This window comes from Mycoplana rhizolycopersici, from assembly GCF_013378445.1.
In the GTDB taxonomy this organism is placed as follows: Bacteria; Pseudomonadota; Alphaproteobacteria; order Rhizobiales; family Rhizobiaceae; genus Mycoplana; species Mycoplana rhizolycopersici.
This window is the reverse complement of record NZ_JABXYK010000023.1, coordinates 1-56,670: the sequence shown is the minus strand read 5'-3', so window position 1 is coordinate 56,670 and position 56,670 is coordinate 1. Positions and strand designations below refer to the sequence as shown.

Below are 56,670 nucleotides of genomic sequence, written 5' to 3'. Positions count from 1 at the left end.
ATACCTCGCCGACCGCCTGTATACCGATTATCTGTTCGGCGATCATCCGGGCGTCGCGGACTTCTACCTGTTCGTGATGATGAGATGGGCCACGATGTTCGGCGTCGAAGTTCCGGCGCCGCTACTGGCAATCCAAGAGCGCCTCCTGGCGCGGCCCTCTGTCCATGCCGCGTTGAGGAGCGAAGGACTGGACGCCGCCTGAGAACCCGCCACTTTCCATGTCGAGAAAGGCTTTCAGGGAGGCGATGGCGGGTTTGCGAGGTGGCGTCGCCTTCCTGATTTCTGGTCGTCCTGAGAGCCTAGGCGCGCTCACGCGCTGAATTTATGAATCCTCGCCCTATCCTTCGGAACAGGTGTCATCACAGCCAACTCCCATATAGGCTGCCAAGTGGAAGGGCTGTGGTGTATTCCATCTCTGGAGCACCACGGCGATCTCGAATGCAATGGGATCGGGGTGAGGAATGTCGAGTTCCGCCGGAACGTCAAAGTCAGATCATGATGGGCTGACAAAACCGCCCGATATCGATGTCGTCCAGTCTGCGAAGATCGTTGAGCGGCTCACGGGCAATGCATGGGCGACGGATGCCGTTGGCAAGTTCATATATGTGACGCCGGAGGCGCTTGCATTCTTTGGCATTCCCCTCGACGAACTGAATTCGCCAACCGACGCGGGCATTGATGGATGGCGGCAAGTCATCCATCCGGAAGATTACGATGCTGCTGCGGCCGCCTGGCAGCGTTGCCTGCAGACCGGCGAGCATTACAGCGTCGAGCACCGAATGTTGCGGGCGACCGGCAGCTATGGCTGGGTACGCAGTACGGGGCAGCCGATACGCGATGCAACGGAAACAGTCGTCGGCTGGTATGGCACGGTGATCGATGAAGACAGTCGGTCGCGGCCCGGCGAGAGGCCGGCAGAGAATTCAAGCGACCCGTCGCTCCAGAACGTCACAGGCGCAGCACCTCATTCCTTTGCGGCAATACACCCGGACGATCGCCCGGACGTGGGACACGCCATAGAATCGCCACGGGAGAGCGAGCGACATCTTCAGCAGCTTGTCGAGACGCTGCCCGCGCTCATCTATTGCGCTTTGCCGGACGGCAAGCCGATATATCGAAGCAAGCGGCTTCGCCAATACCTCGGCTTCAACCTCGAAGACACCGACGATCTGGGAAAATCCCGGCTGGACGGTACGCTCGATGCCGTGATCCACCCCGATGATCTGGCGACCGTGAAGGAGCACTACAGCCGTTCGCTCTCCACTGGTCAGCCCTATGCGCTGAGACATCGCTTGCGGCGCTTCGATGGCGTGTACCGCTGGGTCGAGACCAGAGCCTCGGCCATGTGCAATGCCGAAGGCATTGTCGTGCAGTGGAACGGCATCTGCCTGGACATCCAGGATCAGGTCCACGCACAGGAAGAGTTGAGCCGCGTCCAGGAAAATCTCTCCCGGGCGAACCAGGCGGCAAGCCTTGCCGAACTGTCAGCCTCCATTGCGCATGAGGTGAACCAGCCGCTTTCAGCGGTGATGAATTATTCGAGTGCCTGTCAGCGTTGGTTGACCGCGGTGCCGCCGAACATCGAACGAGCTCAAAAGACATTGGAGCGGATCGTTCAAAGCGCGACCTCCGCCGCCGATGTCATTAGCCGCATCCGTGCGTTGTTCAAACAATCCACGGACAAACGGGACAGTACCGAGCTTGGCGCCGTCGTCAGGGAAGCACGCGATCTGCTCGCAGAACAGGCATCGCGCCAGCGCATTCGGATGGATATAGAGGGCGAGAGCGGGCTGAGGCTCGTGCCCTTCGACCGTGTGCAGATACAGCAGGTGTTGGTAAACCTCATGCGCAACGGCTTGGATGCCATGGCGTCCGCCTCGAACGACAAGACTCTGCGAATTCGTGCCTATCGCGTGGATGGCATGGTCAGGATCGAGGTCGCTGACTGGGGCCGGGGCATTCAGTTTCCTGACAAGATATTCGAACCCTTCTTCACCACCAAGGATCAGGGGATGGGCATGGGATTGGCGATCTCGCGCTCGATCGTCGAGTCGCATGGAGGGCAATTGTGGGCGGAAAAAAATGAACCCCGCGGTGCCAAGTTCGTCTTCACATTGCCGCTTGAAATGATGGAAGCCGCATGATCCATGCGTGACAGGAGGAATGACGAGGAGCATGGCATGGGCACGCCCGTTGTGGCAATCGTCGACGATGATCCGAGGGTGCTTGCTTCTCTGGATGAGCTGCTCGAATCGGCAGGGTATGCAACCATCAGCTTCGCCTCGGCAGAAGCATTGCTTGCTCACGGGCTCGAGGGCGTCGACATCTTGATCACAGATATCGGCATGCAGGGAGCAGACGGATTTGAGCTTCGTGACAGGGTCTGGCGGAAGTATCCGGAACTACCGGTGTTTCTGATCACTGGCCGGCACGAGATTACAGATCAGAGCCATTCCTGTGGCAAGGGCGGCTTTCTGCGCAAACCTTTTGATGGTCATGCCCTGCTTGCGGCCCTCCGCGGGGCTTTGGACGACAAGCAAGCTTAGTGCCTTCGGTTTTACCCGCTTACTCCACTTCAGAGCGGTCTTCGGGTTGAACCCGTAGCGCCGATTTAGTTCCGCGACCGAAGCCTGCGATCGCTGTATTGCAGATCGGACTGTGTGCGTGGTCGTGGCACTGCCGTGTAAAACCTGTCCCATAGTGCTCCCTTCCATTCGCGGGAAAAGATCGCACCATCAAACTCTGGGATCAAACGCCAGCGTACTCATCGCCAAATCCCCATCGTCTTAAACCTGGGGCACAATCCACCCTGTCCTCAGGTGTAGCTCTCCCTCCTCCTAGGCCTGATCGACCGTCAAAACGCTTCAACCTACACTCCGCCGCATGGTCCGTGCACCGCACGTTCCAAGCCCGCGAGGCAGGACGCATCCTGACGCAGGCAGACAGAAATCTCCACACAAACGGTATGCAGGAGGCCGACATGAGCTTGGACAATACCTTGAACGCCAACGGGTCGACGCGCGAAGAACTCGTCCCATCGCGCTACGCGGTTCGGATCGGCGAGATTGAAGTGCTGGTGATCAGCGACGGGGTTCTGCCCCTTCCGACCAAAATGTTGGGGCACAATGTCGAAGAAACAGAAAGGGCGGCCTGGCTGGATCACATGTTCCTGCCGTCGGACGCGTTCGACTGGGCGCTGAACGCTGTCGTGGTACGCAGCGGCGCGCAGACCATCCTCATTGACGCCGGGCTTGGACTAGACCCGGAATTGAACCTGCCGCGGGCAGGGCAGTTGGTAAAGCGGCTCGAGAGCGCCGGTATCGATCTCGGATCCGTGACCGACGTCGTACTGACCCACATGCACATGGACCATGTCGGCGGCTTGCTCGTCGATGGCGTCAAGGAGCGCCTGCGCCCGGACCTGCAGATTCACGTTGCCGCTGCGGAAGTCAAGTTCTGGGAAGCGCCCGATTTCACCCGTGTCAACATGCCTCCGGGCTTCCCGGACGCGCTCCGGGCGGCGGCCAAGCGGTTCGCCAACGAATACCATAACCAACTGCGGCTCTTCGATGAGGAGCAGGAGGTTGCCCCGGGCGTCATCGTCTCCCGCACCGGCGGTCATACCCCAGGGCACAGCGTGGTCCGCGTGGCATCCGGCAAGGACCGGCTGATGTTCGCCGGCGACGCCGTCTTTGCAGTCGGCTTCGAACATCCCGGCTGGTTCAACGGCTTCGAACACGACCCCGAGGAAGCGGCCCGCGTCCGAGTCAGGCTTCTCAAGGAACTTGCCGCGACCGGCGAGTTACTGGTGGCCACCCATATGCCGTTCCCTTCGGTCGGCCATGTTGCCGTCGATGGTGACGCCTTCCGCTGGGTGCCGGTTTTCTGGGACTACTGACTATGAATAGCTGAGGTCCCAGCCAGGTGCACTGCGATCCCGGTCAGCCGGGGTCGCCAAATCTATCCAATGATCAAAGGGTCACGACATGACTGCGACAGAGACACGCATGCTTGCCGGCATTTCAGTTCCAAAAACACCGCTGGTTGACAAGGCGATCGATTATGCCCGAAAAGCGTGCGAGCCCTATCTTTTCAATCACGTCATGCGCTCCTGGCTGTTCGCCGCGCGAATCGCCGAACTGCAGAACATCCTGCACGATGCCGAAGTCGTCGCGGTCGGCACTCTGCTGCATGACATCACCCTTAATGACCGATTTTCGGGACCTCGCCGCTTCGAGGTGGAGGCTGCCGAACTCGCACGGAATTTCGCAACGGAAGCCGGGCTCGACAGCCATCGGGCCCAATTGATCTGGGATAGCGTGGCGCTTAATTCCACGCCGTCGATCGGCCTCTACAAGGAGGCCGAAGTCGCGCTTTGCACCATCGGCATCTGCTTCGATGTCGTCGGCCTGAAATACAGCGTCATCCCTTCGTCCGAGGTGCGGACGATTGTTGCCAAATTTCCGCGACTTGGCATGAAGCGCAAGATGACCATGTGCTTCTGCCACATCGCCAAGACGCAGCCGGAAACCACCTACGACAATTTCGTTCGGGATTTCGGCGAGCGCCTGGTGCCCGGTTACAGGGCTACGTCGTCTGTTGATCTTGTGGAGGCCGCTCCTTTTGACGAGTAAAGGACGAACTGGCCAGCAGGCTTAAAGTTCAGCGAGAGCCTTTGCCTCGCCGGCCATGAAGTCGCAAAACAGCCTCACTCGTGCCGGAACGGTCCGTCCGAAGGCATGCAGGGCACTCAGAGGTAGCTTCGGGAGTGCAATTTCCGGGGCAAGTTCGACAAGCCTGCCGGCTCGCAGCTCTTCCTTGACAAGGCATCGCAATAGGTAGGCGGCACCGAGCCCGTTAAGCGCGGCATGGATCAGGGCCATTCCCGTGTCGCAATCGATCCTCCCGTTAGGCATGAAGGTTGCCCCTCCGACAAGGCGGACGGGTTGTACAGCACCGCCCATCGCGTAACGTGCGAAAGGCAGTTTCGCCAACGCTTCCGCGGACTCCGGGTCACCCCATGCAGCAACGAAATCTGGCGACGCCACCATCACCATCGGCAGATCTGCCAGCCGGCGGACAATGAGATCTTCCGGCAGAGGGGAACCGGCACGCAAAGCGACATCGTAATCCTCACGAACCAGATTAACGAAGCGGTCGGTCAATCCGATATCGAACTGCAGGTCCGGATAGGCTTTCGCAAAGATGCCGAACAGTCGCGGCAGGAGCAGCGGGGCAAGTTCGCCCGGCATGCTGATCCTCAATCTGCCGTGTGGCGCGGCCTGTTGCCGGATGGCGTCGTCGCTCGCGTCGAGTTCACGCAAGAGTGGGGCAAGCCGTTCGAAGAATACCTTTCCATCCTGCGTCAGTGTGAGCGCACGGGTGGAGCGAAGGAAAAGCCGAGTTCCGATCTTCTTCTCCAGCCTCGCAACGCTTTTCGAAACTGCCGACGGCGTCGTACCGAGATCGCGCGCCGCTGCCGTAAAAGATCCGGCTTCCACGGTCCGGACGAAAGCCATCAGTCCCGACGTTTCAGCAAGCATGTTGGGCATTGGCCTCTCCGTGGCACAGATCATATGCCTGACATCGATCTAATCGCGCGTACCGCGAGGGTCTATCTCCACCGTTGAAAGAAACGGAGAAAAACAAATGCAGCATCTCAAGGGCAAGATCGCCGTGATAACCGGCGGTAATAGCGGCATCGGCAAGGCGACCGCATGCCTCTTCGCTAAAGAGGGCGCTCAGGTGATCATCACCGGCCGGCGTCAGGACATTGTCGATCAGGCGGCCACCGAGATCGGCCATGGCGCGATCGGCGTCGTCGGCGACGTGGCGGAACTCAACCATCATAAAGAACTGGCGGACATGGTAAAAACCAAGTTTGGCTGCCTCGACATCTACATGGCCAATGCCGGCGTCATCAACCTCACCGCTTCCGGCAATGTAACGTCGGAGGACTACGACCGCCATTTCGCCACAAATACCCGCGGCGTTTTCTTCGGTGTGCAGGCCCTCGCTCCGTTGATCCGCGATGGTGGCAATATCATCGTCACCAGTTCGCTCGCCGCCACCAAGGTTCTCCCGGACCACACCGTTTATGCCGGGTCCAAAGCGGCGGTTGCCGCATTCGCCAGGAACTGGGCGATCGAGTTCAAGCCGCGGAAGATACGGGTAAACATTCTGAGCCCCGGACCGGTCGAGACAGCCATCCTCGGAAAGCTCGGCGTTTCGGAGGCAGATCGCCCGGAATTCGAAAACTATATGGCATCCCTCATCCCGGCAGGACGGATGGGGCAGCCGGACGAATTGGCCCGCGCCGCCCTGTTTCTCGCATCTGACGCAGGGAGTTTCGTGAACGGTATCGAATTGCATGTCGACGGCGGCATGACATTGGCCTGAAGGAGCAGGAACATGACTGAGCAACACAATCCCGAGATTGTCGCCTTTATCGATCGTCTGGCGGAAACCGGCAGCAACTACCGGATGGCGGAAATGGAGGAGCTTTACACGGAAGACCTTGGCTTCCTCGTGCTGACCGGGGACGGCAAGATTGCCAGGTTCTCCAAAGCGGAAATGTTTGCGGAGTTCCGCGCCCGGCGCGATGCCGGTGAGAGGCCGCTTTCGACCGAAAAGCGAATATTGCATATCGAGGAACAGGGTGATGAAGCGACCGCAGTTCTCCATCGCCGCATGAGCGATCGCGCATCGCCGGCCTTCTACGAATTGCGGCTGCGGCGGGTAAATGGCAATTGGCGGGTTTCGGGCGAAACTGTTTTGCCGTGGCCGGATCTCGCCACCATCAAAGGCTTCCTGCCGCCGCGAGAGCATTGAAGGCCAAGGCGTTACGCGCCACAAAAAATCAGCAAAAGATGCAGCCGGCTCTTCAAGGGCCGGCTGCTGGAACTTTTTCCTACGATCCGGATCGCGCCTCATCTTCCTCAGAGAGCCGTTCGGCGCCACTCGCCGGGTGTCGATCCGGTATGACGCTTGAAGGCGACGCAAAAAGCGGTGAGGGTCGCATAGCCTAATATCCCGGCAATATCGGTTACCGGTAGACCCGGATCGCGCAGCATCGCCATCGCTTGATCCATCCGTCTCTGGCGTAGCCATTCATGCGGGGTAAGGCCGGTGCTTTTCTTGAACGAGCGGCAGAAGTGGAAGCGCGACAGGTTGGCGGCATCCGCGAGCGCAGCCAGCGAAAAGTCCTCCTGGTTTTCTGAGGAGAGCCGCTCCAGTGTCACGCGGAGAATGGTAGGCGAGAGACCGCCAGAGGCCTTCTCGATCGTTTCAGCCACGCCGCTATGGGTCTTCACGATATGGATAGCGATCAGGCTCGCCAATTGCTGGCGATATAGGCCTTCAAGATGTGCCGGTTCGCCGAAGGTCTGAAGCGTCAACTCAAGCAGGCCTGCCAAAATATTGTCGGGCTGCGCTGTGCTTTCGACTAATGGCCTTGCCGGGCCAGGGGATTCCCGGCCTACGCGGTCTAGTAATTCCGGTGAGAGATAGAGTTGCAGGATATCCATCGGTCCATAAATATCCCAACGTGAACTGGATTTTGCAGGTATGAACGTAATACTGCCGCGCCGACCCATTCCCGTCGAATATTCCTGTCCAGACCGGCGCTCCAGGCGCTGCATCGCTCCGAGATAGGTCATGATCACATGATCCGACATAGGCTGCACGGTCTCGTGGAACGGCTGATGCTTCCAACGGGCGAGTCGGGTGTCGAAAGGGTCGTCGAAGCAGAAGGATTCAACGGGAACAGTGCGCAGCACCCGCTGCATTTCGCTGTCCGGTCGAATGCCACCCGCCCTGGATGGAATGCTTGATTTGATCTCAAAGGGAGCCATACCCGGTTCCTTCCAGCGGCTCGTGAACGTGGAAGGAGGATAATAGCTAGGGCTCGGCCGGCGATATCGTCCGCTGGACCATCCTGACCTATCCCAGGGACCCGGATATCAGCACCAAAGGAAGTACGGCACGGGCTGATTGACGGCGTGCCCTATGCATGCGGATAGTACGTCCTGTCAAAAGGTGGGAGGTTGTTCCTCAAGGGATTGGGAAGCGGCGCCGGCGGCGGATGACGCCGCTTCCCGACCGACTAGCGCTCAATGAATGCGAGCAGGTCGCCGTTTATGATGTCGGCATGCGTCGTGCACATGCCGTGCGGCAGGCCGGGATAAATCTTGAGTGTGGAATTCTTCAGAAGCTTCGCCGAAAGTGGTGCGGAATCGGCAATTGGCACGATCTGATCGTCTTCGCCATGCAGAACAAGCGTCGGTACCGAAATAATCTTCAGATCTTCAGTGAAATTGGTCTCGGAAAATGCCTTGATACCGAGATATTGCGCATTGGCAGCGCCCATTATCGACTGGCGCCACCAGTTCTGGACGATCGTTTCCATCGCCTTTGTGCCCTCTCGATTGAACCCATAAAAGGGACCGCTTGCGAGATCGTGGTAAAACTGTCCGCGGTTTGCAGCGAGTTGCGAGCGCAGGTTGTCGAAAGCTTCAATCGGCAGACCGCCGGGATTTTCCTTGGTTTTGACCATGATCGGCGGCACGGCGCCAATCAGCACCAGCTTTGCGACGCGTCCGTCTGGTTGGCCATGCCTGGCAACGTAGTGCACGGCCTCGCCGCCGCCGGTAGAGTGCCCGATATGGACGGCGTTGCGGAGATTGAGGTGCTTGGCGACCGCAGCGAAATCGGCGGCATAATGATCCATGTCGTGGCCATCGCTGACCTGGCTCGAACGTCCATGGCCGCGGCGATCATGCGCGATGACGCGATATCCCTTGCCGAGGAAAAAGAGCATCTGGGCATCCCAATCGTCGGCGGAAAGTGGCCAACCATGATGAAAGACAAGCGGCTTGGCTGACTTCGGACCCCAGTCCTTGTAGAAAATATCGACGCCGTCGGCGGTCGTTACGTGGTTCATGTCGTGGTTTTCCTTGTTGGACTGACTGCTTTTGGCGGGGGTGGTTTTTGCTGCGGCACCTTCAGGCCCTGCGGCAAAAATCGTGGCCGAAAGACCGGCAATCAGGACATCGCGCCGGTATGGCACCGGCGGTGCAAAAAGATGTTCTTTGGCATTCGGGGTGTCTGGGAAGGAATTTGTGGTCATGGCTTTCTCCGTGTTTGAAGCATCCACGTGGAGGTCTTATCGGAGAGCGAAATGCGATGACCTTTCGCAATTGCGCGGCCTGTCGTGGGATTGCTGTTGATTGACGGCCAAATGTTCTCGGATATTGATAGGCAATGACCGCAATGACGAAGTGCATTAGCATCAGAGCCCGAAGAAGAGACCTGGATGTCCGGGCCCGGCCTGCCTGCTTGCCTCGAGGGACTTCGATCGTGGTCGCCGCGCTCGCCCTCACGCTCGCCACGTGCGCTTCACGGCCGGGGCCTCGGATCTTGGAACCGACTAAAGCGATGAGGGGCGGCAGAAACGTCACGATCTTTGTTGCAACAACGCGGATGCCAGACACTGGCTCGACACCGTCATTCAACAGCGGTCAATCGCAGACACTCCGTTTCGCGCGCTACGTGATCTCCGTTCCACCTGGGCACCAAGCCGACGCGATCGAGTGGCCAGGGGACCCTCCTGACGCTGCCACCGATTTTGTCACGGTTGAATCGGCGCGCATTTCGGAGGCGGAATTCAGATCGGGCGTCGTCGACGTGAAGGGTAACGGACGGTCCGTTCGGCTCTTCGTTCACGGATACAACAACAACTACCAGGAGTCCGTTTATCGCCTTGCCCAGATCGCCGAGGATGCGAGTGACAACCGCGTCGCGGTACTTTTTGCCTGGCCGTCAAAGGCCAGCGCGCTGAGCTATGGTGCGGACAAGTCGGCGGCATTGGCATCGACGGACGGCCTTGCAAAGACCATCAGAATTCTGACTGAGCCACCAGACGCGCAGATCGCGGTGCTCGCACATAGTATGGGGGGGTGGCTTACGATCGAGACGCTAGCGAAAATGAACCGCGACCGTCGTCGTGCTGTTCTCGAACGATTTTCGAATGTCGCACTTGCTGCTCCGGATATCGATGTCGTGGAAATGGTCCGGCAACTCGATATTATCGGGCGGCTTCCCCGTCCCCTCACGCTTCTGGTGTCGCGCGATGATAGGGCTCTGGCGCTCTCGGGCATCATCAGCGGTGGGCGGCGTGTCGGCGCCGACGACGTGCACGATCCATGGGTTCAAGCCGCGGCCAAGCGATACGGTGTCCGCGTTATCGACATCTCAGGGCTGAGAACGGCTGATAGCTTCCGGCATGGGCGCTTCACTGCGATGGTAGCGCTCTATTCAAAATTTCAGAGACAGATCGAAAATCCATTGGCGAAGCGCTACGCGGGACCGGGAGTCTTCGTGTTCAACACCGCGACTTCGACGCTAGACCGTATCGACCGGTGAGCGGACAGACTGTTTAGTACTTCCGTGGGGCGGAGCCATAGTTCGTACAATTGGAAGAGTGGATCCATCTAAGAACGAGGGGTCCGTCTGCCCAAGGCTTGGGAACATCTGTTATATCGATTTTAGGAGGCCGTAGGCCCCTTGTGTTGGGCAGGAGCAGCCGATGATGTCCGTATGGTCCAGCCGTCCTCGGTTACAGTACCTCGGGCTGTTTTTCGCAGCGTATGTCCTGGGCTGCGGCTTCGCGGATGCGCTGGCAATCGTTCCTGGGATAACGGTTTCGATCTGGCCGCCGGCGGGGGTATTCGTCGCGACGTTGATCCTCACCGCGCCATATACTTGGCCATGGTGGATGCTGTCCGGCTGTTTGGCCGAAATGTTTGCGCAATTCGTATGGTTCCATAGCCCGCTGCCGGTGGGGCTTCTCATTTATGCTGGCAACGCTCTCTGTGCCGCGACCGGCGCGACGCTCGTGAACCTGGCTTGCGGCCGCCCGCTTCGGATGGAGACCCTGCGGGAGGTTCTCGCATTCGTTTGGCTGGGCGCCGGCGTGGCCCCACTCGCTAGCGCGACGGTCGGAAGCGCCGCGCTTGCCTGGTTCGGCGTCGAAGACCAGTCGTTCGCGGAAGTATGGCCGCTGTTCTGGATTGGAGACGCCACCGGCATCCTACTCGTCGGGCCATTGTCGCTGATGGTGATCCAGCACTGGCACGGCAGGACCAGGCTATCGGCAGCAAGGTGGACGGAGGCCAGCCTTCTTGGTCTCGTCTTTCTCGCGGCTGCCGCGCTGTCCTTGAGCACGGACTACTTGGCTTCCGCCTATATCATCATGCCGCCGCTTCTCTGGGCGGCTGTGCGTTTCGAGTTCAAAGGCGTGGCCGTCGCCCTGACCCTTCTTGCTCTGATCACGATGGCGCTCACGATCTCCGGCGGCAGCCACTTTGTGGGCGATCCCGAGACGCAGCGCGAAAAGCAGGTCATGCTGCAGCTCTTCCTGGCGATCTCGGCCTTCTCCTCCCTCATCGTGGCCGCCATATCCCGACAGAACCAAAAGGCGCTCCTCTCTCTGGGCGAGCGCGAGCGGGAGCTCTCGCAGCTCGTGGATATGGTCCCGGTCCATATCAGGCGCATGACGGCGGAGGGTGAGCCGATTTTCTTCAACAAGCGGCTGTTGGACTTCTTCGGGCTGGATAGCGTGACCCGCTTGGACAAGCAGGGGATGAGCCGGCTTGCCGCTGCCATTCATGCGCTTGTTCACCCCGACGATGCCGCCGAGCTGCTCGCGACGGCCCGCCATTCCTTTGCCACCGGTGAACCCTTTGCCCAGAAGTACCGCATGCGCCGCGCCGACGGTGTATATCGATGGGTCGACGGCCGGGGGGAGCCGCTGCGGGATCAAGGCGGGGCGATCGTGCAATGGTACGTCATATCCATCGACATCGACGACGAGATGCGTGCGCAGGAAGCACTCAGGCGCAGCGAGCGCCAGCTTCAACAGATGATCGACGCAGTGCCGGCGCTCATCTGGTGCATGACACCGGAAGGCATACCCTGCTATCTCAACAAGCGCGCTGTCGACGTCACGGGCCTCACGGTCAAGGATATGGTTTCCCCGGAGGGATCCCGAACCCTGGCTGTCATCCACCCGGACGAGCGGGAAGCCGTGGAAGGGGTGTTCGCGCACGCCGTCTCGACGGGCACGCCGATTATCGCCCGGTATCGCCAGCACCGGGCCAAGGGGCCTCATCGTTGGGTGGAAAGCCGATCTGAGCCTTTGCGCGACGAGACCGGCGCTATCATCCAGTGGTACGGCGTGAGCGTCGACATCGACGATCTGGTGAAGGCGCAGGACGATCTGCGCAACCGGGAGCGGGAACTCTCGCAGCTCGTCGACATGGTGCCGAGCCTGCTCTGGCGCCTGTCTCCGAAGGGCGAGCCGACCTTCTTCAGCAAGCGTCTGGTCGAGTTCTGCGGCCTGGATGTCAGTGACTTCGACGGCCCTCGAAATGACCGGCTGGCGGAAGCGATAGCGACGTTGTTTCATCCCGACGACATCGTCAGGCTGGAGGAGACGCTCAAACGCTCGCTTGCGACGGGCGAGAGCTTCAATCTCAGTTACCGCATGCGCAGGGCCGACGGAACCTACCGCTGGATGTCCGGCCGCGCCGAGCCGCTCAGGGATGACGACGGACGCATCGTCCAGTGGTTCGGTCTCTCGCATGACATCGACGATCAGGTCCGGATCGAGGAAGAGCTGCATATGGCGCGGGAGAGCCTCGCAAGGGCGAGCCAGATTGCGAGCCTCGCCGAGCTGTCCGCCGCGATCGCTCACGAAGTGAACCAGCCGCTGGCCGCGATCGTCGCCAATTCCAGCGCGTGCCAGGGCTGGCTCGCAGCGACGCCCCCCAATCTCGAACGCGCTCAGAAGACGGTGGAGCGTATCATCGACAGTGCGCATTCCGCGAGTGACGTCGTGACCCACATCCGTGCCTTGTTCAGGCCGTCGGTGGAGACGAGGACGAAGACGACGATCGAGAGCGTCGTCTTCGGCGCGCGCGACCTGATGGCTGAGGAAGCTGCACGGCGGCGCATTCGCATGACGATGGACGTTGAAGGCAACCTTCCACCGGTCTTGCTCGATCGGATCCAGGTTCAGCAGATTCTCGTCAATCTCATCCGCAACGGCATGGACGCAATGAATGCCGTCACCGAGGACAGAGTCTTGAAAGTGCGCGCGCACCGGCCAGGAGAGGTCATCGAGATCGATGTTATTGATCGTGGCGGAGGCGTCTCATCCCCGGAGAAGATCTTCGAGCCGTTCTTTACGACAAAGGAGCGTGGGATGGGCATGGGACTGGCAATATGTCGCTCGATCGTCGAGAGCCATGGCGGACAGTTGTGGGTTGAGAACAATGAGTTGGAGGGAGCGACGTTCAGGTTCACGCTGCCTATCGAAGCGGAGCTGACATGAGGGCCGCTATCTCGCTCGTGCGCAGCGCCGGGCCGAATGCGGCGACGGCTCGTTCGTGCCGTCGCGCGCTTTGACATCATCGGCTTGATCGAGCCAGGGGTCAGTAATCCCAGAACACCGGCACCCAACGAAAGGCCTCGCCCTCGACTGCCACTCGGCCGACGGACGGGAACGGCAGATGGGTGGCAATCAAGAGGTCGCCGCTTGCCGCCAGCTCCCGCAGAAGACGGATCCGAACGCGGGCGGCCTCCTCGGGGTCGTGTTCGAAGCCGTTGTGCCAGTCGGGCTGGTCGAAGCCGACCGCAAAGACGGCGTCGCCGGCGAACGTCAGCCCCTCTCCCCCGGACGACACGTGGATCACGCTGTGGCCCGGCGTGTGGCCGCCGGTGCGTCGGACGACGACCCCGGGCGCCACTTCGTGTTCGTCTGCGAACAATCGCAGATGGGTACGGTATTCCTTCGTGAAGCGCTTGGCGGCGGATCGAAGTGCATCGGGGAAACCCGGCGGCATGGCCGTGTGAGAGAAATCGGGCGCCTCCCAGAACTTGACCTCTGCGGCCGCCACGTGGATCCGCATGTCGGGACGCACGCGGTCCTTCACCCCGTCGACGAGAAGCCCGCCGATATGGTCCATATGCAAGTGGGTGAGCACCACGTCTGTGACGGACCCGAGATCGACGCCGGCAGCTTCCAGTCGCCTGACCAGTTGCCCGGCACGCGGCAAGTTCAAGTCCGGGTCCAGCCCCAAGCCGGCGTCCAGAAGTATCGTCTGATCGCCGCTCCAAACCACCACCGCATTGAGCGGCCAGTCGAAAGCGTCCGGCGGCAGGAACATATTGTCCAGCCATGCCGCGCGTATGGCCGGCTCTGCATTGTGCGCCAGCATTTCCGTCGGAAGCGGCAGCACCCCATCGCTGATGACAAGCACGTCAATCTCACCCATCCGCAGCGCGTAGCGCGAGGGAACCAGCTCATCGCGCCCTAGCTTGCTTGAGGGCCGGGTGGCCTGCACGCCAATGTATGCCTCCTGCTGACTGGTCGGCTGCGCCTTCCTCATTTCTGCCTGTGACATGTTGCTCTCCTGTTTTGGGGTAGTGGAGACGTGTGGTCACGAGCCACGCCAGGACTGTATGGGCAAGCGCATCTGCGTTGTAGCTAAACGGTCGTTGGGCTTGATTCCCTCACTTGCGCCAAACTGCGCGATTGCCCTGGCGCAGCTTGCGAGCCTCGCGCATTTCGCGGACACGACCATGCGGGACGCGTCGGCCCGCCTTTCTCTAAACCTTCGTTTGGGGAGCCACCGCCCATCCACGGTGATAATTTCCGGAAGATCGTTTGAAGGAGGTCGACATGCAGGCTTCGAAACACATCGTCTACGGAATGGTCGGGTTCAACATCCTGCTGGCCGCCTGGCTTTCGCTCCACATGCTCTATGATCCGGAAGGCTGGTACTATTTCGTGCCGGGCGTCACGGACACCGGAATGTTCAACCAGCATTTCGTTCGAGACATCGGTATCATGCAGGGGTTCATCGCGCTCGCTTTCGCAGTCGGGCTTTGGAAGCCGCATCGACGATTGGAACTGTGGGCCGGCGCGACCCTCTGGCTTATTGCGCATGCCGCATTCCACCTGTGGGAAGTGGCGGTCGGTATCTGCTCGTCGTCTGTGATCATTCGCGACTTCCCAGCCGTGAGCCTTCCGGCGATCTTCGGGGTAGCCGCGACACTCTGGGCGTACAGGCAGGTGACGACTGTGCCTGCGCGCGGTGAAACGAGTAGTCTTCGAGCCTAGATGCCGAAGACAGCGGGCGGCGACGGATCGCGGCGGGCTGGTGAGTGCGCCCGACGTCGCTGCGAAGAGTAAAGCTTCCGTATCGTCTCCGGCTCCCCGAAAAATTCATACGCTCTCAAGTCCTCCGTCGGTTGTCCGATGTCTTATCCATTCGGCGAGGCTGCGCATTTGTGCACGAAAGGCGCGATATGACCTGCAGCGACACCAGATTGCTCGAAGAGGCCAGTTCGGAGCCCGTCTGGGACATTGCCGAATACTGCCGACAGGCGGGGATCTGTCAGGCCGAGGAAAAGCGCCTGATCAGGATACTCGGGCGGTACGCATCAAGACACGAACTTCAGATGAACATCGTTCGTGGGCCGTCGCGTGCTCGTTAGGGTGAAACGCGGATATGCGCCGGCTTCTCGGACAGCCCCATTCTAACCTTCGTATAGCTGTCCTGCGGTCCAGGAAAAATCCAAACCAAAGGCGCGTTCTCTGCCAAAGACGATTTCTTCGAGCAGAAGCGACCTCGCTGATGTCCGTCGGAATCGGTCAGTCGCAAGGCGAGATGTGAATTGTCTGTGGTCGCGACGTAGAGCGCGCTTAAGCGTCACGGGCGCTCGCGCGCGATGACCGTTGGAGATCGTGATGGTTGAAATACCACGTAAGGAAGCATTCGAGCCGGCAGACGGCAGTGATGTTGCCGCAGCAGTAGATGAAAAAACGAACGTTCCCGCAGCCATCGCCGTACCTCGGGGCAGGGCCTCTTTCAAGAAGGGCGTACTGGGTTTGGCCCTGATTGCGGGTGCGGGGTATGGTGCTCACTTCGGTCACCACTACTGGACAGTCGGCCGATTCATCGAATCCACCGACAATGCCTACGTCAAGGCGGACTACACGACGGTCGCGCCCAAGGTCGCGGGCTACATCCGGGAAGTGCTGGTTGGTGACAATGAGACCGTGAAAGCGGGTCAGGTCCTTGCGCGGATCGATGACCGCGACTTCCAGGTCGTCGTGAGCCAGGCGAGGGCCGAGTTGAAGGCCTCGGAAGCCGCGATCACCAACATTGACGCCCAGATCGAGTTGCAGAACTCTGTCATCAGGCAGGCGCGGGCTTCGGTGGATGCATCGAACGCTTCGCTCGTCTTTGCAAGATCCGAGGCCAAACGAGACACGCGACTGAGCACGAGCGGCGCAGGTACTCAGTCACGTGCCGAACAGAGCCGGTCGCTCATGGATCAGGCGACCGCTGCGGTCCAGCGCGACCAGGCCGCCCTGATCGCCGCCCGCGACAAGGTTGTTGTTCTCAGGAGCCAGCGTGATCACGCGACTGCTCAACGGGACAAGGCCGTCGCCGCCGTTCAACAAGCAGAACTGGACCTTTCCTACACGAACATCGTCGCGGCCGTCGACGGCACGCTTGGCGCACGTACCATCCGCGTGGGGCAGTATGTCACTGCCGGCACTCAGTTGATGGCAGTCGTGCCTCTCCAGTCCGTCTATGTCGTCGCCAATTTCAAGGAAACGCAACTGACCTATGTTCGGCCGGGCCAGCCCGTGGTCATCGAGGTTGACGGCTTTCCCGGACTGGAAGTGAAGGGGCACGTGGATAGCGTATCGCCCGCGAGCGGTCTCGAGTTCTCGCTGCTTCCGCCTGATAACGCGACGGGCAACTTTACGAAGATCGTCCAGCGCATCCCCGTCAAGATCATCATCGATGACGAGGCCCGCGCAGCGCCGTTGCGCTCGGGAATGTCCGTCGTGCCCAAGATCAACACCAGGATTGCCCGGTTGTCGAAGCAACCGTGACAGCGGCTGGCGGACCTTGGGCCTCGTCCCATTTACCTAGATAGCTCAACAAAAGGTTCCGCACCCGCGGAAGAAACGTGATGATCGATCGCAAGCTCGTCGCCACCAAGGGCCAGCATTTGCCAAGTGCCGATGCAGCCGTGTCGGGAAATGGCATGGGTACTGCGCGCATGTGGTGCGCCGTCGTCGGGTCCACCTTGGGGGCTTTCATGGCGGTGCTCAACATCCAGATCGTCAACGCGTCGCTCGCCGACATTCAAGGTGCGATCGGCGCCGGCAAGGACGACGGCGGTTGGATTTCGACCTCCTATCTCATCGCGGAAATCGTGGTCATTCCGTTGAGCGGCTGGCTGGCCCAGGTGTTCTCGCTCCGAAAGTACCTCTTGACGAACGCCATCCTCTTCCTGGTGTTTTCGGTCGCCTGTGCATTCGCGACAAACCTGGAACAGATGATCGTGCTTCGTGCGATTCAGGGTTTCGCCGGTGGGGTTCTTATCCCGATGGCCTTCACGATCATCATAACCCTGCTGCCAAAATCGAAACAACCGGTAGGACTGGCGCTCTTCGCGCTCTCGGCGACATTCGCCCCCGCCATTGGACCGACCATCGGTGGGTATCTGACAGAGAACTACGGCTGGGAGTTCATTTTCTATGTGAACCTCGTCCCCGGCCTGTTGATGGTCGGCCTGCTTTGGATTTCGCTCGATGAAGCTCCGATGAACCTGGGCTTGCTGGCTAAAGGCGACTGGGCCGGGATTGTCACCCTTGCGATCGGTCTTGCCTGTCTTCAGACGGTGCTGGAGGAGGGGAACAAGGAGGACTGGTTCGGATCCGAACATATTCTGCACCTCTCTATCGTTGCCGCGGTGTCCCTGACGCTCTTCCTGGTCATCGAATTCAAGATCGAGAACCCGCTGTTGAATCTGAGGCTACTTGCCCGACGCAACTTCGCCTTCGGTATTCTGGCGAATACATTGCTGGGGATCGCGCTTTATGGATCGGCGTTCGTACTGCCGATCTATCTGGCGCGCATTCAAGGCTACAATTCCGAGCAGATCGGCATGGTGCTTGCCTGGACCGGCATTCCGCAGCTCGTACTCATCCCACTCGTTCCCAAGCTCATGAAACTCGTTGATGTCCGGATCATGATCGCCATGGGCTTCCTCCTGTTTGCCGGCTCGAATTTCATGAACGTGAACATCACCGGCGACTATGCGGCCGACCAGCTGTTCTGGCCCAACGTCATACGCGCTATCGGGCAAGCCCTTGTGTTTGCCCCGCTTTCGGTTGTCGCGACGGCCGGAATCGAACAGGAGAACGCAGGCTCGGCATCCGCTCTCTTCAACATGATGCGCAACCTCGGCGGCGCGGTCGGAATTGCCCTGCTACAGACGCTTCTGACGAAACGGGAGCAATTTCATTCGAACATCCTGACAAATTCGATCAGCCTCTTCGAGGAGGCAACGCGAAACCGGATCGCCAAGCTGACATCCTACTTCATGGAACAGGGCGTCAGCGATCCAGCCGTAGCCGCTCAGAAGGCCGTTGTGGCCATCGCGTCCAGCGTACGAAAGCAGGCAGACATCATGGCATTCAGCGATGCGTTCTTTCTGCTTGGAGCCGGTCTCGTCGTCGCATTGTTCGCAACACTTCTCCTGAAGAAGCCTGACGGCCAGATGGCGGGTGGTGGAGCACATTGAAAGGTCCGCTCGGTTTCGTCGAACCGATCGAACTGTTCACGCTGGTGGAGTGATCAGGGCTCTTGAAATGGCGGCGCCGCAGACCCGCCAGAGACAAGGATTGCGGCGCCTATGAGAATTGACAATGGGTGGGTATCAGTCCGAGGTCTGTCGTGTACGGAGGCGTTCGGCGAAGTTTGCATCCAGGCGGCCCGTACCGACTGGAAGAAGCTTCTCCAGACCTTCCCGAAGCGCGCTCGCGTCAAGAGAGCCTGTGCCGTCAGGATCGAGCTTGGCCCAGTGCGCGTCGCTGCGCGCGCTGTCGAACTCCTGATCATTCATTTCGGCTAGCCGCTTCTGGCCGTCCATGTATTCGGCTTTCGTGACTTTGCCGTCCTTGTTTGCATCCGACCAATCAAGCTGCTGCTTGCTCATCCTGGCGTAGAAGTCGTCGATCCGTTGAGCGTCCGAGCGAACCGCGGGCGTCTTCGCGGGCGGCGATAACGTGACGCCAAGTCCTTCTTCGGCGGTCGATGGAGCTTTTCGTGTCCGCGGGGTGATCAGGCTAAAAATGGAACTCTCGACCTTCATAAATTCTCCTCTGTTTTGATTGGATGGGTCAACTCTTCCGCAACACTTAATTTTGTCGCTCCAGAGATTCGCTCCTTTGCCGACAAGCGATGCGTGGCCTTCGCCACTGATCGCGTCAACGCATACCAACGTTGGCCTAGAAGTGTGCGCCTGTTCGGTTGCTTAGTGGGCTTTGGCCTTGTCATGCGAAGACAAGAAAAAATCGCGTTGCGCGACAGAGCACAGCGGGTTCTCGACTTGCGTGTGGCGGAGAGCCGGATTGCCGACGGCGATACGCTCTTCCGCTTTTGCCGCAGCGGGGTCCTGCACAGGAGACGAAAATGAACAAGGCAATACCGATCGTTCTCGCGTTGGCCGCCATGGGCGCTGCCGGTTGGAAATACGACGTGCTCGCGAGCCTGGGCATTGCGCGTGACGTCGACGAGGAAATGGTCCTCTACGGCAACATCGACATACGTCAGGTCTCACTCGCATTCCGCGTCGACGGTCGGATCATGGAGGCCATGGTCGACGAGGGCGACGTGATCAAGCGCGGGGATCTTCTGGCCCGGCTCGACAAGGATACGTACGACCACGCGGTGATTTCGGGGGAGGCGAATGTCGCAGCGCTCAGGGCGATCTACGAGAAGCTGGTAGCCGGTCCACGGCAGACCGAGATCGCGCAGGCGAGAGCCACGCATGACGCTAGCGTTGCCGACCTTCAAAAGGCCCGCCTTGCCTATGATCGGGCACAACTGCTTCGGTCTCGAGGAACGATCTCGGATGCCGGCGTGGATGAGGCGACCGCAGCAAGGGCGGTGGCTCTGGCGCGTTCGAATATGACGAAGGAAGCACTCGCCTTCCTGGAGGAGGGTAGTCGCTCGGAAGACATCGCGACGGCCGCAGCGCAGGTGAAGGCAGCCGAGGCGGCGCTACTTACCGCACGCACCTCCCTGTCCGACACGGAACTGCGTGCGCCGAACGACGGCGTCGTCCTGTCACGGATCAAGGAACCCGGCGCAATCGTATCGTCCTCCGACCCTGTCTATGTCCTGTCGCTCACGGCCCCTGTGTGGGTGCGCAGCTACATCGGGGAGGTCGATCTCGGGCGGATCTACCCGGGTATGAAGGTCAAGGTCGCATCCGATACGCACCCCGGCAAAAGTTACGAGGGAACGATCGGCTTCATTTCACCCGTTGCGGAATTCACGCCGAAATCCGTCGAGACGCCGGAACTTCGTACCGATCTCGTCTATCGAATTCGTGTCGTCATCGGCACTCCTGGCCGGGATCTTCGCCAGGGAATGCCGGTGACGTTGCGCTTCCCGGAAATGGAGGCGGCAGTGAAATGAATATCGCAGCCGGACATGCGGCGACGGGCGCCTTCGTCCAGTTGGACGACGTGACCAAGCGCTTCGGGTCGGGAAAGCCGGCGCTGGATCAGGTCTCCGGTATCATCCATGGTGGCGAGATCACCGGACTTGTGGGGCCCGATGGTGCCGGCAAGACGACCTTGATCCGTCTGATGACCGGACTGATGTCCCCGGACAGCGGCAAAGTCGATGTCCTCGGCTTCGATACGCGCGAGCGGTCGGCCGATATCCAGGCGGCCATTGGTTACATGCCGCAGCGCTTCGGCCTCTACGAGGACCTCTCCGTACAGGAAAATCTGGAGCTCTATGCGGACCTGCGGGGTCTGCCGAAGCCGGATCGGGCCGGAATCTTCGACGAATTGCTCACCTTCACCGATCTGAAGCGCTTCTCTGCCCGCCTTTCCGGAAAGCTGTCCGGGGGGATGAAACAGAAGCTTGGTCTCGCCTGCGCGCTCCTGAAGAAGCCGCGTCTGCTGCTTCTCGACGAACCCGGCGTCGGCGTCGATCCCATCTCCCGGCGCGATCTCTGGAAGATGGTCGAAGTCCTGATCAAGGAGGGCGTCGGCGTCGTCTGGTCGACCGCCTATCTCGACGAGGCAGAAGCCTGTGATCGTGTTCTCCTCTTGAACGAAGGAAGGCTTCTGTTTTCGGGCAGGCCGCAGGAATTGACGGATCGGGTGAAGGAAAGGGTGTACCGGGTGACCGGCGTTTCCGGGCGACGGCGTTCCTCACTCGCCAAGCTCCTCGACGAGGACGGCGTCGTCGATGGCGGAATTCAGGGCGAGGCCATCAGACTGGTGACAACGCCGGGGCATCCAGCTCGGTTTGCTGCCAGCGGGGATGCTGATGTCAGCGCCACGGAGCCGCACTTCGAAGACGCCTTCGTGGATATGCTGGGTGGAGGGCCGGGCGGACGCTCCAGGCTCGCGGAGGCGCAGGACCCGCTAGTTGCCCGACAGAATGGCCCGGTCATCGAGGCAAGAGGGCTGGTCAAGCGCTTCGGTGATTTCACGGCTGCCGACAACATCACCTTCGACATCCCGGGCGGCGAGATATTCGGGCTGCTCGGACCGAACGGCGCCGGCAAATCGACGACCTTCAAGATGCTCTGCGGCCTATTGAAGCCGACGGAGGGCGAGGGGCGCGTAGCGGGCTTCGATCTCCGCCTCGATGCAGCCGAGGCGCGCAACCGACTGGGTTACATGGCGCAGAAATTCTCGCTCTACGGCGACCTCAGCGTCCAGCAGAACCTTCAGTTCTTCGCCGGGGTCTACGGCCTCACGGGCAGCAGAAAGCGCGAGCGCATCGAACTGATGACGTCGATCTTCGACTTCGGTCCGCGCTTGTCGATGTCGGCAAAGGATCTCCCGCTCGGCCTGAAGCAGCGGCTGGCGCTGGCCTGTGCGGTGATGCACGAGCCGCAGGCCCTTTTCCTGGACGAGCCCACCTCGGGTGTCGATCCGATCACGCGGCGCGAGTTCTGGACGCATATCAACGGTCTGGTGGAGAAGGGCGTGACCGTGCTCGTCACAACGCATTTCATGGAGGAGGCCGAATATTGCGATCGCATTTCGCTGATCTATCGCGGACGCTCGATCGCACTCGGTTCTCCCGATGAACTCAAGGCGAGCGTCGTCACGGATGAAAACCCGGATCCCACGATGGAGGACGCCTTCATCGCGCTCGTGCAGGGCTCGGACGTGGAGGTTGCCCGATGACAGATTCGGCGAACAGCTCGCATGATGGTAGCCGCGGCGTTCGATTTCTGGCGCTTGTCCGCAAGGAGAGCCTTCAGGTCGCCCGCGATCCAAGCAGCATCCTGATCGCCTTCGTGCTGCCGCTGATCCTGCTCTTCCTGTTCGGATACGGCATTTCCCTGGACACGAAGGAGACGCGCGTCGGTGTCGTCATCGAGGACGTAACGCCGGTGACGAGCGACCTTGCGGCGAGCTTCCAGGCTTCGCGCTATTTTTCGGTGAAAACAGGCCGTGACCGCCGCGAATTCGAGGAAGATCTGGTGCTGGCGCGTATTCGCGGCATCATCGTCATCCCGGCGGATTTCATGGACAGATACACGGCCGGAAACCACCCCCAGGTGCAGGTTATCGTCGACGGGTCCGATCCCAACACTGCGAACTTCGTCCAGAACTATGTTCAGGGTGCCGTCGCGACGTGGCAGCAGCTCCGGCAGTCGGAGACGGCTGCGACAGGAGCGCCGGTACGCGTCGAGCAGCGCTTCTGGTTCAACCCGGAACTGACGAGCCGTTCCTTTCTCGTTCCCGGCTCGATCGCGATCATCATGACGCTCGTCGGGACCCTGCTGACGTCACTGGTCGTCGCCCGGGAGTGGGAACGCGGCACGATGGAAGCGATCATGGCGACGCCGGTTACGGCGATCGAGCTCCTCGCCGGCAAGGTCCTTCCCTATTTTGCCCTCGCGCTTGCATCCATGACGCTCTGCGTGCTCCTCGCCGTCTTCGTATTCGGCGTTCCGTTCCGCGGTTCGGTGGGAGCGCTCTATCTTGTGTCGGCGGTTTTCCTCATTCCGGCTCTGGGGCAGGGGCTGCTGATTTCGGCGGCCACCAAGAACCAGTTCCTGGCATCGCAGATGGCGCTGATAACCGCCTTCCTGCCGTCCTTTCTGCTGTCCGGATTTCTGTTCGAGATCAACTCGATGCCGGAGATCATCCAGTGGGTCACCTTCGTGGTGCCTACACGGTATCTGATCCCCTGCCTTCAGAGCGTCTTCCTCGCCGGAGACATATGGCCGATGTACTTCCGCTCCATCGGAGCCATGTTCCTGATCGGTCTCGTCTTCTTCACGCTTGCGGCCCGCAGCACGCGCAAGAGGATTGCCTGAGATGTGGTGGTCGAGGTTGCTGGCGCTTGTGCTGAAGGAACTGCTCACGGTACTTCGTGATCCCAAGGGCCGGACCATCCTGATCGGTCCGCCAATCGTGCAGCTTGTGGTGTTTTCGTATGCGGCAACGCTCGAAGTCCGCAACGTCGACGTCATGCTGCTCAATCGGGATGCGGGCCATTGGGGCGAGGAGCTCGTCGCGCGCATCGATGGTTCGCCTCGATTCCGGCATATCACGGTCACCGACAATTTGCAGGAGGCCCGCGCTGCAATCGACCGCCAGCGCGTGACCGCGGCGATAACGATCGGCCCGGATTTCTCCCGCAACATCGAGGCAGGAAAGCCGGCGGACGTTCAGATCCTTCTGGATGGACGCCGATCCAACGCTGCGCAGATCGTAACCGGCTACGTCACCCAGATTGTACGTACGCTGGCCTCGGAGACACCGGCAGGCGCGCGGAAGGCCGCGACGGCGATAGAAACCGTGCCGCGCTACTGGTTCAACCCCAACCTGATCTACCAGTGGTTCATGGTGCCGAACCTGATTGCGAACATCGCCCTTCTGATCGGGCTCATCGTCACCGCTCTGTCCATCGCCCGCGAGCGCGAGCTCGGAACATTCGATCAGTTGATGGTGTCACCGCTCCGCACGCATGAAATCGTGATCGGCAAGCTCACCCCACCGATGCTGATCGGTCTTTTCCACATGACCGTCTACGTGATCGCGGCGGTCTTCGTCTTTGCGGTTCCCCTGCGTGGATCGCTCGTGCTGCTTTACGCGAGTTCGCTCTTCTATCTCGCCTCGATCGCGGGGGTAGGGCTTTTCATCTCGGCGCTGTCCATGACGCAGCAGCAGGCAATCCTTGGTGCGTTTCTCTTTCTTGTCCCGGCGACGCTTCTGTCCGGGTTTGCGACACCGATAGAGAACATGCCGTCCTGGCTGCAGCCGATAACCGCCATCAATCCGCTGCGGTACTTTCTCGTCGTCGTGAAAGGCATTTTCCTCAAGGACATTCCCGCGTCCGAAGTCCTGAGACAAACCATTCCGCTGCTGGTCATTGCAGTTGTCACCCTCTCGGCGGCCTCATGGCTATTCCGACGTCGCCTCGAATGACGCCAGCCGTGATCGCAACACCGGCCCCGACGGGCGGACAGCCGGTCTCGACGCCGCATCGAAAACTAGCATTCGAGAACCACCATGATTCGCGCTCGAAATCGGCACCGCAAGCCTCCCACGGCGGGCTTCCCGAGCATCCACATCGATCCCGATCTGTACCAGGATCTGAAGGCGAGCGAAGCACGCTATCGCAATCTCATCGACAATGTGCCGCTGCCGCTATGGCAGGTTGATGCCCGGAGCATGGCGAGGTTCTTCGACGAAACGGGACCTGATTGTCGTCATGGTGGGGTCGACGGCAGGCGCACAAGGGAACTCTTCGAGCTTGCCAGCAATACAGTGGTCGTGACCGGCGCCAATGACAGTGCCGTCGACCTTCTGCGTGCAGCGGGTCGCGAAGAGCTTCTCGGGCCCGTTGGCTACCTGTTCGCCGCGAGTCCGGACACCGCCGCGCGGATCGTGGAAGCCCGCTACGCCAACCGGCGTAACCACGTCGAGGAGATGAGGGTTCGTGCCTTTGACGGCCAACTTCTCGAGGTTCTGCTGTTTGCGACATTTCCGCAAACGCAAGACTGCGCAGATCTGGCCCTGATCATGATGGTCGACGTGACGGCGCAGCGGAGAACCGAGCAGAAACTCCAAAAAGTCCAGGCGGATCTCGCCCATGCGTCGCGCGTCTCGGCCCTCGGTGAGCTTGTCGCCACCATCGCACACGAGGTGCGGCAACCTCTCTCGGTGATCGCCACCGACGCAGACACCGCAACGCGATGGCTGGACCGGACGGAACCAAACCTTTCAAAGGCGAGAGATCTGATGATGCGCGTTGCGGACAACGCGCATCGTGCCAGCAGGGTGATCGGTCGCATCCAGGATATGACAGCCAAACGCGATCCGGTGCGAACGCCGGTGGATATCAACGCGATCGTCGAGGAGACGACGGCATTCGTTTCCACCGAATGCCGCCTCCACGCGATCGTCGTTTCACTGCGGCTGCATCATGGGCTTCCAGCCGTGGTAGGCGACCGCGTCCAGCTACAGCAGATCTTGGTGAACCTGCTGCTGAACAGCATACAGGCTATAGCGGCCGCCAACACAGAGCGACGCGAGATCACAGTGGAGACATCGTATGGAGGGTGCGGCGCGATCTCGTTCAGCGTGCGCGACACGGGCGGAGGAATACCACCGCAACACCTGGACCGGATCTTTGAGGGGTTTTTCTCAACGAAGGCGGACGGTATCGGGATCGGCCTGGCCATATGTCGATCCATCGTGGCCGACCATGAAGGAAGCATCCACGTCGACAGCGGGGCGGGCGAGGGGGCTTGCTTTGTCGTTACGCTTCCTATCCCGCACGGAGGCGCGATTGGTAGGGTGGGGCAAACCTTCGTTTGATGGTCTTTAACACCCTTGTTGACTATCCTCTGCCCACGCCCGGATCAAGGAGACGCGGCCACGATCCGGCCGGGGGCTAAGTGGCCGAGCCCTTCAGTCCCGCCATCGTCTGCTCTGGCACCCGAGTTCCTGTTCGTGTGAGGATTGACATGGGCCACGACGTCCCACTGCTGCCGTTGATCATCAGTCTACTCGGGTTCGCCGGAATTGTCGTATGGCACCTGCAAGGCCGGTCGCGTCCCACGGCCAGACTGATCGCCCAGATTGCGTTCTTCGCGGCTATGACGGCGGTGCTGGGGTATGTCCGGGCCTCTCCCTTCCACTACGATCCGAGCGGTATCGACGGAGCGAGCGCGTTGCTCATCCTCGCGAAAGTCCTCTGGTGGATTCATCTGGCATGGGCCTTGATCGGCTTCGTACGCATCTACATCGTCCTCGACCACCGGCCGAGGCAGGCGAGGCTGATCCAGGACCTGATCGTTGCGACGGTCTATCTCGGCGTGTCACTGTCGATCATGGCCTTTGTTTTCGGCGTTCCCATCGGCACACTGATGGCAACATCCGGCGTGATTGCGATCATAATCGGGCTGGCACTCCAGAACACGCTGAGCGACGTGTTTTCCGGCATCGCCCTGACCCTGGGCCGCCCGTACGTTATCGGCGACTGGATCTCCTTGTCGGACGGCACCGAAGGCAGGGTCATGGCGAGCAACTGGCGCTCGACACATCTCCTGACTGCCGCACATAACGTCGTCGTGCTGCCCAACAGCGTCCTTGCCAAGCTGGGGCTGACAAACGTGAGCCAACCCGACGAGAACCATCAGCTCGCGCTTCCCGTCCGCGTGACTCCCACACGGATGCCTCGCACGATCGTGGAGGTGATGCGCGACGTGCTCGCCAGCAGCAATGTGATCGTCAAGCAACCGAGCCCTAACGTCGTCCTTCTGGGCATCGACGCGAGCGCGGTCACGGTTGAACTGCAGTTCCGCGTCGCCAGCCCCGCGCAGCGTGGCGAAGCGCGCAACGAGGTCATCGACCTGGTCTATCGTCACTGCAAGGCCAGCGGCCTGGAATTGGCGATGCCGCCAGAGGCTGTGGTCGTTTCCAAGGACAGCGTTCGGTTGGCCGACCGCCCGGCGCCGGAGGCATTGGGTCTGGTCGAGGCCGTCTCGACGTTTGCTGTCCTGAGCAGCGACGAGCGCACCTCTCTTGCGTCCATGGCCATGCAGCGGACGTTTGCTGCCGAGGCGGAAATCGTTCGCGCCGGGGAAACCCTGACGCGTCTCATGATCGTCAGATCGGGGATCGTCGCCATGATGAGGGACGATCAGGAGATCGCGAGATTGGCGCCGGGGGACTTCTTCGGCGAGCAGGGGCTGCTTGCCGGCGTGGCGGAAATGCACACGCTGCAGGCCGTCACGCGTGTCGTCGTCTACGAGATCGACAAGGACGCGTTCGCGCCGTTGCTCATCGAGCGCCCCGAGCTTGCCGAAGACCTCGCAGCGAACCTTGCCTGCCGGAGCCGCCTCGCCGAGAGGCCGGTGACATCGATAAACGCCGGCGATGGCAGAGCATCGGATCTTCTGAAAAGGATACGATTGTTGATCCGACTGAATCGGGGCTATGGGGAGTCGACACGATCACGACACTAACCGTAACCCACCAGGGGTCGCTTTTCGGCAAGCGACGACGACGGGTCGACGACCTCATGGTATCATATCGCCCCGCAGAACCGAGAGAGTCACATGCCTGAGGCGGCAGATCCACAGCTTTGCGTCCCGACGATCCATATTATCGATGATGATAGCGATCTTCGGAGCTCGCTCCTCGGTTTCTTTGAATCCAGGGGAATGCGGGCGGCAACATTCGAAAGCGCCGGGCAATTCCTTGAGTGTGCCGATTTATCGCAGCCCGGCTGCATTCTCCTCGACATCAGGATGCCGGGCATGACCGGGCTTGAACTTCAGGCGAAGCTGGCCCGGCTCGGATACCCTCTGCCGATCATCTTCATGACGGGAAATGCCAGCGTCGCGAGCAGCGTTTCCGCCATGAAGGCTGGGGCGCTAGACTACCTGGTGAAGCCGTTCAGACCGGAAAGCCTGATCCAGGCGACGACACAGGCTCTTGAGCGCAACGCCAAGCTTCGTGCTAGGGATGCCGCGAGCCTGCAGATGAGGGCACGGGTAGACAAACTCACGCCGCGCGAGGCGGAAGTGTTCGGGTACGTCTCCAAAGGTTTGATGAACAAGCAGATCGCGCATGAAATGAAGATTAGCGAGATCATGGTCAAGCTTCACCGCGGCCGAATGATGAAGAAGCTAGAAGCTCGCTCGATCGCCGATGTCGTGCGCATCTTCGACGAGGCCAACCGCCACGCATCGTGAAGTCCTCCCAGGCTGCCACGGCTTCCGAACGTCTCAAGCCCCGCAAGGCCCGATGTAAACCAAGGTGTACCGTCCCAGCGCCGTTGACCCGTGGTAGGTTTCCCCTCCGGCGGCCGCAGTTCGACGCGAAGGTCACCCGCACATTATAGGACTGTGTGCATGGCCGGGCGACGCGGAGGATCGGCGATGGAAAGCCATGAAATGGACAGGGAGCGGCTGGGGGAACCAGTTGTGCATGTCATCGATGACGACAAGCAGGTACGAGAAGCGTTGCTCGATCTTTTTCTCGTTACGCACTGGCAGGCTTCGGCCTATTCAAGCGGATCCGAGTTCTTGGACACCGTCGACACGACGGGACCCGGCTGCATCGTCATTGATCTCCGGATGCCGGGAGAGTCGGGCCTTGAAGTACAGAGCCGATTGATTTCGACAGGAATCAGGATGCCGGTGATCTTCCTGACCGCGCATGCGGATGTTGCCGCCAGTGTCAAAGCAATGAAAGCCGGCGCGTGCGACTTTCTCACCAAGCCTTTTGTCACCAAGGACTTATTGGCCGCCGTCGGTAATGCCATCCGGATAGACGGCGAGAGGCGCAAGCTGGAAGCCGAGCGCGATCAGATCGGCGCGCTCGCGAACACTCTGACGCCGAGAGAAGAGCAGGTGATGTTCGGCGTCGTCAGCGGGTTGATGAACAAGCAGGTCGCCTACGAGCTCGGGATCAGCGAGATGACGGTGAAGCTGCATCGAATGAGTGTCATGCGCAAGATGCAAAGCCGATCGCTCGCCGACCTTGTTCGAAAAGTCGAGAAGCTGCGGAAGAACTGAACCTGTGGGAGTTCCGGCGCATCAACCTCGAGGCGGGCGCGGCATGCCCGGGCTCCTGTCGTCCTCTGAGCCTTATCCGCTGTCCGGCCGGATAGCCTTCTCAATGGCTGCACGCAGTTCACCGCCAGCAAACGGCTTGAACAGGCAGGTTCCTGCCTGCTTCGCTTCTCGAACGAGTGCATCCTGCGCGTGTCCCGTCATGAACACCACCGGTATCAGCATGCCCCGGTGTCTTAGCTCCCTGTAGAGATCGATGCCCGTCATTCCCGGCATCGAGATGTCCAGGAGGAGACATCGCGTCTCGGACATCTGTGGCGAGTTCAGAAACTCCGGTCCGGATGCAAACGACTCAACGGCGTAGCCAAACATCTCCAGCAGATCGAGCAACGATACTCGAACCGCTTCATCGTCATCGATAATGGCAATCAGCATCGGAGGCATTTCCATGTGAGGTCAGCGATGTGCTTCTCTGCCTGATTGAACCGGCGCCAATCGGCGGAACGGCGTAAGGCTAAATGCTAGAATTCCGGCAGAGATCCCTCTCCCCGCATGGTGAAGACAAAGCAATTGTCGTCCCTCGCGCGCTCGCGTCAATGCAAACTAAGGTTTGCGTGTGACGCGGGCATTCCTTGGTGGCGCGTGCGACGGATTGTAACCAGCCGGCGGTTCAAGGAACGCGTCGGATCGCGTCGCGCCCACGCAACCTACGTATACCTATGCCGGTCATGCAGGCGCCGTATAGAATTGAAACCGTCATCAGAGATCAATGAGGAGAGTTGCCATGTCGACATGGGCGAACGGCTTGTTCGTTCTTGCGATGCTCGCGCTTCCGGCGGCGGCTGCAGAAAAGCCCTATAAATCCAAGGTCACGCTCGTGTTCGATCACGCGCTTCCGAACGTGCCCGGCAAGAGCGTGCGCGGGGTCCTGGTCGAATACGGGCCGGGAGGGCATAACCCGTCGCACACCCATCCGAAAAGCGCGTTCATCAGCGCGACGGTCATCGAGGGCAGCATCAAGAGCCAGATCAACGACGGACCGGTCAAGGTCTACGAGACCGGTGAAAACTGGACCGAGGTGCCGGGTGATCATCACCGCGTGAGCGCGAACGCGAGCGAGACGGAGCCGGCAAAGCTATTGGCAATCTTCGTGGTCGACACGGACGAAACGGAGCTGACGACTTTCGACGATTGAGAAGATCGATGTGACCGGCCGCGGAAGAAGCCGCCGGCATGCCTTTCCCTGAGCGCAGGATCGTCCCGCGCATAGAATTTCCAAACAGAAGGAGCTTAGCCATGAAAGTCGTCATCATCGGAGGTACGGGGCTGATCGGAACCAAGGTTGCCACACTTCTGAGGCGGGCAGGGCACGACGTCCTGCAGGCCTCGCCTGCGACCGGGGTCAACACGCTGACGGGCGAGGGGCTGTCCGAAGCGCTCGCCGGTGCCGAGGTCGTCGTGGATCTCGCGAACTCGCCTTCATTCGAGCCGGGTGCCGTGCTTTCGTTCTTCGAGCAATCGACGTCCAACCTGATCGAGGCCGAGAAGGCCGCTGCCGTTCCCCATCACGTGGCCCTCTCTATCGTCGGCATCGAGCGGTCGCCCGACAACGGCTACTTCCCGGGCAAGGTCGCGCAGGAAAGGATCGTCAAGGCGGGCGGTGTCCCGTACACCATCATCCGGTCGACCCAGTTCATTGAATTCATCAGCGGCATTGCCGACGGCGCGACCTCCGGCCAGACCGTTCACGCTTCGCCCGGCGCGTTCCAACCGATCGCGGCCGACGACGTGGCAAGCTTCGTGGCCGAGACCGCAACATCGGCTCCTCTGAACGGGACATTCGAAATCGCCGGCCCGGAGAAGAGACCGATGAGCGACTTCCTCGCCGGCTATCTTGCCGCCACCCGCGATGCGCGCACTGTGGTCGTCGACAAGGATGCCCGATATTTCGGCTCCCTCGTCGACGAGCAATCCCTGGTGCCGCTCGGGCCGGCCAAGCTCGGCAAGTTGGACATCAAGACTTGGTTCAGGCAGCGCACGCAGACCGCAGCTTGAGCTCGTAGTCGATGGCGACTGGAGGCGTGTCTGCCACTGGTCGCCTTGGCTCCGAGCGGCCACATTTGCAAATGGTCCTGATCGTATCGAGAGTATCGGCGCCAGCATTGAAACAATAATGCGGAACCGCGCAATCTCCTTGAGGCAGTTTTGGTCTCCGCCACCCAATCCGCTGTGGAGCAGACTAAGGTAAAGCGAAGAGCATTTGTAAGTAGAGTTAACCCGCAGTTGGGTTCGAACACTTCGTTCTTAGGGATGGCCATTATGGCGACCGGATAGTTTTCCTTCCGGCTGCCGCATTCGAGCGCGATGACAGTGACTTCACCACCATCTACGCATTCTGCTATGAAATCCAGCCTGTTACGTTAAGGAAGGTCCCGGACGGTGCAGTGGGCCGCGTCTATTTCTGCTGTTCGCTTCCTGAACGCAGACTGTCAGTAGTCGGCCCCAAAGCGGTCAGTCCGTAAGTGCTTCTGCCGCCTTCTCGATGACGTCAGCAACCTTTTGGGGCTGAGAGGCGAAGACGGCGTGGCTGGATTTGATCTCGGTCACTGTGCTGCCGGCGCGCTTTGCCATTTCACGTTCCAGTTCAGGATTAATGGATCGGTCTTCGGTCGCGACAATGGACCAGCTCTGCTTCGTCTTCCAAGCGGGATCCCCGACCTTGGCTGAGAACGCTTCCTTCGAGGCGAAGACCTGCGACCTTGCCAGAAACGCGGCGTCGTCTTTCGGCAGGTCCGCGGCGAAGTCGTTCGCGAAGGCGGCGGGATCGAGATAGAGATACTTCCCGTCCGTCGTCTCTCGGATATTCATGCCGCCAGCAGGCTTTGAACTCGCAAGGCTGAGGAGGCTTTCACCCTTGTCCGGCTGGAAGGCCGCGACATACACGAGACCAGCGACAACGGGGCTGCGGCCAGCCTCGGTGATCACCATACCGCCATAGCTGTGACCGACGAGAAGCGTCGGGCCGTCCTGCAAATCGAGCACCCGGTTGGTGGCGGCGATATCGTCGGCGAGCGACGTAATCGGCTGCTGCACGATCGTGACATTGAAACCGCGCTTGACGAGGATGTCGGATGCCTTGCGCCAGCCCGAACCGTCGGCAAGTGCGCCATGGACGATGACGATGTTCTTGACCTCGGCGGCCTGCGCCGCAAAGGCGACGATGCTGGTGGCGAAGGCGAGTGCGAGGATCGAGATGGAATGTCGGTTCATGCGTTTTACTCCTGTTGTCGTGGGTGGATTTAGTGAGAAGATAGGGTCTCAGCCGAAGGTGAAGGCGTAGGCTTCGACGCCTGGATCGAGGAAGCGGATTTCAAATGTCCGTTCCTCCACGTCGCCGGACTGGCGAACGAGCTGGTAGAGCCTGGTCGATGTCACCGTGCCGTAGCCGTCAGCATCGGTATCCGCCCCATGATCGGACCCAGGCGCCTTGCCGTCGATTGTCACCTGGAAGCGAACAGGTTTGCCGGTGGCGCCAGCTCCGAGAACCAGATGCAGGTCGCGCGCGCTGAAGCGGTAGACGATGCTGCCATCCGGCTGGTCCAGCACGGCGCGTTCAGCGCCGACCGTCCAGCGTCCGGAGAGGCCCCATTCATTCAGACCCGGTTGCGAGATAGAATAGGCGTTGGCGGCGTCGGCACGCAGGCCTTCCGGAGAGACGAAGCCTGCGGCGCGCTCATAGCCCAGATAGCTCTCGCCGGAACGGATGTTTTTGAGATCGGGGCTCGCCTCGGCACCCTTGGCATCGGGCGTCACCGTTGTGGTCGCTGCCAGATCGTTGCCGGCTTCGCGCAACAGGTCCTGGATCGCCTGCTCGGTCTGACGGTAATTGCCTTCGCCGAAATGATGGTAGCGGATCTGGCCCTTTGCATCGATCAGGTAGTGTGCCGGCCAGTAGCTATTTTCGAACGCGCGCCAGATCTTGTAGTCGTTGTCGATCGCAACCGGATAGCCGATCTTGAAATCTTCGATCGCCTTTTTGACGTTGTCGATCTTCTTCTCGAAGGCGAATTCCGGGGCGTGCACGCCGATCACGACGAGACCCTGATCCTTGTATTTTTCAGCCCAAGCGCGGACGTAGGGCACGGTTCGGATGCAGTTGATGCAGGAATAGGTCCAGAAATCGACAAGGACGACCTTGCCGCGAAGCTGTTCCGTCGTCAGCGGCGACGAGTTCAGCCACTCGACAGCGCCATTCAACGACGGCGCGCGACCCTCCACGGGAAGGTTGCTCCGGAACGGCCGATCTGGATCGATGACGGCAGTCGTGACATCGTTGCTCACCATCACGGCGGATTTTTCAGCGGCCGGCTTCTCGTGCAGTTGGTCAAGGACGACCTGCTCGAATTTGGCCGTGCTGGCATAGGAAAGACGCGCGAGGAGGCCGGTGTCGAGACCAAGGGCAATAACGGCAACGCCAACCAGAACCGCGGCTCCCAGCACCTGTCGAATACGTTCACTGATGCCGAGCGACCGTTTCATGCCGGCGAAGATCCTGCCTCCGACAAGAAGGGCAATGGCAAGCGATGTTGCGGCGCCAGCAGCATAGGCGGTGAGCAGAAACGTTGTCTGGAGGTTGGCGCCATTCAACGCCGCGCCTGTCAGCAGAAGGCCGAGGATTGGCCCGGCGCAGGGAGCCCAAAGGAGCCCGGTTGCAACGCCGAGGATAAAGGAGCTTGCGGCGGTCGGCACGGAGCCAGGCCTGCCCGAGGCGTTCAACAACCTGTTGCCGAAATCGACGACGGGTTGGGTGATGATGCTCGCAATGCGTGGCGACAACAGACTGACCCCGAAGACGGTGAGCAGCAGGATCGCAGCGAGACGACCGTATTCATTGGCGTGGATTGCCCAACTCCCACCGACTGCTGCGAGCGTCGCGACCAATGCGAACGTGACGCTCATGCCAATCAGCATGGGCAGCGTGCTTCGGAGAAAAGGCTGTCCCGCGCGGGCAAAGACGAAGGGAAGAATGGGAAGGATGCACGGGCTGAGGATGGTCAGCGCCCCTCCGAGATAGGCAATGATGAGAAGTGTCATCGTCGTTTCCTTGAAACCGGTTGGTCGGGTTCTGGACGGCGATGAGGCTCGACCAGCAACAGGGCCAATCTGGTCGGAGCGACGTATCCCGGATGTGTCGGGCTTCCATAGGAAATGTACCGCAGTGTAGGACCCGGCCTATCCACGACAGAGTGTTACAAACCGCTGGCGCGCCGGGGCCAGCAGGTGGTGCGAATTGTATCAGACTGTATCGAAGGCGCCGGAGGCTACATCCGCATTCAATTCCGGGCTTGACGGGACACATGCGAGATACGTGCAGTCGGCTTTCTTCACATCAAGATCAATCGATATGGAGAGAACGATGTCCCCTCAATTTAACCATCAGCGCCGCCGCTTCTTCGGTATCGCCGCCATGACCGTGGCTGCCACCCAATTGGGCATGAACACGATCGCCAATGCCCAGACGTCCGCTGCGTCCCCGGCCTCGGTCAAAGCTGGAGGGTCCACTGCGTTCGCAGCACTCAAGCAAATCAAGGCAGGCGTGCTCGATATCGGATATGCGGAAGCCGGCCCGGCCGATGGTCCCGTTGTCCTGCTCGTTCACGGCTGGCCATACGACATTTATAGCTATGTCGATGTGGCACCGATCCTGGCCGATGCAGGCTACCGCGTGCTCATTCCCTATCTGCGTGGCTACGGCACGACGCGCTTCCTTTCGGACGAGACCCCGCGAAGCGGCCAGCAGGCGGCGCTGGCTGCCGACATGATCGCCTTCATGGATGCACTCGGTATCGAAAAGGCGATCTTGGGCGGATATGACTGGGGTGCGCGCACCGTCAACATCATGGCGGCTCTCTGGCCGGATCGCTGCCAGGCGATGGTGTCCGTCAGCGGCTATCTCATCGGCAGCCAGGCCGCCAACAGCAAGCCGCTATCGCCGGCCGCGGAACTCTCCTGGTGGTACCAGTTCTACTTCGCCACCGAGCGGGGGCGGCTCGGCTATGCCGCCAACACGCACGAGTTTGCAAAGCTCATCTGGCGGACGGCATCGCCCACCTGGACATTCGACGACGCGACCTTCAATCGATCGGCCTCCGCCCTCGACAATCCTGATCACGTGGACATCACCATCCATAATTATCGCTGGCGGCTTGGCCTCGCCGAAGGGGAAGCAGCGTACGATGTCTTCGAGAAGCAGCTTGCGATGGGGCCGGTGATTGCTATTCCGACGATCACCATGGAAGGCGATGCCAATGGTGCGCCCCATCCGCAGCCATCGGCCTATGCAAAGAAGTTCTCGGGGAGATACGAGCACCGAGATATTTCGGGTATCGGGCATAATCTGCCGCAGGAAGCGCCGGAGGCATTCGCTCAGGCTATCGTCGATGTGGCGAAATTCTGATGGCGGGGGCTGCCGCGAGAAACCGCTTTACTCGCGGCAGCCCACACGGAACTAATGCCGCGTGCGAATGTTTGAAAGGCCACAGATGGAGCATGTCGACCATATTCTGATTGTCGATGACGATCGCGAAATTCGCGAACTGGTGTCGAGCTATTTGAAGAAGAACGGTCTCCGGACGACGGTCGCTGCCGACGGCCGGCAGATGCGCAGTTTCCTGGAAGCCAGCACGGTTGACCTGATCGTGCTCGATGTGATGATGCCGGGTGATGATGGACTGGTGCTGTGCCGCGAACTGCGCGCTGGCAAGCACAAGGCAACACCGGTCATCATGTTGACGGCGCGCGACGATGAGATGGACCGTATCATTGGGCTCGAAATGGGCGCCGATGACTATCTGCCAAAGCCGTTTGCGGCGCGAGAACTGCTTGCCCGCATCAAGGCGGTGCTACGGCGCACGCGTATGCTGCCGCCCAACCTGCAGATCAGCGAGGCCGGACAACTGTTGACCTTTGGTGATTGGCGGCTCGACACCGTCGGTCGGCATCTTCTTGACCGGGACGGAACGGAAATCGCCTTGAGCGGCGCCGAATACCGGCTGCTGCGGGTATTCATCGATCACCCGCAACGCGTGCTCAATCGCGACCAGATCCTCAACCTCACGCAAGGCCGCGATGCCGAACTGTTCGACCGCTCGATCGACCTTTTGGTCAGTCGCCTGCGCCAGCGGCTTGGCGATGATGCGCGCGAGCCAACCTATATCAAGACGGTGCGGGCCGAAGGCTATGTGTTCTCCGTACCGGTTGAGATTTCGGTGCCCAGAACATGAGTGGGGGCGGCAGGTCTCTTTTTGGCTGGTGGCCAGGCACGCTTCGCTCACGATTGTTCCTGATCCTGTTTGCCGGACTGGCGGTTGCCTATGGCCTGTCTTTCAGCATTCTTTTTGCCGAGCGCTATATGTCGGCCAAGGCCGTCATGCTCGGGACGTTGGAAAGCGATCTGGCAACGTCGATCGCAATTCTCGACCGGCTTCCCGCCAACGAGCGGGCCGATTGGCTGGATCGCCTGAGCCGTGGCAGCTACCGCCTCGTTCTTGGTCCCGGCCTTCCCGGTGTTCCGGATTTGTCGGGGCGTGGTGCCGAGATCGCAAACCGGATAGGCCAGGCGGCTGGCAACAGGTTTCCGATCCGCGTCGAAGCCATTCCGGGCGACCACATGCGTCTGCAGGGGCATCTCACGCTGTCGGACGGTTCGCCGCTGACAATCGATGTGACCCCGCGCGGTGTGATGCCCTTGGCCGAATGGCTGCCTTATGTCTTCGCGGCACAGATGGTTCTGCTCATCCTCTGCACCTGGTTTGCGGTGCGCCTAGCCATTCGTCCTCTGGGCGCTCTCGCCGCTGCTGCCGATGCACTCGATCCCGGCAGACAAGGTTCTCCCCTGAACGAGGGTGGACCGAGCGAGGTTGCCCATGCGGCGCGCGCCTTCAACGCCATGCGTGACCGTATCGCCCATTACCTGGAAGAACGTGTGCAGATTCTCGCGGCAATCTCACATGACCTGCAGACGCCGATCACGCGCATGCGGCTTCGCGCCGAGATGGCGGACGACAGCCCCGAAAAAGACAAGCTGGTCAACGATCTGCGCGAAATCGAGCGGTTGGTGCAGGACGGAATTGCCTATGCGCGCAGTTCGCACGGCAATGGCGAGAAAAACGCGCGCATCGATCTCGCATCCTTCATCGACAGCATCGCCTACGACTATCAGGACACCGGCAAGGCGGTTTCGGTAACCGGCATCGTTCAGGGGACTGCCCTGACCAAACCGCACGCATTGCGGCGTATCCTGACCAATTTCATCGACAACGCCCTCAAGTTTGCCGGTTCTGCCGAGATCAGCGTCGAACGATCGGGCGAGGGAAACACCGTCATTACGGTCACCGACCATGGACCGGGCATTCCCGAGGACAAGCTGGAGTCCGCCATGCAACCTTTCTACCGCGTTGAGACTTCGCGCAATCGAGACACAGGAGGCACAGGGCTTGGACTGGCCATCGCCCAGCAGCTTGCCGCCTCGGTCGGTGGAGCAGTGCGGATCTACAATCGTTCCGGCGGCGGGCTTGCCGCGGAAATATCGCTGCCCTGACGAGGCCCGAAGCGTGGCCTCTACGCTGCGATACAATTCCACCCTTTTCGAAAACATGCCGGATACGTGGATGCGGCAAAACACATCCGTCAATCACGTCGCCCTCTGCGACAGAACGAAGGAGTGTTCCATGACGAAGATCGAAAAAGTTCTCTATACCGGCAAGACCCATACCACCGGCGGACGCGACGGTGCGGCGCGCAGTGACGATGCGCAGCTTGACGTCAAGCTTTCGCCTCCGGGTAGCGGCAAGCCGGGCACAAATCCCGAGCAGTTGTTCGCGGCTGGCTGGTCCGCCTGCTTCATCGGTGCCTTGGGCATCGCTGCGCGCAAGCGCAAGCTGCAACTCCCTGCGAATACAGCAGTCGACGCCGAAGTAGACCTCGGCATGATGGAAGGCGCCTATCTTCTGCAAGCCCGGCTGAATGTCAGCCTTCCGGGGCTGGATGTCGACCTTGCACGGGCGCTGATAGACGAAGCTCACCAGACCTGCCCCTATTCCAAAGCGACACGGGGCAACATCGCCGTAGCGCTGACGCTCGTTTGAGTCGCGCCGCAATCTCATGGAGTGTTCTATGAAACGCCTGATCATTGGCATGCTTGCGCTCGCCGTTTTTGCCGCGCCGTGCGTCTATGACGTGTTTTCCAACGAACCGTCGCCTTTGGCTGCTATCGCCACAGCGGTCGGTCTTCAAGGGTAGCCATAGCGGAAAATAGGAGAGGAGCGGCTACGAGACAGTCGCTCCCTCTTACCATCAAGACTTGTCGCCTACGTCCTTGAGCAAGGTCGCAGCTTCGATCGCCAATGGATCGGCTAAGGTCGGCCAGCATCAAAACGTCCGTCGAGTTCATTTCATCCTGACTGACCAATCCGTCTCCGTCCCTGCCGAATTCACCAAACGCGTTGTTGAGTATCTGCGACAGGGGCTGGCATTGTTGATTGCCGTCACGATTTCTTCTCTCCGGTCAGTCGGATTTCGGTGTCATGGCAATCCGGAAAATGGTCCATCGGCTTTCGAAGACGCGACGGCATTCGGCTTCATCGGGCGTGTCGCACAGGCCAAGGCGAATGCGATTGTTGGCGCCTTCCAGCAGATCGACCAGGACGCCGCATATTTCAGACGCATCGCCCGCTACGATGGAGCCTGCAGCCTGAGCAGCGATGATCGCCTCGACCATGGGTTCCAACGCATCCCTCGACCAGATCGCCAGCCTTTCCCGAAGGGACGCCGACACCACGGCCTCTGCCGTGACTGACAGGTAGAAGGCCGAGTAGTCCCTGTCAGTGCCGAACAGGAAATAGCGAAGCGCGATCGCATGTAGCGCAGGGAGAGGCTCTTTTCGCTGCATTGCGGCCAGTGCAAGCGCCGTGCGAAACCGAACGAGATCACGCTCTACAACCGCCTCCAGGAGCGCCTGCTTGCTGGGATATCGGCGATACAGCGTGTGTTTCGAGATCGCATGGTGCGCTGCGATTTCCTCCATCGTGGCGTTTGCGACACCCTTGTTCGCAAAGGTCGCTCGGGCATCGTCCAGGATCTGTCTCGTGAGGTTTTCCGCCTCCTCGCGTGTCGGTCGTCCGCCGGCACGTGCCTGCGCCGACTTCATGCTGCCTCGTAGCGTTGAATGGAGAGGATCCCGGCGACGGCCATTGTTCTTTCCGCGATTGTTTGGTAACAGCACGATATCGTGCTGTTAATCTTGATGCAACAGGTTTAAGATGTCTTCGATCGTGCTTTCAGGGCTATGCTGGACAAAACCGGACGGTGGCCAGGTATTTGAGGACCTCGACCTGTCGTTCGGACCGGAACGGACCGGTTTGGTCGGCCGAAACGGCGTGGGCAAAACGACCCTGCTCAAAATTATCTCCGGAATAGTGCCTCCGTCCGCAGGGACACTGTCAATCGAGGGCAAGGTCGTGCTCGTCCGGCAGATGCTGGATGCGGACCCCCACGAAACGGTGGCCGATCTTTTCGGTGCAAGGCAGGCTATCGAGTTGCTCGCCCGGGCAGAACGCGGAACCGCCAGCCTGGAAGACCTTGCGGAGGCAGATTGGACAGTCAGGGAGCGGATGCTATCAGCCCTTGGCCGCTTTGGGCTGGCTGCCGAGCCGGATACGCTGCTCAGGCATTTATCGGGTGGGCAGCGTACGCGGGCTGCGCTCGCGGCGGCCCTCTTCCAGGAGCCGGATTTTCTTCTTCTCGATGAACCGACCAACAATCTGGACAGAGACGGGCGGCAAGCAGTCATCGACCTTATCGGCAGATGGAGAGGCGGGGCCATCGTCATCAGCCATGATCGCGGACTGCTTGAGCATATGGATGCCATCGTCGAACTGACCACACTTGGAGCGAAACGCTACGGCGGGAACTGGAGTGCCTATCAGGCGGCGAAGGTGATCGAGTTGAATGCCGCCGAGCAGAGTCTGGCGCATGCCGAAAAGACGGCGGAGGAAATTGACCGCAAGGCGCAGGTCCTTGCCGAACGACAGGACAGGCGGAATGCATCGGGGAACCGCAAAGCAGCAAAGGGAGACATGCCCAAAATTCTCCTCGGTCGGCGCAAGAGCAGTGCAGAGGCCAGCCGAGGCAAGGTGACGGAACTTGCCGAGCGCCAGCGCGCCGATGCGCTGGACACGCTTGCTTCCGCCAAGGCTCGGATCGAGGTTCTCCAGCCATTTTCCGTGCAACTTCCGGCGACAAACCTGCCTGCCGGCAAGGCGGTTCTGTCGTTTGATCATGTTACGGCGGGCTATGATCACGAACATCCCGTTATTCGGAATCTGTCCTTCTCGATCGTCGGGCCGCAGCGTGTAGCGCTTTCCGGCCCCAACGGGTCCGGCAAAACGACACTGCTGAAGGTGGTCACGGGAGAGATTATGCCCATCACCGGCAAGGTCACGGTTTCTGTCCCTGCCGCGATGCTGGACCAGAGTGTCAGCCTTCTCGATCGCGGCAAAAGTATCCTCGACAATTTCAAGCGACTGAACCCCGGCACAACCGAAAATACCTGCCGGGCAACTTTGGCCGGTTTTCGTTTTCGTGCGGATGCGGCACTCCAGCGTGTGGAGACTTTAAGCGGAGGGCAGATCTTGCGTGCCGGCCTGGCCTGCGTACTCGGTGGGCCCAGTCCACCGTCGCTGCTGATCCTCGATGAGCCGACCAATCATCTCGATATCGATTCCATCGAGACGGTGGAAGCCGTGCTGAGGGCCTATGACGGCGCGCTTCTGGTTGTCAGTCACGATGACGCCTTCCTCGACAGTATCGCGATCGACACTTACGTCGAGCAACCCGCCCGCAATTGTGACAGCGATGCGGGTTGTCAATAAGTCATCGATTTAAAGTACGAACCCGCCATCTATCGTGAGGCTCGAACCCGTCATATACCCTGCCTTTTCGCTCACCAAATAGGAGGCAAGAGCCGCGATTTCGTCGGGCTGACCAACACGCTTGAGAGGGATGACATTTACCAGTCCAGCCACCATGCTGGCCGTCATGTCCGTTTCCGTTGGTCCGGGCTGAATGTTGTTCACCGTGATGCTCCGCGGCGCGAGGTCCAGGGCCGCGCCCTTGACCATCGCGGCGACCGCAGCTTTCGTCATCGCATAGACGCTCCCGCCGGAAGAACCTGTCCGCACCGCGGTGTTGCTGCCGATCGTTACGATTCGGCCGCCATCCTTCATGTTCAGCGCTGCTGCCTGGATGGCGAGAAATACGCCGCGAACATTAATGGCAAGCGAAACGTCGAGGTCGTCCAGGGTGACATTTTCGATGTTGGCTAGTTTCAGCACTCCGGCATTGACGATTGCCGCATCCAGTTTGCCAAATCGGTCCACCGTTTCTCTGACAGCGCGGCGTATTGCGTCAGGGTCGGCGCTATCCGCTTGGATCGCCATCGCGCGACCGCCCGAGGCTTCAATACCGGTCACGACCTGCCGCGCTTTTTCCGATTGCGAGACATAGGTTATCGCGACCCAGAAGCCGTCCTGAGCCAACTGTCTGGCGATGGCAGCGCCGATCCCGCGTGATCCGCCGAAGATGAGCGCTGTTTTCTTGGGAGATATAGGGTTCATCACGTTATCCTTAGGGTAAGAGCAGCAACTTGCCGGTCGTGCGTCGGCTTGCCATGTCCACGTGCGCCAAAGCGGCGTCTTCAAGAGGATAGCTTCCTCCAATGTTGACCTTCAGGGAGCCGTCCCGAATCCAGTCAAAAAGCTGATCGCTGCGGGTGCGAAGGCGTTCCGGCGCGTAAACATGGTCGGAGAAGACCGCGTAGCCGATCTTGATGCTTTTCGGCAGGCTCATGATGTCGATGAGGCCCGGCCCGCCCAGAACGGGGCCATACCAGCAAAAGGTCCCCGAACGGCGCAGGCTATCGAGAGAACCCTGAAAGGTCGTGGGGCCAGAACCGTCGTAGACAACGTCGACACCTCGGTCGTTCGTCAACTGCATGACCTGTTGCGCGAAGTCTCCCTGGCGATCGACAATGACATGCTCGGCGCCTGCCTGTTTGGCGATGGCGACTTTGTCTTCGGAAGAAACACGACCGATGACACGGCCGCCTCGCAGCCGGATGATCTGTGTCAGGAGCAGGCCGACGCCTCCGGCGGCCGCATGGACCAATGCAATGTCGCCCGGCTGAACCGGGTAGAAATCGGTGGCGAAGTGGCTCGCCGTCAATCCCTGCATCATGATCGAGGCCGCCGTCTGGTCATCGATGAAATCAGGCAGCGGAACCAGGGAACTGACGGGTATCGAGATCCGCTGCGCGTAGCTTCCCGGAGCGTAGACCCAGGCAACGCGGTCGCCCGCAGAGAAATCCGTTACGCCTTCACCGACGGCGAGAACGCGCCCCGCGCCTTCGACGCCAAGTGTTTTGGGATTTGCGATCTCGGTCCAGGCCATGCCTTGCCGGACGCCAATATCCATGAAATTCACGCCGGCCGCGGCAATCTCGACGAGAACATGTCCCGGTGTTGCCAAGGGATCCGGATGTTCGACAACTTGCATGACATCGGTGTCACCGATGCCGTTCATGACGACTGCCTTCATTTTCAGTCCTTTCTTGACTGTTTGTTCCAGAATTAAGCAAATTTTTTTACCGTGGCATGAGGGCACGGAGCGCCAGCCGTCCGAGGGACTGCAGCGCTTCCTGCCCGGCACCCCCGCGCGCGGCAATCCGTATGCCGGCGATGCTGGCGATGAGAAAATCAATCACCGCATCTTCCGACGCCGAACGGTCCACATCGCCGGCGTCCTGAGCCTGCCTGACGCATTCCCTTGCCGCATGTCTCAACCGATGATCGGCCGCAAGATGCACCTCTGTCAGGTCCGGGCGACTCTGGCCGAATTCGCAGATCGAGTTGACGCCCAGGCAGGCCCGATCCGCTTCCGCCACGACCCGATCCATCATTGCGGAAATGCCCTCAATGGCGCGCTCACTGCCGCGCAGTTCGCGAATGTGCGCTTCGGTTTCCGCGGTTGCATAGCGTTCCACCGCAAGGCGATAGAGGGCCCACTTGTCGCCGAACGTGTCGTAAAGGCTCTGCCGGCCGATCTTCATGGCCTTAACCAGCATCTCCGTCGACGTGCCGTCGAAGCCATGCTCGCGGAATACGCCCATCGCAAGATCCAGCGCCTTGTCCCTGTCGAATTCCTTGATCCTTGCCATAGAGATTGAGATAGCGATTCTGGACCGAGCAGTCAAGAATAATTCTCACCAGGGCAATGAACCGTTCTCGTTGAAATAGCCCCGCTGGGGCCGCTCTCGGGAAGTGTCGCCAGGTCCACGACGATTTTCGCACCCTGTTCCACCGTGCGCGTGCCGGCATGGCCGTTGAGATCGGTTGCAATATGGCCCGGCGTCGCTGCATTGATCTTGATATGGGCTTGCGAGGGGTGACGCCGGAAGGCATTGGCATATTGCAGGCTTACCATCGTCACGGCGGCTTTGGACGAGGCGTAGGCAAGGATGGTGTCGGACTGGCCGAAGGGTGTCGCCGGATCGCTCGTGAGGGTCATGGAGGCGCTGGTGCTGGTGATATTGACGATCCTCGGATGTGGCGATCTTTGCAATAGCGGCAGGAATGCGCGGATGGTGCGCACAGTGCCAAAGACGTTGACGTCGTAGGTTGCAAGCATGTTCGCTGCGTCCGTCTCCAACGCCGGCACACGATGCAGCACGCCTGCATTGTTGACGAGAATGTCGAGCAATCCTTCCCGGTCTTCGATTTGCCGTGCTGCCGCCGTAACGCTCGCCGCGTCGGTGACGTCGAGCGCGATCGCCATCACATCCGCCCCTTCCTTCGCCAGGTCGTCCGCTGCGGCCTGTCCACGCTCGCCATCCCGGCTGCCAAGATAGACCCGCATTCCGAGCCCGCCGAGCTGGCGGGCAACCTCTTTACCAAGTCCCTTGTTGGCGCCGGTAATCAGCGCAATCGGCTTCTTCGTCATGAATTCTCTCCTCAGCCAAGGACCGCGCGGGTTTCAAGAAAGGCCTCGAGGCCGAAGACGCCGAATTCCCGTCCGAAACCGGATTGCTTGAAGCCGCCGAACGGTGCCAGCGGTTCATGCGGGGCGGCGTTGAGGATGACGCGGCCGGCCTCGACCCGGTCGGCCACATGTCTTGCCCGGGTGATGTCGGATGAGAAGACCTGGGCCTGCAGGCCGTAATCTGTGTCGTTTGCGATCCTGATAGCCTCTTCCTCATCGCGGTACGGAATGAGGGAGAGGACCGGTCCGAAGATCTCTTCGCGGGCGATGCGCATGTCGTTGTTCACACCGGTAAAGATGGTGGGACGCACGAACCAGCCGCGCGACAACCCTTCCGGCCGGCCCTCGCCACCGGCGAGCAGGCTGGCACCTTCTTCCTGGCCCAGCCTGATATAGGACTGCACGCGGTCCCATTGCTTCTGGCTGACCATAGGTCCGATGCGGACGCCTTTGTCTTTGGGGTCGCCGACCTTGAAATCCTTGACTGCCTCTCTGAGGCGGGCTTCGATTTCCTTGAACCTGCTCTCGGGCGCAAGAATGCGGGTTCCGGCTATGCAGGCCTGCCCGCTGTTGAGGAAGCCGGCTGCCAACACTTGGGGGACTGCGACGTCGAGATCGGCATCGTCGAGAATGATGCTGGGGCTCTTGCCGCCAAGTTCCATCGTCACGCGCTTCATGGTTTCCGCGGCTGTGCGGACAATCGTCCGGCCTGTGGCCGTAGATCCGGTGAAGGTGATCTTCGATACATCGCGGTGGGCAGTCAGGGCGGAGCCGACGACGGCTCCGTCGCCGGTGACGATGTTGAAGACGCCCTCGGGCAGGCCAGCGACGTGCAGGCATTCGGTGATCACCCGGGTCTGGATGGCGCTCATCTCCGAAGGCTTGATCACCATGGTGGCGCCGGCGGCGATGGCGGCGGACAGTTTTCCGCAGATGAAGCCGTAGTTGCTGTTCCAGGGGGTGATTGCCACGGCGACACCGGAGGGGCGCATCTCGACCTCGGCAGTCCCGATACGGCGTCTGAAATCATAGCTTTCAAGCGTCTTGGCCATGTCCAGGAAGACGTTGCCCGCTCGCGGCGCTGAAAAATCGATGAAGTTCGACGGTGCGCCATATTCCTCGCGCATGGCGTCGATGAGATCGTTTCCACGGGCGGCCACGGCGGCATGCAACCGGTGCAGCATATCGATTCGTTCTTCCTTGGGGGTGCTGGAAAAGGCCGGGAAGGCGCGTTTGGCGGCAGCGACCGCGCGGTCTGCATCGTGCGTATCGGCGAGGCGCACGGTTCCGATCTGTTCCTCGGTGGCCGGATTGAAGAGCGGCGCCCATTGGTCGCCATGGGGTTCGACAAACGCGCCGTCAATATAAATGCGATCGATGATATGCATGTCGTTTCTCCTGCAATGGCTTCACTGAAAAAATGGCATGCGTTATGTGTTGCGGGTAGTCGGACAAAATTGGACGCGCTGATGAACTGGATCGCGCAATGAGGGCAAGCCTCATCGAGTTGGAGGCCGTTGCCGCAGTGGCTCGTCACGGCGGATTTCGGGCTGCTGCGCGAGAGCTCGGCGTGTCGTCATCGGCTTTGAGCCATGCGATCGCCGCGCTGGAGGAGCGCCTTGCCGTCAGGCTCTTCAACCGCACCACGCGAAGCGTGGCCCTTTCCGCAGCCGGCGAACAATTCCTGTCTGAAATCGCGCCGGCCCTGCAGACGCTGGAAAAAGCCATCGAGAATGTGGAAGAACATTCTGATCGGCCCTCGGGAAGGCTGCGGCTGAACATGGCGCCGGGCGCGGCGCGCATCCTGCTCCAACCGCTTCTGCTGGAATATGCCCGCCGTTATCCGGAAGTGGAGCTTGAAGTCGTCACCGAGAATGCGCTGGTCGATGTGATCGGCAAGGGGTTCGATGCCGGCATTCGTCTCACCGAGGCGATTTCCCCCGACATGGTCGCGGTGCCCATCATATCGAAAATGCGATCCTTCGTCGTCGGGTCGCCGCACTATTTCGAAGGTCGGGACAAGCCTGTTGTGCCCAGTGATCTATCACGTCACCGCTGCATTCAGATGCGCATGACAGGCGGAAGGCTCTATCGCTGGGAGTTTGAAAAGCGCGGCGAAACCTACCTGGTCGATGTCTCGGGTCACCTGACATTCGATGCGTCGGACCTGATACTGGAGGCGGCCCTTGCCGGCTTCGGGCTCGCCTATCTGGGGGAACACGCCCTCGCGACCCATCTCGCTTCGGGCCGCCTAATTCCAGTTCTCGAAGAGTGGTCGCCGTCCTACCCGGGCCTGAGCCTCTATTTCTCACAGCGACGGCATACGCCGTCCAAGCTGCGGGCATTCATAGACCTGATCCGTGAGCGCGATTTTCTCAATTAAAGTCCGGATCGCCTCCGCGGCTACTGAGGTGCACCCCGATTTTTGGGTCTGCGGGAGCTGGAATTTTCCGGGGTTAAGGCTCATGTCGGCGGGGGTGCCAAAGAGCCGTTCATGAGCGAAATCGGCACCTTGTTGCCGATGCCGCGTCGCCCCTATTGGCGACCGGTCCGTGCACCGCGGGCGCAACCAAATTCCTATGAAATTCCTATTTCTTTCCCTTCCGGTCTCTCTCGAACCTTAATGCGGTTCGGAGCCATATCTTTGCGAGAACGTGCACGCGATTGCGCGAGCCAGGGTGACCGATGTCCCGGCGCGCGCGGCAAACTGAAACAACGCACAGGATTACCCCATGGACATTGTCGTCCTCGCAATAGGCATCGTTTTTTTCGCCCTGTCGTTCGCCTACGTCAGGGTTTGCGGCAACCTCTAATAGCGGATCGTAGAAAATGCTCGTCGAATACACTCTCGGTGGCTTGGTGACGGTATTCCTGTTCATCTACCTGACCTACGCGCTCATTCGCCCTGAACGGTTCTGATCGCCCAGCCATAAAGCTCGGAAAGCCCCTCACATGACTATCAACGGTTGGATACAGATCCTGCTTTTCTGCGGGATCGTTACCTTGCTCGTGAAGCCGCTCGGCGGCTACATGACGCGCGTCTTCAATGGAGAACGCACGCTTCTTTCATGGATCTTCGGTCCGGTTGAGCGCGGCCTCTATGCCGTCGCCGGCACAAGCGAACGGGAGGAGCAGCACTGGACGACCTACGCCGCGGCGCTGCTGTTCTTCAACCTCGCAGGTTTTCTCCTTCTCTATTTTCTCCAGCGACTGCAGGGCGGCCTGCCGTTCAATCCGGCCGGAATGCCCGCGGTTCCGCCTGAGCTTGCCTTCAACACCGCTGCCAGCTTCATGACCAACACCAATTGGCAGAACTACGGTGGCGAGAGCACGATGTCCTATCTCGTGCAAATGGCCGGCCTGACGGTTCAGAACTTCGTCTCGGCGGCAACCGGCATCGCCATCGCCGTGGCGCTGATACGCGGATTCTCCAGGGCATCGACCAAGTCGATCGGCAACTTCTGGGTCGACCTGACCAGGACCACGCTTTACGTGCTCCTGCCGCTCTGCGTTGTGCTGACCCTCGTCTATGTCTATCGCGGCATGCCTCAGACGCTCGGCGCCTATGTCGAGGCAACGACGCTCGAGGGGGCGACGCAGACAATAGCCGTCGGCCCGGTCGCATCCCAGGTCGCAATCAAGATGCTCGGCACGAACGGCGGTGGCTTCTTCAACGTCAATGCCGCACATCCGTTCGAGAACCCGGACGCGATCTCCAACCTGATCCAGATGGTATCGATCTTCGCAATCGGCGCGGCGCTGACCAACGTTTTCGGCCGCATGGTCGGCAACCAACGCCAGGGCTGGGCGATCTTCGCCACAATGGGCGTACTGTTCCTCGCGGGCGCCGCGGTCTGCTACTGGGCGGAAGCCGCCGGCAACCCGCTGGTCCATGCGCTCGGCCTGGAGGGTGGCAACATGGAGGGCAAGGAGGCTCGCTTCGGTATTGCGCTTTCCGCCCTGTTCGCCGCCGTCACCACGGCAGCCTCCTGCGGTGCTGTGAATGCGATGCATGACAGCTTCACGGCACTCGGCGGGCTCATTCCGCTGATCAACATGGAACTCGGCGAGATCATCATCGGTGGCGTCGGCGCAGGCTTCTATGGCGTTCTGATGTTCGTCGTCCTCGCGATCTTCGTCGCAGGCCTGATGGTCGGTCGCACGCCGGAGTATCTGGGCAAGAAGATCGAGGCCAAAGAGGTCAAGATGGCTGTTCTCGCCATTCTTTGCCTTCCGCTCGCGATGCTGGGCTTCACGGCGATTGCCACCGTGCTGCCGGATGCCGTGGCATCGACCGCCAACCCCGGCCCGCACGGCTTCTCGGAAATCCTCTATGCCTACACGTCGGCAGCGGCGAACAACGGCTCGGCCTTCGGCGGCCTCACGGGGAACACCACCTGGTACAATCTCACCCTCGGCATCGCGATGCTGATGGGGCGCTTCCTGGTCATCATCCCGGCGCTGGCCATGGCTGGCTCGCTCGTGGGCAAGAAGTCCGTGCCCGCCTCGGCAGGTACGTTCCCGACCGACGGGGTACTTTTCGTCGGTCTGCTCGGCGGCGTCATCCTGATCGTCGGCGGCCTGACGTTCTTCCCGGCACTCGCAGTCGGTCCGATCGTCGAGCATTTCGCGATGCTCCTCGGCCAGACCTTCTGAGGTGGTGTCATGGGCTACGTCGGCCACCAATCACGCACACCCTTCCTTTCTCGCGCCGAAACGCCGGCGCGGGATGGGGCGCAGCCGCCACCCGTCTCGGCCATCCTCTGCCTGATCGTGGTCGGGATGGCGGCGCTGGTGCTTGTCGGCAGGGCGTTCATTTACCTTTTCGCAGCGATCTGATGGGTCGCGGTGCGTTCGCAATATCAAGCTGGAGTCTCCTATGAGCCAGTCCAAAACATCGAGCATCATGGACGCTCGCATCCTCATACCCGCCATTGGCGATGCCTTCCGGAAACTTAATCCGAGGACGCTTGCCCGGAACCCGGTGATGTTCGTCGTTGCCGTCGTTTCGGCGCTTACCACCGTCCTTTTGATCCGTGACCTGATCATCGGCCAGGGCAATATCGGCTTTTCCTTCCAGATCGTCATCTGGCTCTGGTTCACCGTGCTTTTCGCCAATTTTGCCGAAGCGGTGGCCGAGGGCCGAGGCAAGGCACAGGCGGAATCGCTACGCCGCACGCGTACCGAAACCCAGGCCAAGCTTCTGAAGGGTGACGATACCAAGAACTACAAGGTCGTCCCCGGCACCAGTCTGAAGGTTGGCGATGTCGTGCTGGTGGAGGCGGGCGATATCATCCCATCCGACGGCGAAGTCATCGAAGGCGTTGCTTCCGTAAACGAGGCGGCCATCACCGGCGAATCCGCTCCGGTGATCCGTGAATCCGGCGGTGACCGGTCCGCGGTCACGGGTGGCACGCAGGTTCTGTCCGACTGGATCCGTGTGCGGATTACCGCTGCTGCCGGCTCGACCTTCATCGACCGCATGATCGCCCTCGTCGAAGGCGCCGAACGCCAGAAGACGCCAAACGAGATCGCGCTCAATATCCTGCTTGCCGGCATGACGCTGATCTTCGTGCTGGCGACGGCGACCATCCCGAGCTTCGCCACCTACGCCGGCGGCTACATTCCGGTTCTCATTCTCGTCGCGCTCTTCGTTACGCTGATTCCGACAACGATCGGCGCCCTCCTATCGGCCATCGGCATTGCCGGCATGGACAGGCTCGTACGCTTCAACGTGCTTGCGATGTCCGGCCGCGCCGTCGAGGCGGCGGGCGACGTCGACACGCTGCTGCTCGACAAGACCGGCACCATCACGCTTGGCAATCGCCAGGCCACGGAGTTCAAGCCGGTCCGAGGCGTTACCGAACAGGAACTGGCCGATGCGGCGCAGCTTGCATCGCTGGCCGACGAGACGCCGGAAGGGCGTTCCATCGTTGTGCTCGCCAAGGAGAAATACGGTATCCGTGCCCGTGACATGGGAAGCCTGCACGCGCATTTCGTACCGTTTACGGCGCAAAGCCGGATGAGCGGCGTCGATTTCGACAGCTCCAGCATCCGCAAGGGGGCAGTCGACGCCGTCCTTCAACACGTCAACAAGGCCGCGCTAACTGGTTCGGGCAGCGCCGCAGCTGTCACGGTACACGAGCCGCTGGCGGCCCGCGAGATCCAGGCTATTGCCGACGATATCGCCAAGGCGGGCGGCACCCCGCTCGCCGTGGTCAAGGACGGCCGGTTGCTCGGGGTCGTCCATCTGAAGGACATCGTGAAGGGTGGCATCCGGGAGCGCTTCGCCGAACTGCGGCGCATGGGGATCCGCACCGTGATGATCACCGGCGACAACCCGATGACCGCCGCGGCGATCGCCGCGGAGGCGGGCGTGGACGACTTTCTCGCGCAGGCAACGCCTGAGAACAAGTTGAACCTTATCCGCGAGGAGCAGGCCAAGGGCAAGCTCGTTGCGATGTGCGGCGACGGCACCAATGACGCACCCGCGCTTGCGCAAGCGGACGTCGGTGTCGCCATGAACACCGGCACGGTTGCGGCGCGCGAAGCCGGCAACATGGTCGACCTTGATTCCGACCCGACGAAACTCATCGAGATCGTCGAGATCGGCAAGCAGCTCCTCATGACACGCGGGGCGCTCACGACCTTCTCCATCGCCAATGACGTCGCCAAGTACTTCGCGATCATCCCCGCCATGTTCCTGGCGTTCTATCCGCAACTTGGCGCCCTTAACATCATGGGGCTTGAGACCCCCGAGAGCGCGATTCTCTCGGCGATCATCTTCAACGCCCTCATTATCGTGGCGTTGATCCCGCTCTCGCTGAAGGGCGTGAAATACCGGCCTGTCGGTGCAGGGGCGCTGCTATCGCGCAACCTGCTGATCTATGGCCTTGGCGGCATCATCGTTCCCTTCATCGGCATCAAACTGATCGACGTCGTCATCACGACACTCGGCCTCGCATAAGGATCACACCCATGTGGAAGCAAGTAAGACCCGCGATTGTCATGATCATCGCCCTGACCGTCCTGACCGGGTTGGTCTATCCGATCGGGATGACGGGCATCGCCCAGGCTCTCTTTCCGCATCAGGCCAATGGAAGCCTGATCGAGAAGGACGGAAAGGTCGTCGGCTCCGAACTGATCGGTCAGGCCTTCACCGGAGACCAGTATTTCCATGGGAGGCCTTCGGCCGCCGGTGACGGCTACAATGCCGCCAGTTCCAGCGGTTCCAACCTCGGGCCGACCAATGCGAAGCTGATCGACCGTATCAAGACCGATGCCGAGGCGCTGAAGGCGACGAATCCCGCCGCCCCCGTCCCTATGGATCTCGTGACGACATCGGGCAGCGGACTTGATCCGCACATCTCGCCCGAAGCCGCCTATTTCCAGGTGGCGCGCGTCGCCAGGGCGCGGGGACTTGATGAGGCTGCGGTCAAGGCGCTGGTCGATGAGCATGTCACGGACCGTGAACTCGGCTTCATCGGCGAACCCGTGGTCAACGTCCTTGCGCTGAACCTTGCGCTTGACGGGGATGCTGCCCAATAAAGATACATCCGGGGCCGGAACGGCCCCGGACCGACCTCGAGGGAATGCAAATCGATGCCCGACGAAAGACGCGATGCCGAGGCACGGCCTTCACCGGATGCCCTCCTCGAGAATGCCGAGCGCGAAGGGCGCGGTCGTCTGAAGATCTTTCTCGGTGCCGCGCCGGGCGTCGGCAAGACCTACGAGATGCTGGTCTCGGGCCACGCGCGAAAGGCAGACGGCGTCGACGTCGTGATCGGCGTCGTCGAGACACATGGCCGCAAGGAGACCCAGGCGCTCGTCGACGGGTTCGAGGTCATACCGCGCCGCAAGGTCGAGTATAGGGGACAAACCCTGGAAGAAATGGATATCGACGCCATTCTCGACCGCCGCCCGCAGCTTGTACTCGTCGACGAGCTGGCGCACACCAATGTGGACGGAAGCCGCCATTCGAAGCGCTACCTCGATGTGGAAGAGGTCCTCGCGCAAGGGATCGACGTCTACACGACCCTGAACGTTCAGCATATCGAGAGCCTCAACGACGTCGTTGCCCAGATCACGCGCATCAGGGTGCGGGAAACGGTGCCCGATTCGATCATAGACCGGGCGGACGATGTCGAAATCATCGACCTGACGCCCGAGGATCTGATCAAACGGCTGAATGAGGGCAAGGTTTATCTGCCGACGACGGCGAAGCGGGCGATAGAGAACTACTTTTCTCCCGGCAATCTGACGGCCCTGCGCGAGCTTGCGCTGCGCCGCACGGCCGAGCGTGTCGACGACCAGTTGCTGAGCCACATGCAGGCGAATGCCATATCAGGCCCCTGGGGAGCAGGCGACCGCGTGCTCGTGGGCATCGACCACAGCGCGCGGGGGGCCTCGCTCGTCCGCTATGCCAAGCGCCAGGCGGACCGCCTCCGCGCTCCCTGGACGGCAATCCATGTCGAGACCTCACGATCCGTCAACCTCAGCGATGCCGACAAGGACCGCCTGGCATCGCACTTGCGGCTCGCCGAGCAGTTGGGCGGCGAAGCCATGATCATTCCTGGTCAGGGCGTGGCAAGTGATATTCTCCGCCACGCGGCCGCGAACAACTTCACGCATGTGGTGGTGGGCAAGCCGGAAAAGCGACGTTGGCGGGAGATGATCGAAGGATCGGTGGCTCACGAGCTGATCCGCATCGCCGGCGATATCAACGTGCACGTGGTATCCGGGGCAGAGCGCGCGCCGCCAGCATCAACGGGTGTCAAGACCGCGCCGCCATCCCCCCAGTTCAGGTTGCAGCCGTATCTACTGGGCACCCTTTATGTATCGGGCGCGCTCGCCTTGGGCGTCCTCCTGGATCAGTTCCTGGATGTTCGAAATCTGGCGCTCGTCTTCCTGATTGCCGTGCTCACCTCTGCGGTGACGGCTGGCCTATGGCCGGCACTCTATGCTTGCGTCGCCAGCGCACTGGCATTCAATTTTTTCTTTCTCGAGCCGAAGTACACGCTGACGATCCGGGATCCGGAGAGTGTTCTGGCGCTGGTATTCTTCCTGGTGGTCGCGGTCACGGCGAGCAATCTGACGGCGCGGGTTCAGCGCCAGGCAGCAGCGGCGCGCCAGCGGGCCAGGACGACGGAAGAGCTTTATCTCTTCGCGAAGAAGCTCGCGAGCACCGGAACGCTGGACGACGTATTGTGGGCGACCGCCCACCAGATTGCGCTGATGCTCAAGGTGCGGGTGGTGATCCTGATGCCGGAGGATGAGACGATCGCAGTAAAGGCAGGCTATCCGCCCGACGATACGCTCGTCGACGCCGATATCGCAGCCGCTCGCTGGGCATGGGAGAATAACCGGCCGGCGGGCCGCGGCGCCGACACGCTGCCAGGCGCCAAGCGTCTCTATCTGCCGCTGAGGACAGGCCGCTCGGCCATCGGCGTCGTCGGTCTCGACGACGACAGGCAGGGGCCACTTCTGACGCCGGAACAGCAGCGGTTGTTCGATGCCTTGGCAGACCAGGCGGCGCTTGCGATCGAGCGGGTGCAACTGGTCGCCGACGTCGACCGGGCGCGCCTGGCGGCCGAGGCGGACCGGCTTCGTTCGGCTCTGCTCACATCAATCTCGCACGACCTCAAGACGCCGCTTGCCGCCATCATGGGTGCGGCAGGAACCCTGCGCGACTATTCCGCCTCGATGCCGGAGGAAGATCGCGCGGACCTGCTGTCGACCGTCGTCGACGAGTCGGAACGGCTCAACCGGTTCATCGCCAATCTGCTGGACATGACGAAGATCGAGTCCGGTGCGACCGAGCCCAATGCATCCTACAATTTTGTCGGCGACATCGTCGGCACCGCCCTGCGCCGGGCGCAGAAGATCCTGACGCGACACAGGGCTGTTGTCGATATTCCTGCCGACCTTCCCATGTTGAAGCTCGATCCCGTGCTGTTCGAGCAAGTACTCTTCAACCTGCTCGACAACGCGGCGAAATATGCGCCAGCGAACTCCACGATCCTGATCCGGGCGAGGGCTGATGGCCGTGGCGTCCTCCTGCAGGTCATGGACGAGGGCCCCGGCATTCCAAGCGCCGATCTCGAGCGGATATTCGACAGCTTCTACCGCGTTCGAAAGGGTGACCACGTCCGCGCCGGAACGGGCCTAGGACTTTCGATTTGCAGGGGGTTCATAGAGGCGATGGGTGGAACGATCCTGGCAACAAACAGGGCGGATCGATCGGGCGCGATCTTCACGATCACGATGCCTGTTCCGACGGACGCGCCATATGCGGAAAATCTGACATGACAAATTCTACCGTGAAAGTCCTTGTCGTCGACGACGAGCCTGCCATCCGAAAGTTGCTTCGGGTGGGGCTGGCCAGCGAAGGATACGCCGTCGTCGAGGCGATCAACGCAAAAGATGCAATCGCTCTGGTCGGCGAAGACCGGCCGGACCTGATCCTTCTCGATCTCGGCTTGCCCGACATCGCCGGTCACGATCTCCTCGCGCGATGGCGCAACGAGGGACTGGAACTGCCGGTCGTCGTGCTTTCCAGCCGGACCGACGAGCAGGGCATCGTCAACGCTCTGGAGAACGGGGCCGATGACTATGTCACGAAACCGTTCGGAATGAAGGAGCTTGCCGCTCGCCTGCGCGTAGCACTTCGCCACCGGCTCCAGCAGCAGGGCGAGCGCCCCGTGTTCAAGACTGGCGATCTTTCCGTCGACCTGGTGAAGCGCATCGTCAAGGTGGGGGACAATGAGATCAAGCTGTCTCCCAAGGAATACGACATCCTGCGCATCCTTGTTCAACATGCGGGCAAGGTCATCACCCACCAACATCTTCTGAAGCAGATCTGGGGCGGGTCTGCTGACGTTCAGTATCTGCGGGTCTACGTGCGTCAGCTTCGCCAGAAGGTCGAGCGCAGCCCCGATCAACCCGAATACATTACCACAGAGACCGGGGTCGGCTATCGCCTGCGCGAGCCGGACCAGAACTGACACAACACTCGACCCAGACGTGCGTGAATCATGAACATAACCGATTTCCTAAGCCCGGAGCGCGTCGATATCGACGTCGCTGCGGCATCAAAACTGCAGCTTCTTCATGCGCTGTCAAAGAGCGCGGCCAATGCGCTCCGCGTCAAGGAAAGCGATGTTTTTCGAGCGCTGAACAACCGCGAATTGCTGGGCTCCACGGGCATTGGTGAAGGCATTGCAGTTCCGCATGCGCCCGTTCCTGGCATCAGTACTCCGTTGGCCCTGCTTGTGCGGCTGAAAAGGGCGATAGACTTCGAAGCCATCGACGGCATGCCCGTGGACATTGTCTTCTGCCTGCTGACACCGGCTGAAAACCGAACCCATTTGGCTGTTCTCGCCACGGTCGCCCGTGCGTTGCATTCGGTTGATGTTCGAAAGTCAATACGCGCTGCCCTCACCGCTGAGGAGCTGTATCTCTCACTCGTGGGCACAAAGGCCCAGGAACAAAATGCCGCTGCGTGCGCCAAGAGCTCATAGAGGTGACGCCACATCTCCACGAGGTGATGCTGACCTGCTGGAGGGCAACGAAAGGCAAATCGTCACTATGACATTTCGTCGGACGCTTCCCCGAATGGATCTTGTCGCGCGGAACAGCCAGCGCGCGTTCCGCGAGGGACACCTACAGCAAAGGCCCAGCGCAGAGGGTCATCGATCTGGCTGTTGTGTCAGACTTGCGAGTCAATCGGCAGGAGTTTCACGAAGTCGGCGACGAACCGCCGCCCGAATCCCGTTTCGGGCTCGTCCCGGTAGCTGACGATCGTTCCGTTCCGTACCGTCTCCCAGACGATCCCGCGGTTGGTGTCGAGGAAGACACGGTAGCTGTTGGCGGGCGCGACCCCGGTCGCCATTTAGGCCATCAGCCTCTCGGCAAGTTCCGGGCTCTCGATGTAGAGGCCGGCTTCCGTATTGATCACGGCAGATCGCGGGTCGAGATTGAAGCTGCCGATGAACACGGCCTTGCGGTCGAAGACCATGGCCTTGGTGTGCAAGGCCGCCCGCGAGAGCCCGGAACGGAGCGACCAGCCCGGCCGGAAGGCGTCGGGGTCCGGCCGCAACTCGTAAAGCTCCAGACCGTTCTCGAGCAGGCGTCTGCGGGTGTTGGAATAGCCTGAATGCGCGGCGAGCTGGTTGTTCGAAGCCAGCGAGTTGGTCAGTACACGCACCCGCACATTGCGCTCGTGCAGGGCCTTGACCGTCGCCTCCGGCGGGCAGTTCCTCCTTCAGCTTGGCGACCCGTGATGATGTCCCAGGGAGTGGTGTAGCTCGGGCGATCCTCGAGCTTTCCGGACAGGGCCGGGAACGGGTCAACTTGCAGCAGGCAAGTTGATGAGCTGATCATCACTCATTGTGGCGATCGTCTCAA

54 protein-coding genes and 1 pseudogene (1 of these 55 only partly in view) are annotated in these 56,670 nt (G+C 60.6%); 38 read left to right on the top strand and 17 right to left on the bottom strand.

What is annotated here, in order from left to right:
- From HV823_RS24065 to HV823_RS24055, 3 genes are all read left to right on the top strand, one after another.
- Positions 1-202, top strand: the 3' portion of a protein-coding gene (locus tag HV823_RS24065; protein ID WP_246301920.1) for a glutathione S-transferase family protein. Its footprint begins 395 nt before the window's first position; only the last 202 of its 597 coding nucleotides appear in the window; its start codon lies off the left edge, out of view; its stop codon occupies positions 200-202.
- 259 nt (positions 203-461) lie between these two features.
- Positions 462-2,144: a PAS domain-containing sensor histidine kinase gene (locus HV823_RS24060; protein ID WP_176952211.1), complete on the top strand. Its 1,683-nt coding sequence runs from the start codon at positions 462-464 to the stop codon at positions 2,142-2,144.
- A 36-nt stretch (positions 2,145-2,180) separates the two neighbouring features.
- Positions 2,181-2,546 carry a response regulator gene (locus HV823_RS24055; RefSeq protein WP_176952210.1) on the top strand — a complete coding sequence of 122 codons (366 nt, stop codon included), beginning with the start codon at positions 2,181-2,183 and terminating at the stop codon, positions 2,544-2,546.
- Positions 2,547-2,561: 15 nt separating this feature from the next.
- Here the strand turns inward: HV823_RS24055 and HV823_RS26870 are convergent.
- Positions 2,562-2,699, bottom strand: a pseudogene (locus HV823_RS26870) (IS481 family transposase); the annotation flags it as partial.
- 281 nt (positions 2,700-2,980) lie between these two features.
- Here HV823_RS26870 and HV823_RS24050 point away from each other — a divergent pair.
- Entirely contained in the window at positions 2,981-3,898 is a 918-nt protein-coding gene (locus HV823_RS24050) for an MBL fold metallo-hydrolase (protein WP_425487693.1), read from the top strand.
- An 88-nt stretch (positions 3,899-3,986) separates the two neighbouring features.
- Positions 3,987-4,634 carry an HD domain-containing protein gene (locus HV823_RS24045; protein WP_176952208.1) on the top strand — a complete coding sequence of 216 codons (648 nt, stop codon included), beginning with the start codon at positions 3,987-3,989 and terminating at the stop codon, positions 4,632-4,634.
- Between the two features lie 21 nt (positions 4,635-4,655).
- On the opposite strand, the gene HV823_RS24040 is transcribed toward HV823_RS24045, so the two are convergent.
- Positions 4,656-5,552 (bottom strand): LysR family transcriptional regulator, encoded by an 897-nt coding sequence (locus HV823_RS24040; protein ID WP_246301918.1) that lies wholly within the window; start codon positions 5,550-5,552, stop codon positions 4,656-4,658.
- Between the two features lie 97 nt (positions 5,553-5,649).
- On the opposite strand from HV823_RS24040, the gene HV823_RS24035 reads away from it, so the two are divergent.
- Together HV823_RS24035 and HV823_RS24030 are read left to right on the top strand one after the other, a co-directional pair.
- Positions 5,650-6,399, top strand: a complete 750-nt coding sequence (locus tag HV823_RS24035) for an SDR family NAD(P)-dependent oxidoreductase (RefSeq protein ID WP_176952206.1) — start codon at positions 5,650-5,652, stop codon at positions 6,397-6,399.
- A 12-nt stretch (positions 6,400-6,411) separates the two neighbouring features.
- Complete coding sequence (locus HV823_RS24030) at positions 6,412-6,831, top strand: hypothetical protein (protein ID WP_176952205.1); 420 nt, start codon at positions 6,412-6,414, stop codon at positions 6,829-6,831.
- Positions 6,832-6,938: 107 nt separating this feature from the next.
- Here HV823_RS24030 and HV823_RS24025 read toward each other — a convergent pair whose 3' ends face one another.
- Both HV823_RS24025 and HV823_RS24020 read right to left on the bottom strand, forming a co-directional pair.
- Positions 6,939-7,853 (bottom strand): helix-turn-helix domain-containing protein, encoded by a 915-nt coding sequence (locus tag HV823_RS24025; protein WP_176952204.1) that lies wholly within the window; start codon positions 7,851-7,853, stop codon positions 6,939-6,941.
- Positions 7,854-8,104: 251 nt separating this feature from the next.
- Entirely contained in the window at positions 8,105-8,941 is an 837-nt protein-coding gene (locus HV823_RS24020; protein ID WP_176952224.1) for an alpha/beta fold hydrolase, read from the bottom strand.
- A gap of 416 nt (positions 8,942-9,357) precedes the next feature.
- On the opposite strand from HV823_RS24020, the gene HV823_RS24015 reads away from it, so the two are divergent.
- Positions 9,358-10,422, top strand: a complete 1,065-nt coding sequence (locus HV823_RS24015; RefSeq protein WP_343052036.1) for an alpha/beta hydrolase — start codon at positions 9,358-9,360, stop codon at positions 10,420-10,422.
- Between the two features lie 163 nt (positions 10,423-10,585).
- Positions 10,586-13,393 carry an MASE1 domain-containing protein gene (locus tag HV823_RS24010; protein WP_176952203.1) on the top strand — a complete coding sequence of 936 codons (2,808 nt, stop codon included), beginning with the start codon at positions 10,586-10,588 and terminating at the stop codon, positions 13,391-13,393.
- Positions 13,394-13,493: 100 nt separating this feature from the next.
- Here the strand turns inward: HV823_RS24010 and HV823_RS24005 are convergent, their stop codons facing one another.
- Positions 13,494-14,336: an MBL fold metallo-hydrolase gene (locus HV823_RS24005; RefSeq protein WP_246301923.1), complete on the bottom strand. Its 843-nt coding sequence runs from the start codon at positions 14,334-14,336 to the stop codon at positions 13,494-13,496.
- Positions 14,337-14,743: 407 nt separating this feature from the next.
- Between HV823_RS24005 and HV823_RS24000 the strand changes: the two genes are divergently transcribed.
- The 4 genes from HV823_RS24000 (at position 14,744) to HV823_RS23990 (ending at position 18,675) form a co-directional block, all read left to right on the top strand.
- Positions 14,744-15,184: a hypothetical protein gene (locus tag HV823_RS24000; protein WP_176952201.1), complete on the top strand. Its 441-nt coding sequence runs from the start codon at positions 14,744-14,746 to the stop codon at positions 15,182-15,184.
- Positions 15,185-15,372: 188 nt separating this feature from the next.
- Entirely contained in the window at positions 15,373-15,561 is a 189-nt protein-coding gene (locus HV823_RS27430; RefSeq protein ID WP_425487692.1) for a hypothetical protein, read from the top strand.
- Between the two features lie 253 nt (positions 15,562-15,814).
- Positions 15,815-16,975 carry an HlyD family secretion protein gene (locus HV823_RS23995; RefSeq protein ID WP_176952222.1) on the top strand — a complete coding sequence of 387 codons (1,161 nt, stop codon included), beginning with the start codon at positions 15,815-15,817 and terminating at the stop codon, positions 16,973-16,975.
- 80 nt (positions 16,976-17,055) lie between these two features.
- Positions 17,056-18,675, top strand: coding sequence for an MDR family MFS transporter (locus tag HV823_RS23990; RefSeq protein WP_484549452.1), 1,620 nt, complete (start codon positions 17,056-17,058; stop codon positions 18,673-18,675).
- Between the two features lie 135 nt (positions 18,676-18,810).
- Here HV823_RS23990 and HV823_RS23985 read toward each other — a convergent pair whose 3' ends face one another.
- Positions 18,811-19,245: an EF-hand domain-containing protein gene (locus tag HV823_RS23985; protein WP_176952200.1), complete on the bottom strand. Its 435-nt coding sequence runs from the start codon at positions 19,243-19,245 to the stop codon at positions 18,811-18,813.
- 320 nt (positions 19,246-19,565) lie between these two features.
- Here HV823_RS23985 and hlyD point away from each other — a divergent pair, with 320 nt between their 5' ends.
- From hlyD to HV823_RS23945, 8 genes are all read left to right on the top strand, one after another.
- Positions 19,566-20,576: a secretion protein HlyD gene (gene hlyD / locus HV823_RS23980; RefSeq protein ID WP_176952199.1), complete on the top strand. Its 1,011-nt coding sequence runs from the start codon at positions 19,566-19,568 to the stop codon at positions 20,574-20,576.
- Positions 20,573-22,315, top strand: a complete 1,743-nt coding sequence (locus HV823_RS23975; RefSeq protein ID WP_176952198.1) for an ATP-binding cassette domain-containing protein — start codon at positions 20,573-20,575, stop codon at positions 22,313-22,315. Before hlyD ends, HV823_RS23975 begins: the two co-directional genes overlap by 4 nt.
- Positions 22,312-23,457, top strand: coding sequence for an ABC transporter permease (locus HV823_RS23970; protein ID WP_176952197.1), 1,146 nt, complete (start codon positions 22,312-22,314; stop codon positions 23,455-23,457). Before HV823_RS23975 ends, HV823_RS23970 begins: the two co-directional genes overlap by 4 nt.
- A 1-nt stretch (position 23,458) precedes the next feature.
- Positions 23,459-24,571 carry an ABC transporter permease gene (locus HV823_RS23965; protein ID WP_176952196.1) on the top strand — a complete coding sequence of 371 codons (1,113 nt, stop codon included), beginning with the start codon at positions 23,459-23,461 and terminating at the stop codon, positions 24,569-24,571.
- Between the two features lie 84 nt (positions 24,572-24,655).
- Positions 24,656-25,966, top strand: coding sequence for a sensor histidine kinase (locus tag HV823_RS23960; RefSeq protein WP_176952195.1), 1,311 nt, complete (start codon positions 24,656-24,658; stop codon positions 25,964-25,966).
- Positions 25,967-26,115: 149 nt separating this feature from the next.
- Complete coding sequence (locus HV823_RS23955) at positions 26,116-27,618, top strand: cyclic nucleotide-binding domain-containing protein (RefSeq protein ID WP_176952194.1); 1,503 nt, start codon at positions 26,116-26,118, stop codon at positions 27,616-27,618.
- A 93-nt stretch (positions 27,619-27,711) separates the two neighbouring features.
- Positions 27,712-28,350, top strand: a complete 639-nt coding sequence (locus HV823_RS23950; protein WP_176952193.1) for a response regulator transcription factor — start codon at positions 27,712-27,714, stop codon at positions 28,348-28,350.
- Positions 28,351-28,536: 186 nt separating this feature from the next.
- Positions 28,537-29,175, top strand: a complete 639-nt coding sequence (locus HV823_RS23945) for a response regulator transcription factor (protein ID WP_176952192.1) — start codon at positions 28,537-28,539, stop codon at positions 29,173-29,175.
- Between the two features lie 72 nt (positions 29,176-29,247).
- Here HV823_RS23945 and HV823_RS23940 read toward each other — a convergent pair whose 3' ends face one another.
- Positions 29,248-29,607 carry a response regulator transcription factor gene (locus HV823_RS23940; RefSeq protein WP_246301916.1) on the bottom strand — a complete coding sequence of 120 codons (360 nt, stop codon included), beginning with the start codon at positions 29,605-29,607 and terminating at the stop codon, positions 29,248-29,250.
- Positions 29,608-29,956: 349 nt separating this feature from the next.
- Between HV823_RS23940 and HV823_RS23935 the strand changes: the two genes are divergently transcribed.
- Together HV823_RS23935 and HV823_RS23930 are read left to right on the top strand one after the other, a co-directional pair.
- Positions 29,957-30,367 (top strand): cupin domain-containing protein, encoded by a 411-nt coding sequence (locus tag HV823_RS23935; RefSeq protein ID WP_176952190.1) that lies wholly within the window; start codon positions 29,957-29,959, stop codon positions 30,365-30,367.
- A gap of 101 nt (positions 30,368-30,468) precedes the next feature.
- On the top strand, positions 30,469-31,227 hold the full coding sequence (locus HV823_RS23930; protein ID WP_176952189.1) for an SDR family oxidoreductase: 759 nt from the start codon (positions 30,469-30,471) through the stop codon (positions 31,225-31,227).
- A 456-nt stretch (positions 31,228-31,683) separates the two neighbouring features.
- Here the strand turns inward: HV823_RS23930 and HV823_RS23925 are convergent, their stop codons facing one another.
- Complete coding sequence (locus HV823_RS23925) at positions 31,684-32,442, bottom strand: alpha/beta hydrolase (RefSeq protein ID WP_176952188.1); 759 nt, start codon at positions 32,440-32,442, stop codon at positions 31,684-31,686.
- 48 nt (positions 32,443-32,490) lie between these two features.
- Positions 32,491-34,266: a cytochrome c biogenesis protein DipZ gene (locus tag HV823_RS23920; protein ID WP_176952187.1), complete on the bottom strand. Its 1,776-nt coding sequence runs from the start codon at positions 34,264-34,266 to the stop codon at positions 32,491-32,493.
- 322 nt (positions 34,267-34,588) lie between these two features.
- On the opposite strand from HV823_RS23920, the gene HV823_RS23915 reads away from it, so the two are divergent.
- From HV823_RS23915 to HV823_RS27125, 5 genes are all read left to right on the top strand, one after another.
- On the top strand, positions 34,589-35,629 hold the full coding sequence (locus HV823_RS23915; protein ID WP_176952186.1) for an alpha/beta fold hydrolase: 1,041 nt from the start codon (positions 34,589-34,591) through the stop codon (positions 35,627-35,629).
- A gap of 85 nt (positions 35,630-35,714) precedes the next feature.
- Positions 35,715-36,455: a response regulator gene (locus HV823_RS23910; RefSeq protein ID WP_176952185.1), complete on the top strand. Its 741-nt coding sequence runs from the start codon at positions 35,715-35,717 to the stop codon at positions 36,453-36,455.
- A complete protein-coding gene (locus tag HV823_RS23905; RefSeq protein WP_176952184.1) occupies positions 36,452-37,771 on the top strand; it encodes a sensor histidine kinase in 1,320 nt (439 codons plus the stop codon). Before HV823_RS23910 ends, HV823_RS23905 begins: the two co-directional genes overlap by 4 nt.
- 130 nt (positions 37,772-37,901) lie before the next feature.
- Positions 37,902-38,318 (top strand): organic hydroperoxide resistance protein, encoded by a 417-nt coding sequence (locus HV823_RS23900; RefSeq protein ID WP_176952183.1) that lies wholly within the window; start codon positions 37,902-37,904, stop codon positions 38,316-38,318.
- Between the two features lie 28 nt (positions 38,319-38,346).
- Positions 38,347-38,472 carry a hypothetical protein gene (locus HV823_RS27125; RefSeq protein ID WP_281374133.1) on the top strand — a complete coding sequence of 42 codons (126 nt, stop codon included), beginning with the start codon at positions 38,347-38,349 and terminating at the stop codon, positions 38,470-38,472.
- A gap of 265 nt (positions 38,473-38,737) precedes the next feature.
- Here the strand turns inward: HV823_RS27125 and HV823_RS23895 are convergent, their stop codons facing one another.
- Entirely contained in the window at positions 38,738-39,379 is a 642-nt protein-coding gene (locus HV823_RS23895; RefSeq protein WP_176952182.1) for a TetR/AcrR family transcriptional regulator, read from the bottom strand.
- A gap of 112 nt (positions 39,380-39,491) precedes the next feature.
- Here HV823_RS23895 and HV823_RS23890 point away from each other — a divergent pair, with 112 nt between their 5' ends.
- On the top strand, positions 39,492-41,102 hold the full coding sequence (locus HV823_RS23890; RefSeq protein WP_176952181.1) for an ABC-F family ATP-binding cassette domain-containing protein: 1,611 nt from the start codon (positions 39,492-39,494) through the stop codon (positions 41,100-41,102).
- A gap of 9 nt (positions 41,103-41,111) precedes the next feature.
- Here the strand turns inward: HV823_RS23890 and HV823_RS23885 are convergent, their stop codons facing one another.
- Genes HV823_RS23885 through HV823_RS23865 form a run of 5 tightly spaced genes read right to left on the bottom strand, consistent with a single transcriptional unit; the run spans position 41,112 to position 45,653 of the window.
- Positions 41,112-41,846, bottom strand: coding sequence for an SDR family oxidoreductase (locus tag HV823_RS23885; RefSeq protein WP_176952180.1), 735 nt, complete (start codon positions 41,844-41,846; stop codon positions 41,112-41,114).
- A 10-nt stretch (positions 41,847-41,856) separates the two neighbouring features.
- Complete coding sequence (locus HV823_RS23880; RefSeq protein ID WP_176952179.1) at positions 41,857-42,825, bottom strand: quinone oxidoreductase family protein; 969 nt, start codon at positions 42,823-42,825, stop codon at positions 41,857-41,859.
- A gap of 46 nt (positions 42,826-42,871) precedes the next feature.
- On the bottom strand, positions 42,872-43,444 hold the full coding sequence (locus HV823_RS23875) for a TetR/AcrR family transcriptional regulator (RefSeq protein ID WP_176952178.1): 573 nt from the start codon (positions 43,442-43,444) through the stop codon (positions 42,872-42,874).
- A gap of 32 nt (positions 43,445-43,476) precedes the next feature.
- Positions 43,477-44,226 carry an SDR family NAD(P)-dependent oxidoreductase gene (locus HV823_RS23870; RefSeq protein ID WP_176952177.1) on the bottom strand — a complete coding sequence of 250 codons (750 nt, stop codon included), beginning with the start codon at positions 44,224-44,226 and terminating at the stop codon, positions 43,477-43,479.
- A gap of 11 nt (positions 44,227-44,237) precedes the next feature.
- Positions 44,238-45,653 carry an aldehyde dehydrogenase family protein gene (locus HV823_RS23865; protein ID WP_176952176.1) on the bottom strand — a complete coding sequence of 472 codons (1,416 nt, stop codon included), beginning with the start codon at positions 45,651-45,653 and terminating at the stop codon, positions 44,238-44,240.
- A gap of 98 nt (positions 45,654-45,751) precedes the next feature.
- On the opposite strand from HV823_RS23865, the gene HV823_RS23860 reads away from it, so the two are divergent.
- From HV823_RS23860 to HV823_RS23820, 9 genes are all read left to right on the top strand, one after another.
- Complete coding sequence (locus tag HV823_RS23860; RefSeq protein WP_176952175.1) at positions 45,752-46,648, top strand: LysR family transcriptional regulator; 897 nt, start codon at positions 45,752-45,754, stop codon at positions 46,646-46,648.
- Between the two features lie 446 nt (positions 46,649-47,094).
- Entirely contained in the window at positions 47,095-47,184 is a 90-nt protein-coding gene (kdpF, locus tag HV823_RS27425) for a K(+)-transporting ATPase subunit F (protein ID WP_176952174.1), read from the top strand.
- Positions 47,185-47,217: 33 nt separating this feature from the next.
- Positions 47,218-48,921 carry a potassium-transporting ATPase subunit KdpA gene (gene kdpA, locus HV823_RS23850; protein WP_176952173.1) on the top strand — a complete coding sequence of 568 codons (1,704 nt, stop codon included), beginning with the start codon at positions 47,218-47,220 and terminating at the stop codon, positions 48,919-48,921.
- 9 nt (positions 48,922-48,930) lie between these two features.
- Entirely contained in the window at positions 48,931-49,104 is a 174-nt protein-coding gene (locus HV823_RS23845; RefSeq protein WP_176952172.1) for a hypothetical protein, read from the top strand.
- A gap of 40 nt (positions 49,105-49,144) precedes the next feature.
- Complete coding sequence (gene kdpB / locus HV823_RS23840; protein ID WP_176952171.1) at positions 49,145-51,232, top strand: potassium-transporting ATPase subunit KdpB; 2,088 nt, start codon at positions 49,145-49,147, stop codon at positions 51,230-51,232.
- Positions 51,233-51,243: 11 nt separating this feature from the next.
- Positions 51,244-51,813, top strand: a complete 570-nt coding sequence (gene kdpC / locus HV823_RS23835; protein WP_176952170.1) for a potassium-transporting ATPase subunit KdpC — start codon at positions 51,244-51,246, stop codon at positions 51,811-51,813.
- Positions 51,814-51,867: 54 nt separating this feature from the next.
- Positions 51,868-54,573: a sensor histidine kinase gene (locus tag HV823_RS23830; RefSeq protein WP_176952169.1), complete on the top strand. Its 2,706-nt coding sequence runs from the start codon at positions 51,868-51,870 to the stop codon at positions 54,571-54,573.
- The gene (locus HV823_RS23825; protein ID WP_176952168.1) at positions 54,570-55,268 is read left to right on the top strand and encodes a response regulator; all 699 of its coding nucleotides are present in this window, start codon (positions 54,570-54,572) and stop codon (positions 55,266-55,268) included. The genes HV823_RS23830 and HV823_RS23825 overlap by 4 nt, the downstream gene beginning before the upstream one ends.
- A 30-nt stretch (positions 55,269-55,298) precedes the next feature.
- Entirely contained in the window at positions 55,299-55,784 is a 486-nt protein-coding gene (locus HV823_RS23820) for a PTS sugar transporter subunit IIA (RefSeq protein WP_176952167.1), read from the top strand.
- A gap of 188 nt (positions 55,785-55,972) precedes the next feature.
- On the opposite strand, the gene HV823_RS23815 is transcribed toward HV823_RS23820, so the two are convergent.
- Both HV823_RS23815 and HV823_RS23810 read right to left on the bottom strand, forming a co-directional pair.
- Complete coding sequence (locus HV823_RS23815; protein ID WP_176952166.1) at positions 55,973-56,155, bottom strand: phospholipase D-like domain-containing protein; 183 nt, start codon at positions 56,153-56,155, stop codon at positions 55,973-55,975.
- The gene (locus HV823_RS23810; protein ID WP_281374137.1) at positions 56,156-56,491 is read right to left on the bottom strand and encodes a phospholipase D-like domain-containing protein; all 336 of its coding nucleotides are present in this window, start codon (positions 56,489-56,491) and stop codon (positions 56,156-56,158) included.
- Between the last annotated feature and the right edge of the window lie 179 nt (positions 56,492-56,670).

Bases quoted from the DNA above. Each gene is read 5' to 3' on its own strand.
- HV823_RS23905 (WP_176952184.1), top strand. From the start codon at position 36,452: ATGAGTGGGGGCGGCAGGTCTCTTTTTGGCTGGTGGCCAGGCACGCTT.
- HV823_RS23995 (WP_176952222.1), top strand. From the start codon at position 15,815: ATGGTTGAAATACCACGTAAGGAAGCATTCGAGCCGGCAGACGGCAGT.
- HV823_RS24005 (WP_246301923.1), bottom strand. From the start codon at position 14,336: ATGGGTGAGATTGACGTGCTTGTCATCAGCGATGGGGTGCTGCCGCTT.
- HV823_RS23950 (WP_176952193.1), top strand. From the start codon at position 27,712: ATGCCTGAGGCGGCAGATCCACAGCTTTGCGTCCCGACGATCCATATT.
- HV823_RS23865 (WP_176952176.1), bottom strand. From the start codon at position 45,653: ATGCATATCATCGATCGCATTTATATTGACGGCGCGTTTGTCGAACCC.
- HV823_RS24020 (WP_176952224.1), bottom strand. From the start codon at position 8,941: ATGAACCACGTAACGACCGCCGACGGCGTCGATATTTTCTACAAGGAC.
- HV823_RS23885 (WP_176952180.1), bottom strand. From the start codon at position 41,846: ATGAACCCTATATCTCCCAAGAAAACAGCGCTCATCTTCGGCGGATCA.
- HV823_RS23945 (WP_176952192.1), top strand. From the start codon at position 28,537: ATGGAAAGCCATGAAATGGACAGGGAGCGGCTGGGGGAACCAGTTGTG.
- HV823_RS23920 (WP_176952187.1), bottom strand. From the start codon at position 34,266: ATGACACTTCTCATCATTGCCTATCTCGGAGGGGCGCTGACCATCCTC.
- HV823_RS23960 (WP_176952195.1), top strand. From the start codon at position 24,656: ATGATTCGCGCTCGAAATCGGCACCGCAAGCCTCCCACGGCGGGCTTC.
- HV823_RS23975 (WP_176952198.1), top strand. From the start codon at position 20,573: ATGAATATCGCAGCCGGACATGCGGCGACGGGCGCCTTCGTCCAGTTG.
- HV823_RS24010 (WP_176952203.1), top strand. From the start codon at position 10,586: ATGATGTCCGTATGGTCCAGCCGTCCTCGGTTACAGTACCTCGGGCTG.
- HV823_RS23820 (WP_176952167.1), top strand. From the start codon at position 55,299: ATGAACATAACCGATTTCCTAAGCCCGGAGCGCGTCGATATCGACGTC.
- HV823_RS24025 (WP_176952204.1), bottom strand. From the start codon at position 7,853: ATGGCTCCCTTTGAGATCAAATCAAGCATTCCATCCAGGGCGGGTGGC.
- HV823_RS23830 (WP_176952169.1), top strand. From the start codon at position 51,868: ATGCCCGACGAAAGACGCGATGCCGAGGCACGGCCTTCACCGGATGCC.
- kdpB (WP_176952171.1), top strand. From the start codon at position 49,145: ATGAGCCAGTCCAAAACATCGAGCATCATGGACGCTCGCATCCTCATA.
- HV823_RS24045 (WP_176952208.1), top strand. From the start codon at position 3,987: ATGACTGCGACAGAGACACGCATGCTTGCCGGCATTTCAGTTCCAAAA.
- HV823_RS23940 (WP_246301916.1), bottom strand. From the start codon at position 29,607: ATGCTGATTGCCATTATCGATGACGATGAAGCGGTTCGAGTATCGTTG.
- HV823_RS23875 (WP_176952178.1), bottom strand. From the start codon at position 43,444: ATGGCAAGGATCAAGGAATTCGACAGGGACAAGGCGCTGGATCTTGCG.
- HV823_RS23860 (WP_176952175.1), top strand. From the start codon at position 45,752: ATGAGGGCAAGCCTCATCGAGTTGGAGGCCGTTGCCGCAGTGGCTCGT.
- HV823_RS23815 (WP_176952166.1), bottom strand. From the start codon at position 56,155: ATGGCGACCGGGGTCGCGCCCGCCAACAGCTACCGTGTCTTCCTCGAC.
- HV823_RS23935 (WP_176952190.1), top strand. From the start codon at position 29,957: ATGTCGACATGGGCGAACGGCTTGTTCGTTCTTGCGATGCTCGCGCTT.
- hlyD (WP_176952199.1), top strand. From the start codon at position 19,566: ATGAACAAGGCAATACCGATCGTTCTCGCGTTGGCCGCCATGGGCGCT.
- HV823_RS24040 (WP_246301918.1), bottom strand. From the start codon at position 5,552: ATGCCCAACATGCTTGCTGAAACGTCGGGACTGATGGCTTTCGTCCGG.
- HV823_RS24030 (WP_176952205.1), top strand. From the start codon at position 6,412: ATGACTGAGCAACACAATCCCGAGATTGTCGCCTTTATCGATCGTCTG.
- HV823_RS23900 (WP_176952183.1), top strand. From the start codon at position 37,902: ATGACGAAGATCGAAAAAGTTCTCTATACCGGCAAGACCCATACCACC.
- HV823_RS23825 (WP_176952168.1), top strand. From the start codon at position 54,570: ATGACAAATTCTACCGTGAAAGTCCTTGTCGTCGACGACGAGCCTGCC.
- HV823_RS23990 (WP_484549452.1), top strand. From the start codon at position 17,056: ATGATCGATCGCAAGCTCGTCGCCACCAAGGGCCAGCATTTGCCAAGT.
- HV823_RS23955 (WP_176952194.1), top strand. From the start codon at position 26,116: ATGGGCCACGACGTCCCACTGCTGCCGTTGATCATCAGTCTACTCGGG.
- HV823_RS24055 (WP_176952210.1), top strand. From the start codon at position 2,181: ATGGGCACGCCCGTTGTGGCAATCGTCGACGATGATCCGAGGGTGCTT.
- HV823_RS23845 (WP_176952172.1), top strand. From the start codon at position 48,931: ATGGGCTACGTCGGCCACCAATCACGCACACCCTTCCTTTCTCGCGCC.
- HV823_RS24000 (WP_176952201.1), top strand. From the start codon at position 14,744: ATGCAGGCTTCGAAACACATCGTCTACGGAATGGTCGGGTTCAACATC.
- HV823_RS23870 (WP_176952177.1), bottom strand. From the start codon at position 44,226: ATGACGAAGAAGCCGATTGCGCTGATTACCGGCGCCAACAAGGGACTT.
- HV823_RS23915 (WP_176952186.1), top strand. From the start codon at position 34,589: ATGTCCCCTCAATTTAACCATCAGCGCCGCCGCTTCTTCGGTATCGCC.
- HV823_RS23985 (WP_176952200.1), bottom strand. From the start codon at position 19,245: ATGAAGGTCGAGAGTTCCATTTTTAGCCTGATCACCCCGCGGACACGA.
- HV823_RS23930 (WP_176952189.1), top strand. From the start codon at position 30,469: ATGAAAGTCGTCATCATCGGAGGTACGGGGCTGATCGGAACCAAGGTT.
- HV823_RS23970 (WP_176952197.1), top strand. From the start codon at position 22,312: ATGACAGATTCGGCGAACAGCTCGCATGATGGTAGCCGCGGCGTTCGA.
- HV823_RS23895 (WP_176952182.1), bottom strand. From the start codon at position 39,379: ATGAAGTCGGCGCAGGCACGTGCCGGCGGACGACCGACACGCGAGGAG.
- HV823_RS27125 (WP_281374133.1), top strand. From the start codon at position 38,347: ATGAAACGCCTGATCATTGGCATGCTTGCGCTCGCCGTTTTTGCCGCG.
- kdpC (WP_176952170.1), top strand. From the start codon at position 51,244: ATGTGGAAGCAAGTAAGACCCGCGATTGTCATGATCATCGCCCTGACC.
- kdpF (WP_176952174.1), top strand. From the start codon at position 47,095: ATGCTCGTCGAATACACTCTCGGTGGCTTGGTGACGGTATTCCTGTTC.
- HV823_RS23890 (WP_176952181.1), top strand. From the start codon at position 39,492: ATGTCTTCGATCGTGCTTTCAGGGCTATGCTGGACAAAACCGGACGGT.
- HV823_RS23910 (WP_176952185.1), top strand. From the start codon at position 35,715: ATGGAGCATGTCGACCATATTCTGATTGTCGATGACGATCGCGAAATT.
- HV823_RS23965 (WP_176952196.1), top strand. From the start codon at position 23,459: ATGTGGTGGTCGAGGTTGCTGGCGCTTGTGCTGAAGGAACTGCTCACG.
- HV823_RS23925 (WP_176952188.1), bottom strand. From the start codon at position 32,442: ATGAACCGACATTCCATCTCGATCCTCGCACTCGCCTTCGCCACCAGC.
- HV823_RS27430 (WP_425487692.1), top strand. From the start codon at position 15,373: ATGACCTGCAGCGACACCAGATTGCTCGAAGAGGCCAGTTCGGAGCCC.
- HV823_RS24050 (WP_425487693.1), top strand. From the start codon at position 2,981: ATGAGCTTGGACAATACCTTGAACGCCAACGGGTCGACGCGCGAAGAA.
- HV823_RS24060 (WP_176952211.1), top strand. From the start codon at position 462: ATGTCGAGTTCCGCCGGAACGTCAAAGTCAGATCATGATGGGCTGACA.
- HV823_RS23880 (WP_176952179.1), bottom strand. From the start codon at position 42,825: ATGAAGGCAGTCGTCATGAACGGCATCGGTGACACCGATGTCATGCAA.
- kdpA (WP_176952173.1), top strand. From the start codon at position 47,218: ATGACTATCAACGGTTGGATACAGATCCTGCTTTTCTGCGGGATCGTT.
- HV823_RS24035 (WP_176952206.1), top strand. From the start codon at position 5,650: ATGCAGCATCTCAAGGGCAAGATCGCCGTGATAACCGGCGGTAATAGC.